We start from the raw sequence: 55,347 nt of genomic DNA on the forward strand, positions 1-55,347 counted from the left end.
CGGTGAGCGCGCCGACGGCACCATTCTGTGGATGGCCGACGAGCGCGCGATTGCCGAACACATCGCGCCCGGGATCAACAAGGCGGCCGACAGTGTCGGGCGTCCGGCTCCGCGCATCGTCGCTGGAGTGCCGGTGTGTCTGTGTCGCCCGTCGGAGGTCGATGAGGCGCGCTCGCGGGCGAATCGTATTCTCGCCGAGACGGAGTTCTCGCCGAACTACCAGAAGCTGCTCGAGCGCGGCGACGCACGCGACGTCGGCGACCTGTGTGTCGCCGGTGACGAGAACGCGATCCTCGCCCGGTTCCGCGACTTCGAGAAGGCCGGTGTCACCGACATCTCGATGCGGCTGTTGCCGATCGGCGACACCCGCGACGAGTTGGTCGCCTCGAAGTACAAGACACGCGAGGTCATGGCGGAGTTGGCGAAGGAACTGCGGTGACCGACGGCCCGCTGGCCGGCATCCGAATCCTCGAGGTGGGGACTATGCTGGCCGGTCCCTATGCCACCATGACCCTGGCAGATCTCGGCGCCGAGGTGATCAAGATCGAGCCGGCGAGCGGCGAGATCTCCCGTCAGGTCAGCGGCGCCTACTTCGCGAGCCTGAACCGTGGAAAGCGCAGTGTGTGTTTGGACCTCACGGTCGAGGCCGGACGTCGGCAGCTCGGCGAACTGGTTGCGGACGCCGATGCCCTGCTGGTCAACCTCAAGCCCTCGGCAATCCATCGGCTCGGGCTGACCTATGAGACGCTGCGCGAGTTCAACGACCGGATCGTATGTGTGGCGATCACCGGCTACGGACTGAATGCCGGTGACGATCCGGCGTTCGACTATGTCATCCAGGCCGCGACCGGCGTTGCCGCGATGACCGGTGACCCCGATGGCCCGCCCACGCTTCCCGGCTATTCGTCGGCGGACAACTCGACCGGTTTGACGGCGGCGCTCGGACTCCTCGCCCAGATCGTGGCGGGGCGGGGTGGCCAGATCGACGTGTCGCTGCGCGATGTGATGCTGTCGCAACTGAACTACCACGCGTCGGCATATCTCAACGATGGCACCGAGCCGATACGGCGAGCCGGGGGAGCGCATTCGTATTATGTTCCGGCGCAGATGTTCCCGACCGCCGACGGACATGTGGCGCTGTTCATCACCCACGACGGGTTCTGGCGATCCTTCGCCACCGAGGCCGGGATCGACGGCTTCTGGCTGATGGCCGAGCGCGCCGCACGTCGTAAGGAAGTGCTCGCGGTGGTAACCGCCACGCTGGCCACCGACTCTGCCGCCAACTGGGAGAAACGCCTGAAACCGCTGGGCATCCCGATCGCGGCGGTGCGCACGCTACCGGAGGCGCTGGCGGACACCCCCGAGGTCGTGGTCGAGGCCGGTGGCTTCCGTACCGTGCGGTGCCCGATCGTCGTCTCCGGGTACGTGCCGGATCACCGTCCGGCGCCTGCGTTGGGGGAGATGGAGTTGCCCACTCGCTGAGTCTTGTTGTCGGTCCCTGAGGAGCCTCCGAGCTTGCGGGCGGTTGCCCCTTCTCGGTCCCTGAGGAGCCTCCGAGCTTGCGGGCGGTTGCCCCTCCTCGGTCCCTGAGGAGCCTCCGAGCTTGCGGGCGGTTGCCCCTCCTCGGTCCCTGAGGAGCCTCCGAGCTTGCGGGCGGTTGCCCCTTCTCGATCCCTGAGGAGCCTCCGAGCTTGCGGGCGGTTGCCCCTCCTCGGTCCCTGAGGAGCCTCCGAGCTTGCGGGCGGTTGCCCCTCCTCGGTCCCTGAGGAGCCTCCGAGCTTGCGAGGATGCGTCACGAAGGGCGACCCTTCGTGACGGTCCTCCGCTAGCGCTCCGGACCTCCTCAGGGAGCGGATGGGGGCGCTCCGGACCTCCTCAGGGGTCGGAGAGTGGGCGCTGCGGACCTCCTCGGGGGTCGGAGAGGGGGTGCTCCGGGACCTCCTCGGGGGGCGGAGAGTGGGCGCTCCGGACCTCCTCAGGGATCGGGGGGAGCTTCGCTCGCTCCTCAGGTTCCGTTGGGCCGCTCAGCGTTCGGCGGTGACCTCCAGGAAGCGCATCTTCGGGGGCGGGTCCATCTGCATGGAATCCGACATCGGCAGGCTCCCGTCGCGGGCAGCGGCGAACAGGAGACCGGGCAGTGCCGAGAGGTCGTCGGCCTCGAGGTCGTACATCGCCACGAACGGTCCGTCACCGTCGAGTGGCTTCATCCGACGAGCCGTCACGTACCCCTCGAGCGCGAGAACGTCGGGGATGTGGACCTCCTCGTACCACTTGCTGAACTCGTCGGCACGGTCAGGCGAGCTCGGGAAGCTCTCGACGATCAGGACGCCTTTGGCCATTGGTGTATCTCCTTGTTGTGTAGGGGTTGTCGTCATACAGGGGCCAAACCACCATTGTGAGCGATCAGGCCTCGTAGTCGACGACGGTTGTCTCACTGTCCGGAACGCCCTGACAGGTGAGCACGTAGCCGTCCTCGATCTCGTCGTCCTCGAGCGCGTCGTTGACCCGCATCGTCGCCGTGCCCTCGTCGAGGTGGGCCATGCACGTCGCGCAATTGCCTGCCTCGCAGGAGAACGGCGGTGTGAGCCCGCCGCGCCGCGCCGCCTCGAGAATGGTCTCGCCCGATTGTCGTGGGACGGTGACCTTCTTGCGGCCGAGTTTGATGGTGATCGTCCCGACAACATCACCGCCCGCGTGGGAGGACGGGTCGGCGGAGGACGAGTCCGCCTGGTCGTCGGCGTCCTCGGAACCGGGGATCGGTGCCGCCGTACCGAATCGTTCGACGAAGACGTTGCCGGAGCCGGTCAGCGCCGATTCCACCAGCGCCATGAAGGGCTCGGGCCCGCAGATGTATGTGTCGGCATGGGTGTCGTCGCCGATGAAGTCGGTGATCGCGGCCTCGGTGAGGAACCCGTTCTCCTCGTCCAGGCTACGGGCCACATGGAAGCGTCCCGGGTATCGGGTCTCCAGTTCGGCCATCGCGGATTCGAAGATGATCGCGTCCCTGTCGCGGTCGGCGCACAACAGTCGTACGGTGCGGTCCGTGCCGGCCAGGGCGCTCTTGGCCAGCGAGAGGATCGGCGTGATGCCGCTGCCGCCGCTGAAGCCGAGCAGCGGGGCGTCGTTGGGTTGCAGGCAGAACAGGCCGGCAGCACGGGTCATCTCCAAGATGTCGCCCTCGCCGACGTTGTCGAGGAGCCAGTTCGACACCTTGCCGCCATCGACACGCTTGATCGTGGTGGTCAGTTCGGTGTCACACTCCGGTGCACTCGACATCGAGTACGACCGGTAGAGCACCTCGGAATCGACGGTGACGCGAAAGGTACAGAACTGTCCGGCCCGATAGGCCAGTGGTCCCGCCTCGGGCTCGAGGGCGAACGTCCGTGCGTCGTCGGTCTCCTTGACGACGCGGGTCACGGTCGCGCGCTGGAACAGCAGAGGTCTGGCCACGATTCGTTCCTTTCCCGGCATGGTCGGCGACCAGGCGGCATTGCAATTCTGTCTGTACGAGAATTATATTCTCTCATTGAAGTACCATACTTCTCAAGGCCCGGGCGGGTGGTCTCGCTACCGGCCGCCGTCGAACAGATCGAAAGGTGACAGGTGACCGAGCCGGCAATACTCGTCTTCGAGGATCGCGCGTACACGCGGTCCGAGATCGATGCGCTGGCCGAAGGTCTCACGGCGTCGCTGGTGATCCGCGGTGTCAGACCGGGCGTCCGGGTTGCCGTGATGTCATCGAACCGTCCCGAGTTCGTCATCGCGGTATTGGCGATCTGGCGGCTCGGCGCGGCGGTCGTACTGATCAGCCCCGCATGGAAGTCCGCCGAGGTCCGCCATGCCCTGGCCGTGTCGCAGGCCCGTGTCACGGTCGGTGACAGTCCGGTGTTGGCGGCGCTCACGCCGATGCTGAGCCTGGACGACCCGATCGAACCCGTGGCGGAACCACGGCCGGCCTCCGTGTCGACGGACCCCGAGGCCGATGCCGTTCTGGTGTTCAGTTCAGGTACCACCGGAATGCCCAAGGCGGTCAGGCATTCACATCGGTCACTCGCCGCGGCCGTCGGGCATTGGCGCACCGCATTGCAGCTGGGGCCCACGGACCGAATCCAGGTGGTCACCCCACCGTCGCATATTCTCGGTCTGCTGAACATCGTCACGGCGTTGGAAGCGGGCGCTTGGATTCGCCTGGAGCGCCGCTTCGAGCTCGACCGGATGCTTCGTCGAATCGAGGAAGATCGGATCACCGTCGAGATGGCGGTCGCGCCGATCGCATTGGCCATTGCGTCGAAACCCGATCTCGAGTCGTCCGACCTGTCGTCGCTGCGCTACATCATGTGGGGGGCGACGCCGGTGACGCGGAGTGTGGCCGAAACGGTCACCCGCCGAACCGGTGTCGGTTGGGTACCGGCATACGGTGCGAGTGAGGTGCCTGTCATCGCCTGTAACCCCCTGGACGGGGCCCGGCTCGACAGTGTCGGCAAGGCGGTGCCCGGTGTCGAGATCCGCGTCATCGATCTGGACACGGGATTGCCTGCGCCGCAGGGGATGACCGGAGAGATTCTGGTCCGGTCACCGTCGTTGATGTCCGGGTACCTGCCGGAGGAGGCAAACGCGGACGCTTTCGTCGACGGGTGGTATCGCACCGGTGACGTCGGCGTCGTTGACAGCGACGGCTGGATCGTCCTCACTGACCGGTCGAAGGAGATGATCAAGACCCGCGGATTCCAGGTGGCGCCCGCGGAGATCGAGGCCGTTCTGCACGGACACCCGGGCGTGCAGGATTGTGCGGTGTTCGGCGTGCCCGACGCCGCCGACGGTGAACGGATCATCGCGGCGGTCTCCTCGGCCCGGCCGGTGTCGGCAGCCGAGCTGATCGAGGCCGTGGCCGCTGAGCTCGCCACCTACAAACGACCCCGTGAGATCACGTTTGTCGACGCAATACCCCGATTGCCGTCGGGCAAGGTGTTGCGCAGAGTCTTGAAGGAGAGCTATGGATGTTCGGCTGACAAGTGAGCAGTCGCAGTTGCGTGATGCATCGGCGAAACTCGCCGACGATTTGGGACCGGGTTCGGTCGCCGACCTCGAGGATGCTGCACGACGGGATCGGTTGCGTACCGCCATAGATCGCACCGGCTGGCGAAACCTCCGGTCGGACGGCGCATCCGGTGTCGAGGTTGCGATCGTCGCGGAGGAATTCGGGCGGGGCCTCGTGGACGTGCCGTACCTCGGCCCGGTTCTGGCCGATGATCTGGTGCGGCACATCGAGGGTTCCGAGCGTGAGAGCACGCTGTCGGTCGGCGATGTAGCGATCGACGCCGACGGCTACGACCACGTGGTAGCCGTCGACGGCGTGCGGGTGCTGTCCGGATCCACCGGACCCGCGGTCGCGTCGCCGGATCTCACTCGTGTGGCCAAACCGGTTGCATCGATCGATGACTCACCGCTGGGTGTGTTGTCCGAGGCGGATGCCCGACGATGGCACGTGCTCGCCTTGGCGACCACCGCCGCCGACATCCTCGGTGCGGCGCGCGGCGCGCAGGCACTGGCGGTCGACTATGCGAAGATCCGCGAACAATACGGCAAATCCATCGGCTCGTATCAGGCGGTCGGGCACCTGTTGGCCGAGAACCTCGCGCTGCTCGAAGGCGCCGCCAGCATTGTGCGTCACGCCTCTTGGGCGGTCGACGAACTCGACCCCGACGTGGCGGAGAACGCCGCGAGAATGGCGAAGGTCTACACTTCGCGCGCTGCGCGGACTGTGTGTGAGAACGCAATTCAAGTACACGGCGGAATCGGGAACACCTGGGAATGCCTGGCACACGTGTATCTCAGACGGGTGCTGGTGTCGACGGAGAACTTTCCGGTCAGCCTGAAGGAGATCAACATTGGACTATCGTGACTCACCCGAGGAAGCGGCTTTCCGCGAACGACTGCGCGGATGGCTGACCGAGAACGCCGGTGACTTCCCGACATCGGGCGACGAGTACTGGGCGCGGCAGGGGGAATGGCATCAGGCCCTCTACCAAGGAGGATTCTTCGGGCTCTCCTGGCCCACGGAGTTCGGTGGGCAGGATCTTCCGCCCGTCTACGACGTGATCCTCGACGAGGAACTCGCCCGCGCCGAGGCGCCTCCGCGGCCCAGTCTGGGCTACCTCTTGCATGGTCTCGGCCGACATGCGAGCGCGGAACTGCAACAACGTTTCCTGCCCGGCATGATCAACGGCACCGAACGATGGTGCCAGGGCTTCTCCGAGCCGGGAGCGGGATCGGACCTGGCATCGTTGCGGACCACCGCAACCCGCGACGGCGACGACTACGTGATCAACGGACACAAGATCTGGACGAGCTACTCCGACGTCGCCGACTGGTGCCTGCTGCTCGCCCGCACTGATCCGGAAGCGCCGCGACATCGGGGTATCTCGGCGTTCATCGTCTCGATGGATCAGCCGGAGATCGAGCAACGACCGCTGACGATGATCAGCGGCATCACCACCGAGTTCGGCCAGGTGCTCTTCGACGGTGCGCGGGTTCCCGCTCACCAGATGGTCGGGGCGCCCGGTGAAGGATGGGCGCTGGCGATGACGGTGGTGGGCCACGAGCGAGAGCCGTCGACTCTGGGGTACGTCGCTCGGTATGGAAAGCTGGTGCGCCAACTCGCCAAGCGATCGGCCGGGTATTCCGACGAGATCGCCTGGGCGGCCGTGCAGACGGAGATGCTGCGGTTGCACGTGCGACGACGACTGTCCGAGCAACTCGACGGGGTCGCGCACACCTCGGAGGGATCCCTCGACAAACTGCTGATGACCTGGGTGGATCAGTCGGTCGGTCATGCCGCGCTGTCCGTCGGCGGGACGACCGATCCGGAACTGTTCGGTTCCTACCTGTACAGCCGCGCACAGAGCGTGATGGGCGGCACCTCGCAGATCCAGAAGAACATCATCGCGTCCAGACTGCTCGGATTGGGAGTGTGACATGTACGGAATGCCCGAGGAGATCGAGGTCACCGCGGAGGGGCCGCTGCGGATCATCTCGCTGAACCGTCCCGGTTCGCTCAATGCGGTCAACGACGCCCTGCATTCGGGTCTCGCGTCGCTGTGGACGAAACTCAGTGAGGACTCCGAGGTCCGGGCCGCGGTGTTGACCGGCCATGGCAAGGCGTTCTCGGCCGGGGGTGACTTCTCCTATCTGAAGGAGCTCCGCGACGATTCGGCGCTGCGCGCAAAGACGATTCGTCACGGACGGGAACTCGTCCTCGGGATGGTGCGATGTCGGGTGCCCGTGATCGCCGCGGTCAACGGGCCGGCGGTCGGCCTGGGCTGTAGCCTCGTCGCGCTCAGCGACGTCGTGTACATGAATCCGTCTGCCTACTTGGCGGATCCGCATGTCCAAGTGGGACTCGTCGCGGCCGACGGTGGTCCGCTGACCTGGCCGCTGCAGATCAGCTTGTTGCAGGCCAAGGAGTTCGCGCTGATGGGCACCAGGATCACCGCCGACCGCGCGGTGTCACTCGGCCTCGCCAACCACGTCGTCGACGACCCGTTCACCGAGGCGACCGCGTGTGCGAAGAAGATGATGGAACTACCGCAGCAGGCCGTCGAGTCCACGAAACGGATGGTCAACATCCATCTCGAGCGGGCGGTGCTGGCCAGCCTGGACTATGCGAACATGGCCGAGGACCTGTCCTTCCAGACCGATGACTTCCGCGCGACGATCGACCGTCTGACGGCGCCGAAGAGCTGAACTGGGCTCGTTTGGACATGTGAGTGCCGTGGGCCCGCCGAGCGGACCCACGGCACTCACGCATGATGTGGCTTGGCGACCGCGCGGCCCGGGTCTGGTGCTGTACAGATCACCGCAGCGCGGTGTCGAGTGGATAATCCACTCCGCGACCGGCTCCGGTGATCCCGCTGGACACTCGGTGGCCACCGGGGTGGCGAACTGCAGCCGGGCAGATCGTCAGACCGACTGGGCCACTATCTCTTCCGACCGCTGGATCGTGCCGCTCACCCCATCGGCGCGCTCCACGGCCAGTCGGACCGCGGCCCGGCCCATCGTTTCGGGCGGCTCGACCATCTCCGGCGGGATCTCCCGCCCTCCGCCCGCAGCCTGCCAGCCCTCGGTCAGGACCACCCGTGACGGGCTGAGGCAGTTGACGGCGATGTTGTCGGACCGCAGATCTGCCGCAAGGCCGAGGTAGAGCCGCTCGACGCCCGCTTTGGAGACCCAGTAGGCGTTGGCGCCGCGATCGATCATCCCGACACCGCTGGTTGTGATGGCGATCAGTGAACCGCCGCCACGGGAACGCAGATGCGGTATCGCCGCTTTCGTCACCAGGAATGTGCCCGTGAGGTTGACGTCGAGGCACAGCTGCCACCGTTTGAGCGGCGTCGTCTCCACCGGGCCGAGCCACAGTACGCCCGCGTTGGCGACCACGATGTCGATGCCGCCGAGCTCGCGGACCACCGTGTCCGCCATGGATGCGACGGAATCCTCGTCGGTGACGTCGCACGCCACGGGCAACGCGATACCGCCGCCGGCGGTGATCTGCTCGGCGACACTGTGAATGGTGCCGGGCAGTCGTGACTCCGTCTCGGTCCGGGCGGCCACGGCCACCGCGGCCCCGGCGTCGGCCAGGGCCCCGGCGATCGCCGCACCGATCCCGCGGCTCGCCCCCGCGACCAGGGCGACCTGTCCGTGAAGCGATCCGGTCACTTCGGCGGGAACCTCAGCGCGCCGTCAAGACGGATGATCTCGCCGTTGAGGTAGTCGTTGGTGCAGATGTGCTCCACCAGCGCGGCGTACTCGGGGGACTGGCCCATCCGCTTCGGCCAGGGCACCTGCTTGCCCCAGTGCTCTTCCAACGCATCGGCATGCTTGCCGTAGGCAGGGGTGTTGAAGGTACCGGGTGCGATGGTCACGACCCGGATGCCGAGCGGGGACAGGTCGCGCGCTGCAACCAGGGTCATGCCGACGACGCCGCCCTTCGCGGCCGAGTAGGGCAGCTGCCCGATCTGCCCTTCATAGGCCGCGATCGACGCGGTGTTGACGATGACACCACGGCCCGAATCGGTGGCCTCTTGCCGTGCCATGGCGGCGGCGGTCAGCCGCATGACGTTGAAGACGCCGGTGAGATACACGTCGATCGTGGTGCGAAAGCCGTCGAGATCCAGGGGGCTGCCATCCTTGCCGACGAGCCGTCCGCCCGAGGCGGGGCCGCCGTGCGTGTCCACCGAGATCCGGAACGGTGCCATCTCTTCCGCCTCGGCGATGGCCGCGTTGACGTCGTCGGTCTGCGTCGCGTCGGTGCGCACATAGCGCACCCCGAGCTCGGCCTCGAGCTCCTTGCCCTTCTCGTCGGCGAGATCGGCCACCACCACCCGTGCGCCTGCGGCGTGCAGCTTGCGGACCGTGGCCTCACCCAGCCCGCCGGCGCCGCCGACGACCACTGCGGAACTACCTGCGATATCCATCTACGTTTCCCTTCTTGCGACTAGCGCTCTCTCTCTGAGAGAATAATGTTCTCATGAACATCACCATGATTCTCGATATGACGTCAAGCGTGGACGACCGATTGGTCATCACCTCCGGTCGACGGTCGGTCACGGCCGCCGAACTGACGGCCCGCGCGCGGCGTGCTGCGCACTCGGTGCGCGGGCGGTCGGCGGTGGTCTACGAGGGGGTCAACCACCTCGCCTACCCGGTGGCCTTGTTCGGTGCGGCGCTCGCCGGTATACCGTTCGTGCCGTTGAACTATCGGCTGAGCGACACGGCGTTGTCGGCGCTCGAGGCGAAGCATCCCGACGCCCACATCCTGCGATCAGAGGATCTCGATCGCTGGATCTGTGCTCTCGACGACACACCGGACCCGGCCGACGAGGACCTCGACGCCGATCTGACCGACCCGGATGCGATTGCGGTGATCATCTACACCAGCGGCACCACGTCGGAACCCAAGGCCGCGATCCTCCGTCATCGGCACCTGCTCGCCTATGTGCTCAACACGCTGGAGTTCAACTCGGCGGGCATCGACGACGCCGCACTGGTCGCAGTACCGCCCTATCACATCGCCGGATTGACCAACCTGATGTCCAATCTCTTCACCGGACGACGGGTGGTCTACGCGAGTGGTTTCGATGCGCGGCAATGGATCGGCACGGTGCGGTCGGAGTCGGTGACCCACGCGATGTTGGTGCCCACGATGCTCGCGCGGGTCGTCGACGTCCTCGGCGCGGACGGCGGATCTCTCCCGACCCTCGCCAGCCTGGCCTACGGCGGTGCACGTACCCCGCGTCCGGTGATCGAACGCGCACTGAAGGTGTTGCCCGACACGGGATTCGTCAACGCCTACGGGTTGACCGAGACCGCCTCATCGATCGCGGTTCTGGGCCCGGAAGATCATCGCACCGCCATCGAATCCGTCCATCCGCACGTGCGCGCGCGACTGGGTTCGGTGGGACGTCCGCTGCCCGGCATCGACATCGAGATCCGCGACGACGAGGGCGCTGTGCTGTCGGCGGGTCAGGAGGGGTTGGTGTTCGTGCGCGGTGAGCAGATCTCGGGTGAGTACGGCAGTCGTAGTGTCCTCGACGCCGAGGGATGGTTCCCGACCCGAGATCTGGGACGGCTCGACGACGACGGTTACCTCTACATCGAGGGCCGCGCCGACGACACCATCATCCGCGGTGGCGAGAACATCGCGCCCGCGGAGATCGAGGATGTGCTGGTGGCGCACCCGACGATCGATGAGGCGGCGGTGGTCGGCGTTCCGGACCCGGATTGGGGCCAGCGGGTGGTCGCGGTCGTCGTCGGGAACGGCGATCCGGAAGAGATCCGATCGTGGGTCCGCGATCGGTTGCGGTCCTCCAAGACTCCCGACTCGATCATCTTCACCCCGGAGTTGCCGCGGACCGAAACGGGCAAACTGTTGCGCCGCAATCTGATCACCGAAGTGTCTGAACCACGACCCGAACTGGAGAACAACAATGCCTGACGCCGTCATCGTAGCCGCACGCCGGACCCCGATCGGAACCGCATTCAAGGGAACGCTGCGCGACACGGATGCCTTCGACCTGGCGGAGCACACCGTGGCCGCAGTGGTCGAGGATCTCGGTTCCGCGCCGATCGACGACGTGATCCTGGGAGAAGGGTTGTACGGCGGTGGCGTCATCGCACGCCACGCGGCGATCACCGCGGGTCTTGTCGACGTGCCGGGGCTCGCGGTCAACCGGCACTGCGCGGCCGGGCTGGCCGCCGTCCAGACGGCCGCAGGCAGCATCCGTTCGGGGATGGACAAGCTCATCCTCGCCGGAGGCGTGAACTCGGCATCCACCTCGCCGAAGGCGAAGTTCCGGGTGGGAGAGGAGTGGATCGAGCCGTGGATGTCGCCGACACACCCCAATCAGCCGGACGCTCCGAACAAGGACATGTCCATTACTGTCGGCTGGAACTCTGCTGTCGCAGCGGGTATCTCCCGGACGGAGATGGACGAGTGGGCGCTGCGGTCTCATCGCAACGCGATCGCCGCGATCGACGCCGGCCGGTTCGACGACGAAGTCGTCCCCATCAAGACCGTGCACGGGCTGTTCTCGGTGGACGAGCATCCGCGCCGCGAGACCAGCATGGAGAAGTTGGCGTCGCTCAAGCCGCTGCACCCGGAGATCGAGGGCTTCTCGATCACCGCGGGCAACGCCAGCGGCGCAAATGATGCGGCCGCCGTCCTGGCCGTCGCGAGTGACGAACTCGGCTTGCCTGCGCTGGCCACGGTCCGGTCATGGTCCTCGGTCGGCGTCGAGCCTGCGCAGACCGGGCTCTCCCCGGTGAAGGCCATCCCGAAAGCGCTCGAACGAGCAGGGCTTACCCTGCCCGACGTCGACCTGTTCGAGATCAACGAGGCATTCGCCGCCAACTGCGTCGCCTGCGTGAAGCTGCTCGACATCGACCCCGACCGCGTCAACGTCAGCGGCAGCGGATGTTCGCTCGGACATCCCGTCGCGGCGAGCGGAGCCCGCATGCTCACCACCCTGGTGTACGAATTGCGCAGGCGAGGTGGGGGAATCGGTGTCGCGTCGATGTGTGCCGGTGGCGGGATCGGTTCGGCCGTCGTCATCGAGGTCCATGCCTGACCTTCGTTCGGTGCTGCCGAGCACTGTTGCCGACCTCCTCGCGGCCGCACGCGGTGGTTCCGCGCGTGCGGCCGGCCGACTGCTGACCCAGGTGGAGGGGGACGGCAGGTCCGCCGTACTCGACGCCATCGGACCCCCCACGGGCTCCATCTCGGTCATCGGTATCACCGGCCCACCGGGGGCGGGAAAGTCGACGACCATCACTGCCCTGGTCGCCGCCTATCGGTCCCGAGGTCGACGGGTGGCGGTTCTGGCTGTCGATCCGACGTCGCCGTACAGTGGCGGCGCCCTGCTCGGTGACCGGATTCGGATGACCCAGCACATCGACGACATGGATGTACTGATCCGGTCGATGGCGACGCGGGGCCACCTCGGCGGTCTGTCGTCGGCGGTGCCGGCGGCGATCCGCCTGCTCGAGGGTCTGGGTTACGACGTCGTGTTCGTGGAGACGGTCGGTGTGGGCCAGTCGGAGGTCGAGGTGTCGGCGGTCGCCGACCCGGCCGTCGTCATCCTCAATCCCGGTGCGGGCGACGCGGTTCAGGCTGCGAAGGCCGGCCTGCTGGAGGTCGCCGACATCCTCGTCGTGAACAAGGCCGACCGTGAGGGTGCTCAGCAGACGGTCCGTGACCTGCGCATGGAGTCGTCGGTCCCGGTGATGACACTCGTCGCCACGCGCGGCGAGGGTGTCGACGAGCTCATCGAGACGATCGAGAATCATCGTCGCGAGGACGATCCGGACCGTCGGGCCGCTCGGCTGCGCGCCCAGATCCTGTCATTGGCGATGACACAACTGCGGACCCATCCGGGTCTCGCTGATGCCGTCGACGATGTGATCGCCGGCCGCGGTGACATCTACGCCGCGGTCGAGACGCTGATCAACCCGGCAGTTCGGCGGGTTGAGTAGGCGCGTGGGTGCGTCTGGTCGGCCCGTGTATCGAAGCCTCGGTGCCGGCGTGATTTCGGTGATCGAGTAGCCCGTGAGCCGCTGGGCGAGCGAGCGTATCGAGATCCGGCGGACTCGATTGCGATCGCTTGTGTCTTACGAGGTCTCGATACGCTGTCTCGCCCTGGGGGGCTCGACGGCTACTCGACCAGCGGGGGGGGTAGGGGTGTAGTGACGCCTGTGGGGGTCGTGATGGTCTCGATGCGTGACCAAGGTGAAGCGGTGCCGGCGTGATTTCGGTGATCGAGTAGCCCGTGAGCCGCTAGGCGAGCGAGCGTATCGAGATCCGGCGGACTCGATTGCGATCGCTTGTGTCTCGCGAGGTCTCGATACGCTGTCTCGCCTGGCGGCTCGACGGCTACTCGACCAGCGGGGGGTTAGTAGGTGGGTGCGGGCGTCTGGTCGGCCCGTGTGTCGGAGCCTCGGTGCCGGCGTGATTTCGGTGATCGAGTAGCCCGTGAGCCGCTGGGCGAGCGAGCGTATCGAGATCTGTCGGACTCGCCTGCGGTCGCTTGTGTCTCGCGTGGTCTCGATACGCTGTCTCGCCTGGCGGCTCGACGGCTACTCGACCAGCGGGGGGTGTCTCGCCTGGCGGCTCGACGGCTACTCGACCAGCGAGCGGTTGAGTGGCGGCGGGAGTCGGATTCTGTCGGCGTCAGGAGAGGTCGGGGATGAACTGCGGGAGATCGACCGACGTGCGGATGCCAGGGGCGGCCGCGCAGACATGGCGCACAGCGTTGACCGCACGGTTCGCGGTGTAGCCGGGCGTGGTTTCCGCCATCTGCTCGAGGTCGATCGGCATGTTGATGTCTACCGACAGTGGGGCGTCACCGTCGACGACAACCCGCCAGCCCGTCGAGAGCAGATCCCACCGGGGTTCTGTGTCGCCGGTGCAATACCAGTTGGCGCGGAATCGCAGGACGATACGTCCATCCCGCATGCCGGACACCGTGATACGTTGCGCTCCCACTGTTCCCGCAGGCAGCGTACCGGCGGCGATCGAGACCTCACGCGTCGTCACGCCGACCTCTCCGCTCACCTCGATCGAATCGAGTTGCAGGCCCATGGATTCGGCCAGAAGTTCCAACGACGGGCCGAAGCTGCCGCGAAGATACTGCAGCCGGAAGTCCTCGAACTCGCGTTGCGCACCACCGAATCCCATGATGTCGAACAGGAGATCGGGGGAATCACGCCGCGAGAGGTCGGCGAACTCGTCGATGGTGATCTGATCGATCCGGCGCTGGATCGACGAGAGCACCAAGGGAACCGCCTCGGTGATGAAGCCCGGGCTGCTGCCGGTGGAGTGAATCGACGCGCCGCCGGTCGCGCACGCGCGCTCGACGCGCTCGCGGACCTCGGCATCCATGCTTGCCGGGCGGTGGAATTCGCCGCGGGTGGTGACCACGTTGATGCCGGACTCGAGCAGTCGTGTCACGGCGTCGACGTCAAGCGCCGCTGCCATGTACAGCACGCAATCCGGCGCCGACGCGATGACCTCGTCGATGCTGTTGGTCGCCGATACGCCGGTCGGGGCCGACCCGCAGAGCTCGCCGGCATCGACTCCGACCTTCGCCTCGGACGTGACATACACTCCGGCGAGCTGCAGGTTCGGGTGGTCGATGATGCCGCGCAATGACCGTGCGCCGATGTTGCCGGTCGCCCACTGCACGCACCGATAGGTCGGTGTGGGAACGGTCGCGGAGGTGGCCGACGAGACGGCGGTCGACGTCATGAGGGCATCCGAACGACCGCTTCTTGCGCGAAAGAAGCCACCAGCGAACCACTTCGGGTGATCATGTCGCCCCGGCCATAACAGCGACCGCCGGCGATGATGGGGCTGTCCTGGCGGATCAGGAGCCAGTCGTCGGTCCGGATCGGCCGATGAAACCACATGGTGTGCGACGTCACTGCGGAATGAAACGCGGTACCGTTGCCGCCCTGGCTCAATCCGTCGACGGGACGGAGTGCGGTGCCGATGACGGTGAGATCGGTGGCATAGGCGGCAATGCACGGATAGGCCTGATCATCATCGACGGCCGGTGTGCGCATCCACATCTCGTGATGTGGGGGGCCCGCCGACGGATCATCGAGGTCGTCGACTGTGCGCACCTCCCAGGGCAAGAGTCCCATGCGCTTCTGGTGGTCGTCGTCCGGTAGATCGGGGAGTGGATCGATGGTCTGGATGTCCGGGCCCCCGTCGGCAAGGTGCATCGCGACGGTCGCCAGCCCGATGAGCCGATCGGTCTGCACAGCGCTGATCTGCAAGGTGTCGAAGGACCGGCCTCGGTGGCGATGGTCGACCTCGTAGCGGACGTCCTCGTCGACGAGTCCCTCTCGCAGGAAATTGGCGTGGATCGATCGGATCGACTTATCCGGGCTGGCGAGTCCTGCCGCCGACACGAACTGTGCGAGAAGCTGACCGCCGAACAACCGGCGATACGGCAGGGACAGATTGGCGCCGCGGTAACAACTGGTGGTCTCGGCCGCGGACATCGCGTTCGGCGAGTCGAGGCTGCCGGATCGATCGCCCGACGCAACACCGATCGGTGTGCAATCGCGGAGTTCGAGGATGGATATCAGCTCACGCCAGTCAGTTGCCATGACGGCAGTGTAATCGGTAATTCCTTGGATGAGAATACCATTCTCATCCAAGGATCATGCTTGCCGGCTGAAGCCCCGCGCGCAGAACTCCCAGACCTCGTCGGCCGAGATCGGGTGATTGTCCGGATCGTCGGTGGCGACGCTGGACTGTGCGATGAACATGACCGTCTGCATCACCATCGCCGCGACCCGGCGTGGGTTGAGTCCTTCCCGCAGCTCATCGGCCTCGGACGCCTCCTCCAGGAATTCGGCGAGCAGTGCGATGAGCGGGGCGTGTGCGACTCGAACCTCGGTCGGGTGGGTGATCAGGAGTTGTGGCGCGAAGTCGCTGAACAACGGGCGCTTGGCATTTGGGTCCGGGCGTGACAGCTCGAAGAGTAGGGTCACCGCAACGCGGAGCCGTTCGATGGGGTCTGTCTCGGTGGCGGCGGCGGCCCGGATCTGGTCGGCCGATTTGCTCAGTGCGTCCTCGAACAGTGCAAGGAGCAACTCGTGCTTTCCGTCGAACTGCAGGTAGAAGCTGCGCAGCGACTGCTTCGACCGCTCGACCACCTCTTGAACCGTGAACTCGGTGGTGCCCTTCTCGGTGATGATCGCCTGGGCTGCGTCGAGGAAGCGTTGCACACGTTGCTCAGCTCGCAGTTTCGCGGTCTTGATCGACCGTTCCACGGCGCGCTGCTTCCATGCGGGCTCTTCGTTGGCGCTGGTCACCGCGCCGACTTTCCGCCGAGTTGCACATACATAGGGCGAGTTTAGCGGAGCGAACCCGCGATTGTGGCGAAGGGGGTTCCGAAAAATGAAAGTGTTCCATTCGCTTCAGGAGAACGCTATTCTCCTAGTATGTATCGACTAGTCTTGCGGCCATCTCCGCTCGGTGGAGTGGGCACGACGCCGAGAGGAGATAGCGCGTGCTCGTAGAGTTCGATTCCGATCAACGGCTCTGGGGAAAGACCGTGCGAGAACTGCTCGCCAAGGAGTGCTCACCGGTCTGGATACGCCAGGTCGTCGATGACGATGTCGATCCGACGCCGTTGTGGACGATGTACGTCGACCAAGGCTTCACGGATCTGGTCGAACCCGCCGAGGCGGTCGAGCTGGCCATCGCGCTGGAGGCGATGGGCGCGGCAACCGACCCCACGCCGTTTCTGGCCACGGCAACGCAGTTCGCGCCACTGGCCGGCGCCCTGGCGCAACCAGGCAGGCCGGGGGCCGCTGTGCGCGAGGGGGTTTCGGCGCATCTGGGCGAAGACGGATGGCTGCTGTCCGGTACCTGCTGTGCTGTCCTCGACGGGGATCGCGCCGAGGACTTCGCAGTGGTGACCGCGGCCGGCGTCTTCGTGGTGCCCGCCGACGATGTCATCGTGACGCGCGTGCCCTGCTTCGATCCGCTACTCCACGTCGCCGACGTCACCTTTCCGTCGGTGCGCGTCGATGATGCACGACGCAATCCCGCTCCCGATCTCGCACGCGCGCAGGCGACGGCGTTGATGGGTCTGTCCATCACGATGGTCGGGGCGTGTCAGAAGATTCTCGACCTCGCCCTCGAACACGTCCGCAATCGTGAACAGTTCGGCGTCGCGATCGGGAGCTTCCAGGCGGTGAAGCACAAGGCCGCGGACATGCACGTCGCGGTCGAACGCGCTCGGGCGCTGGCGTATTACAGCGCACTCACCATCGCGACCGGCAGCGCCGACATGCGCCTGGCAGCCTCCATGGCCAAGGCGTCGGCCGGCGAATGCCAGTCCAAGGTGTTCCGCAACGGCTATCAGCTGTTCGGTGCGATGGGCTACACGTGGGAGAACGACCTACAGTTTCCGCTCAAGCGCGCCAAGGCAGGAGAACTGATGCTCGGCGGTTCCGACGAACACCGGGCGCTCATCACCGAGGAGTATCGTGCAACTCAAGTTTGACAGCGACGTCGAGGAGTTCCGGGCGGAGTTCATCGCATTTCTCGACGAGCACCTCCCCAGCGAGGCCGACGCCGCTCAACGGACGAAATCCAGTGCGGACATACCCGATTGGGCGCGCGAGTGGCAGCGGGTGCAGTTCGACAACGGATGGCTCCAGCCGGGCAACCCGCCGGAGTTCGGCGGTCGGAACGCCGGGATTCTGCAGCAGTACGTGCACCTCGACGAATTGTCGCGACGACGGATCTACCACAGCTACAACCCGCAGGGCCTGGGGATCATCGCGGCATCGCTCCTGACTTTCGGCACTCCCGAGCAGAAGAGCAAGTGGGCGGTACGAATTCTGCGCGCCGAGATCACCGCTTCACTCGGCATGAGCGAGCCAGGGGCCGGATCGGATCTGGCCTCGTTGCGCACCAAGGCGCGCCTCGAGGGCGACGAGTTCGTCGTGAACGGACAAAAGGTCTGGACCTCCGGGGCGCATGACGCCGACGTGCTCCTGACCTTCGTCCGTACCGATCCAGACGCCCCGAAGCACAAGGGGATCAGCGCGATCATGATTCCCACGGATCTCCCCGGTGTCACGCGCAGGCCGTTTGGTGCGATCTCCTCGCGGACGGATCTGGACTTCAACGAGGTCTTCTTCGAGGACGTGCGGGTGCCGGCCGAGAACCTGATCGGCGAACTGAACGGGGGCTGGTTTGTAGCCAACGGATCGTTGGGACATGAACGAACCCTGCTGTGGCTCAGTTTCGCCGAACGACAAGAGGACCTTCTCCGGGACTTTCGGCCGGCGACGGCCCTCGATCGTGATCGGTACGCGACGCTGGTCATGGATGCACATGCGCTCCGATTGCTCGGTTCTCAGGCACTGGGCCGCGCGGCGCGTGGCGAACAGGATGTCCCGGCCCTCTCTGTACTCAAGCTGATGGGTTCGGAGGCTGTGCAGAACGCCACCGAGCACGCGCTCGCGGCCGCCGGCAGCGATGGCCTCGTCCACCCGGCACTGACCGCACCTTACAACCACATGGATCTCGAAATGCTCTACACCAGTTGGTTCGAGCGGTATGCGCGCAGCTTCGGCTACACCATCGCCGGCGGTACCTCGGAGATTCAACGCAATGTCATCGCGGAGCGTGTCCTCGGGCTTCCGCGACGCTGAGCGACAACGATGGAGGCACGGATGAACGTCCTGTACGAGGTCACCGACAAGATCGCGACGATCACGCTGAACCGGCCGGAGGTCGCGAATGCCCAGAACGCGGCACTGCTCGACGAACTCGACGCGGCCTGGACGGAGGCGGGAAAAGACCCCGACGTCGCCGTGATCGTCCTACGTGGCGAGGGCAAGCATTTCTCGGCGGGACACGATCTCAACAGCGGCGCGCCGCGGCCGGACAAGATCACCCTCGAGATGGTCTATGACGGCGAGGCCCGGAGGTACCTCGAATACAGCCTGCGCTGGCGCAACAATCCCAAACCCAGCATCGCTGCGGTCCAGGGGCGTTGCATCGCAGGAGGGCTGCTGCTCTGCTGGCCGTGTGATCTGATCATCGCCTCCGAGGACGCCAAGTTCTCGGACCCGGTGGTGATGATGGGTATCGGGGGAGTGGAGTACCACGGCCACACCTGGGAATTGGGTCCGCGTAAGGCGAAAGAGATCCTCTTCACGGGGCGTCCGGTCACCGCCGAAGAGGCGGAGAAGACCGGGATGGTGAATCTCGTGGTTCCGCGCGCCGAACTGGACGCGCGGACCGAGGAGATGGCCCGCACCATAGCGGCGATGCCGGCGTTCGGACTGCGGCAGGCCAAGCGCGCGGTCAATCAGACCCTTGACGTGCAGGGGTTCTACGCGGCGATCCAGTCGGTCTTCGAGATCCATCAGACCGGCCACGGAAATGCACTGAGTGTCAATGGCTTCCCGATCCTTGCGCAGCTGGAGGAGATGAAGGGAAGGATCGGTTAGGGCATACCCTGGTCCGGCCGTGAATTCGTCGAAAAGCACTTGTGAACAGCGCGATTGCCGTATTCTCTCAAGTGAGAATGTGATTATCAGACTCGGTCGCCGGCACCCATTGCCGTCGATCCCTTTGTGAGAGATGGATGTCCCTTGTCAGGCATCCACGAGAAAGGACACCACCATGCGGAGAACACTCACCGGGCGAGCACTCGCCATGTGTGCGGGCGTGGTCATCATCGTCGGTGTCGCCGCGGGCTGTAGCGACGACTCCGATTCGAGTGATTCCGCGTCGAGCGCAACCAGTTCGGCGGCGGCGACATCGTCGGCCGCAGCCACCGCGGATGCGGCCACGACCAAGGAGATCACCGATGCATATGTGGTCTTCTTCAACGGCCAGACGCCACCGGCCGAGCGGGCCACGCTGATCGAGAAGGGGGATGCCTTCACCCCGGTGCTGCAGGGCATGACCCAGAACCCACAGGCGATGCAGACCACGGTGGCGGTCAAGGGCGTCACCATGACCGACGCCGATCACGCCAACGTCGACTACGACCTGCTGATGCAGGGCAATCCGGTCATGCCGGGACAGACCGGCCAGGCGGTCCTGGTAGATGGCACGTGGAAGGTGTCGTCCGATACTTTCTGTGCGCTGCTCGCAGTGCAGGGCGATACCGGTACAGTCCCCGCTTGCGCGTGATCTGACCACACACGTCGGGCCGGCCTCGAATCGAGGCCGGCCCGAAATGTCTTCCGTGCTGGGTGGTCCCAGGAGATCGCCCGGGGAACGACGGTGGGTCAGAGATCGATCAGTCGCGGAGCCGATCGTGACGTGCGGATCATGCGGCCCGCCTGGCGCGTGAGATCCCTACTGCTGCCCAGCAAGGAGTCGAGCATGACGACCCGGCGCGCATGCCGATGGAAGGAGTGTTCGGCCGTGAATCCGATACCGCCGAGGACCTGCTGTACGTGGCGCGACGTACTCAGTGCAGCGCGTCCGGCCGCAGCCTTGGCGAGCAGCGCACCGAGATCGTCCTGAGCGACCTCCAGGGTGGCCTCGGCGCCCTCGACGGCGACGTATGCCTCGGCGAGGCGGTGCCGCACCGCTTGGAATGCGGCTATCGGGCGACCGAATTGGGTGCGATCCAGGGCGTGGGTGCGAGCCAATTCGAGCATGGCCCGACTCGAGCCGACCAGCCACCAGCCGAGCGCGATACGGGCCTTCACGAGTGGGAAATCGGCTCCGGATTGAACCTCGCGCAACGGGAGTTCAGGGTCCAGGGACTCGCTTCCGGTGGTCTCCTCGCGAGACCATTGCAGCCATCGATCGCCGACGAATGGCAGGGGCATGACCGATCCCGGTTCGCCCCCAGACGAAAGCGCCGCCACGTCGTTGAGAACCGAACTGTGCGAGCCGGTCTCCCCGAGGAGGCGGAACACGAGGGGGATCGCGATGTCGGGGAAGCCGACCAGGAGCTCCGGCCAGCCGAGCTCGTCGAGCGCTTTGTCGAGGTTGGTGCCGGTGCTCGACGCCATGATCTTGCGGAGCGAATCCGCCAGGAGTTCCTGCTCCGAGCTATCCACTGTCACCCTTTCCCAGATCGAGCAGCCGACGCGCGATGATGTTGCGCTGGATCTCGGCGGTGCCCCCGTAGATGGTCGCCGCACGCGAGTAGAGGTATTCCGATCGCAAGGCGGGATCAGTCCACTCGATGGCGCCGGGCAGCAGATCACGGCAGGAGTCGAACAATTGTTGTTCGGCGGTCGCGAGCAACACCTTGTCCACGGAGGTCTCCGGTCCCAGGGTGCCTCCCGCATCCAGTCGTTGTTGGGTCGCATAGGAGCGGCACCGGACTGTGTGCGCCGCCAGGTAGGCGGCGCCGAGATCGAGATCATCGACGGGATCGGTCTGGCACACCAGGTTGTCCAGGACGGAGAAGAGGTAGGCGATACGGTGCCAGAAGCACGTCGAGCGCTCGTGCGGCAGCAGGTCCATCGCCAGGCGCCAGCCGTCGCCGGGTTCGCCCAACATCCGATCCGCCGGCACCACCACGTCGTCGAAGTACACCTCCGCGAACTCGTCGACGCCATGCATCGTCCGTAGCGGGCGCACCGTGATCCCGGGTGTGTCCATGTCCACGAAGAAGGCCGTGATGCCGTCGTGTCCGGGCGATGTGCGGGTCAACAGAACACAACGGGCCGCGAACTGGGCCAGACTGGTCCACACCTTCTGGCCGTTGATGATCCAGGTGTCCCCGGTTGGTACAGCCCGAGTGCTCAGCGACGCCAGGTCGCTGCCCGATCCGGGCTCGGAGAAACCCTGACACCATTGCTCGTCGCCGTTGAGCAGGCGCGGCACCATCTCCGCGGCCAGCTCGGGCCGCGCGTAGGAGATCATCGTCGGCGCAAGGACTTCGATCATCGAGTAGATGCCCGGTTCAGCGAGGTTGCGGGTGGCCACCTCCTCGCCGAGGACGGCGCGTAGGATCGGGGCGCCGCCGAGACCCCCCACCTCGTGCGGCCACCCGTAGCGCATCCAGTCGGCGTCGAACAGTGCTCGCCGCACCCGGCCGAGCTGGGCCACCTGCGCGTCGAACGAGTGGTCGTCGCCGGGCGTCAGATCATGCGTGTCGAACCACTCACACAGCGCCGCCCGGAATTCGGTGGTGTTCATTCCCCGCTGAACGAGATCGCGTGCGGGCGGCCGGAATTGTGCTCGCCGTTGCGCCGGATGAAGGTCATCGCGCGCGTTCTCAGCCGCCATCCGTCGTCGGTGCGGACATAGGTGTCGTTGTAGTAGCCGATCCGCATGTCCTGCTGGGTGTGATCGATGAAGCACAGGGGCTGGGTGCCGGTTCCGGTGTCGCCGTCGACCTCGATCAGCGCGGTGCCGGTGAGGAAGAGCCCCTTGGGTGCGGCTTCGACGAGTCGCGGGAACTGGTCCAGCGGGTACATCTCGCCGAACGCGCTGTACGTGCCATCCGGGGTGAAGACCGACACCACACCCTCGGTGTCCCCTTTGGTCATCGTGACTGCGTACTTCGCGAGCAGTTGCTCGATGTCGATGATGTCGTCATTGCGGGACGCGTCATTTCTGGCTTTGTCATTTCCGGACATGGACCTTGCCACCTTTCATCACGAAGCGGACGTCTTGAGTGACGGTGATGTCCTCCAAGGGATTTCCGGGTACTGCGATGATGTCGGCGAGCAATCCCTCGGCGATGCGTCCGCGGTCGTCAGCTCTGATCAACTCCGCTGCGGTCGCGGTGGCCGCGCGCAGCACCGCCGCCTCGGGCATCCCGCGCTCGACGAGGGCCACGAGTTCGTCTGCGTTCTTGCCGTGCGGGATCGCCGGCGCATCGGTGCCCACGGCGATCTTGACGCCCGCGTCGTAGGCCTTCTTCACCGAGATACGGGCCTTCGGGAACATCTCGGCAGCCTTCGCCTGCAGCTCCGGCGGAGAATGGGAGACGTCCATCGCATCGGCCAGACGTGTCGTCGGCACCAGGAACGTGTCGTTGGCGACCAGCATCTTGATGGCCTCGTCGTCCATCAGGAAGCCGTGTTCGATGCAGTCGATACCGGCGAGCACGGCCTGCTTGACGGCCTCGGCCCCGTGTGTGTGGGATGCCACCCGCAGCCCGCGACGGTGCGCCTCGTCCACGATCGCGCACAGCTCGTCGAACGAATAGTGCTGTGCCCCTGGCTCTCCGGTCAGCGACATCACGCCGCCGGACACACAGACCTTGATGAGCTGCGCGCCGTGTTTGATCTGGTACCGGACGGCCTTGCGTACCTCGTCGACGCCGTTGGCGATGCCTTCTTCGAGCGTCAGGTCCAGGACGTGGGGCGCGAACGCGGCGAACATCGTCGGGTCGAGGTGGCCGCCGGTCGGGGTGATCGCGTGACCCGCCGGCACGATGCGCGGACCGTCGATCCAGCCCTTGTCGATGGCTCGGCCCAGTGCGACGTCGAGAAGGTATCCGCCGGTCTTCACGAACAGGCCCAGATTGCGGACGGTGGTGAAGCCGGCATGAAGCGTGCGACGCGCGTTGCCCACCGCACGCAACATGCGGGTCGGAGGGTCATCCTGCACGGTGGAATAGACGGGGCGTTCGCCCCGTCCACCCATCAGCAGGTTGACCTCCATGTCCATCAGGCCGGGCACGAGGATGTGGTCGCCGAGGTCGATGATCTCGCCCTCGGGTTCGCCTCCCACGCCGACGATCCGGTCTTCGTCGACGCGCACGATGCCCGGCGTGATGAGCTCGCCCTTGTCGACGTCGATGAGGCCGGCAGCTTTGAGAGTGACCATCAGACCACGGGTTCGGAAACGAGTTCGGCCCAGGCCGCTCCACTGTCGGGGACGCGGGGCTGCTTCCAGACCTCGACCGGGAAGGACACCATGACCAACGACTGCATCAGGTGGATCAGCGAGCGGACGTCCTCGGGCAGATCGTCGAGCGGGAACTTGTCACCGAAGGCGCAGGCGTCCTCGAGGCGTGGCATGGCCGCGTCGTAGAACTCCTGCATCTCCGGCATCGTCGAGTCGAGGCGCTTGGCGTAGCGCTCCGCCTCGGTGGGCAGGCACCACCCCGAGAACTTCTCCAGATCCGCGAATTCAGCTGGCAGCTTTGGCATTTTCGTACTCCTTGACGTGATCGACGGCCATCTTGTGCAGGTGACGCAGGAGGACCTCCTGGTCGCAGAGGGGAAACTCGGTGACGGTTCGGGTCTCGAGCATCGTCTGGGTCGCCTCGAGGGTGTTCGCGTCCTGCAGGGCGTACTCCTTGAATGTCACCGCGGCGAGTTCCTGCGCGAGTCGCTCGCGCACGGTCTTCGGCGGCACGAAGTAGAGGTTGGCCTCGAAGATGTGCTGGTTCACCGCGGTCGGCCAGTACTGGTAGGTGATCACCCAGCCGGGCGCCCAGAACAGCAGCGACATGTTCGGGAAGAACTCGAACTCGTCCACGCCCCACGGCACCGCGCCGGCGGGATTGATCGCCGGCGGCAACGGATCGAGGCCCTCGATGTCGGGCCGGTCCCACGGGCCGAACAGCCCCGAACGCAGGATCCGCTCGATCGGCTTGACCATGCTGAGGTCCTTGGGTGGCGACATCCCGCCCCACGACGAGATCATCGAGTGCGGGCTCTGCAGGTCGTAGTGCAGGGCCTCGAAGCCGACCTTCATCAGCTTGTCGGCCTCGTCCTTGACGGCCTGCTTCTGATGCAGCACCGGTGCGTGATAGAACTCGGCGAACGCATCGATGAACAGCTTCCAGTTGCTGCCGATCTCGGCCCGATAGCTGTAGACCTCGGTCATCTCGTGGAACGGGTATCCCTTGATGCCCTGGCCGTATGCCCCCAGATAGTCCTCGAGGGACTCGGCGTCGGGGTCGAGGTTGATGAAGATGAAGCCTTCCCAGATCTCGCACCGGACGGACTTGAGTCCGAACTGGTCTTTGTCCAGATCGAAGAACTCGCCTTCCTGCTGGACGTAGCTGAGATCGCCGGTGAGGTCGTACCGCCATGCGTGGTACTTGCAGGTGAACTGACGGCAGGTGCCCGAGGTCTCCTCGTTGGGGAAGTCGTCCCAGACGAGCTTGTTGCCGCGGTGCCGGCACACATTGTGGAATGCACGGACGACGTCGTCCTTGCCCTTCACGATGATCAGCGACGTGTTGACCACCGCCAGTTCGCGGGTGAAGTAGCTGCCCTTGCGGGGCAGCCGCTCGACCCGGCCGACATTCAGCCACGTCTTCTTGAAGATGGCCTCCCGTTCGGCCTCGTAGAACTCGGGATCGATGGAGTCGGTGTAATCGACGGGCTCGGTGCCGAGGCCGTCGAAGCTCTCGGTCCAACTTCCCGCATCGGGCTTCTTGAAGTGTGCCAACGGTCTACCTTTCGTATTCGGGCTGGAGCTCACGATCCGGCTCGATGCCGAATGTGTTGAATGCCATGGACAATGTCGAGTAGGTGCCGACGGTGAACACCAGGTCCATCAACTGCCGGTCGTCGAGATGTTCCTGCAGGGCAGACCAGGTTCCGTCGAGGATGGCGTGTGCACCGAGGAGTTCACCGACCGCATCGAGCACGAGTTGCTCGACCGGGTCCAGCGCGACGCCTCTGCGTGCGTCCTCGATCTCGGCGAGAGTCATCCCGACCGCTTGGCCCATGCCGGTGTGGTGCTCGATCTCGTAGTGCGACGCACCGAGTTCCGCGACCCGCAGGATCGCGACCTCCCGGATTCGGTCGGTCAGTGTGTTCCCGAACAGGAGGTGCACGTTGAACGGAATGAAGGCCTTGGTGAGGTCCGGGTGACGGACGAGCGTCGCCAACGCGTTGCCGGCACCCTGGGGATTCCGGCGCCGCTTGGGCAGCATCGCCGCCAGCGCGGCGTCGACGTCGTCGTCCCATTGGTCGGCGGGCAGCGGTGTCAGCCGCATCTGACCCTCCCTTCGAGAATCATATTCTCATTCACGGATACTACGTTTTCACGAGATGCGGCTCCAGTCAATCCATCGAGAGGTAATTCGTGTCGGCGCGCGGCCGCGCGTGCTCCGCGCTCTGCTCGCCTCTCATGGCGTTCTGCGACGTCGGGCGGTCGCGATTTGCTGGGCATGTGACCTGGATCTCTGAATGTGTTGATTCTTCGTTTAGGAGAAGCTAGTTTCTCATTAGCGAGAGCAGCAATGCCACGGCTGGTCTTCGACGCTGGTCCACAGCCTTCGCGAGACGCTCTCGACACCCTGCGGGATTGTCCGCCCGGAGACGTCATTGAGGAGAATCAGGTGAGAGCACAACGAATACTCGCGGCGGCGGTCGTGGTTGTCGCGTTTGCGGCCGCGGGTTGCGGTGGCCGCGACGGTAGTGGCACCGAGGAGTCCGGCGGCGGCGGAACGGGCTCCTCGTCGAGCGCGTCGAGTTCGTTCGGCGACCTGAACGACGTCTGTCAGAGCGGATCCGCCAAGGGGACCACCGCGCAGGGCGTCAGTGACTCGGAGATCCAGGTCGGCGTACTCTCCGACGTCGGCTTCACCAAGAACTCGGAGTTCGTCGACGCGGCAAAGGTTTTCACGTCGTGGTGCAACGACAACGGCGGGATCAACGGCCGTAAACTCGTGGCCAACACGCACGACACGAAGCTCATGGCGGTTCGCCAGCAGATGTCGGAGGCGTGCAAGACGGACTTCGCACTCGTCGGAGGCGGGGCCGCGCTGGACGGGCTGGGCACCAAAGAGCGCTTGTCGTGCCTGCTGCCGAACTTCCCCGCCCAGGTCGCGCAGCTGGCCGAGCTCGGCGCGGATCTCAGTGTGCAGGCATCACCCTCGCAGGTGTTCGGTTACCTGCCGTACTACCAGTTCCGCGAGTGGCTGCTCAAAGACGCGTATCCGGATTCGGCGAACGCGATCGGCATCATCAACGGGGACTCCCCGGTCACCAAGGTCCTCGGTGACATCCAGGCCGAGACCGTGAAGGCCGCCGGCGGCACCTTCGTCTACAACGATCTCTACCCGGCCGCGGGTGTCTCGGACTGGACGCCATACGCGCAGGCGATCAAGAACAAGGGTGTCAAGGGGCTGATCTTCTTCGGGCAGTACAACCAGCTCGCCAAGCTCGAGAGCGTGTTGACCAGCATGAACTACAAGCCGGATTGGATCGACGCGAACAACAATGCCTACAGTCAGGCGTTCCTCGACCTGATCGGTCCGTCTGCGGAGAAGCAGAACAACCTCGTCGACCTCGGCGGTGTGCTGCCGATCGAGAGCACCGACCCGGTGATGAACCAGCTCAAGGATCTGTACAAGAAGTACGCTCCCGACGCGACCATCACCCTGCCCGCGCTCCGCGCCTTCTCCTCATGGCTCGTGTTCGCGAAGTCGGCGGCGAGCTGTGGTGACAACCTGACCCGCTCGTGCCTGATGGAGGCGGCGACCAAGGAGACCGCATGGACCGCGGGTGGTCTGCAGGCTCCCCAGAATCTCACGCCGGGTGCGGCGCCGTCGGCGTGCTTCAACGTGGAGAAGACGACCGCGAACGGTTGGGAGCCGGCTGACTTCGATCCGGACCAGGGCGCGTACCGCTGCAACATCCCGGTGAAGAAGTGGACCGGACAGTACGGCGAGGGCATGAAGTTGTCCGATGTCGGCAAGACGATGAGTGACGTTCAGTAATGGATCAATTCCTCGCCTTCGGCGTGGTCGGACTCAGCACCGCCGCGATCTATGCAGTGATCAGCGGCGGGCTGGTCGTCACCTACACCACCACCGGCGTCTTCAACTTCGCGCATGGCGCGGCCGGGATGATGGCGGCATTCACCTACTGGCAGTTCAGTGCCGGCTGGGGGTGGCCGATCTGGTTGTCGCTGGTCGTGGTGTTGGGTGTGCTCACGCCACTGTTCGGACTGTTCGTCGAGGTGGCGCTGCGCCCGGTGCAGGCGCTCGGTGAGGCCGAGAAGCTGGTGATGACCGTCGCCTTGCTGAGCGGCCTGATCGCACTGGCGCGATGGATCTGGGATCCGAACGAACCGCGCAACCTGCCGCAGTTCTTCGCCGACCAGCCGCCGTTGCACGTCTTCGGCGCCACTGTCACCTGGCACCAGGCGCTCACGATGATCGTCGCCATCCTGGTGGCTGTCGGCCTGCGGGTCTTGCTGTTCCGGACACGCGCCGGGACGGAGATGCGAGCCACCGTCGATGACCGCTCACTGGTCGGCCTCACCGGAGCAGATCCGGTGCGGGCCAACCGGATCGCGTGGATTCTGGGCATCGAGCTCGCCGCCGTCGGTGGCGTCCTGATCGCCCCGGTGGTCGCACTCGACGCGATGTCGCTGTCGTTGGTGATCGTCAGTGCATACGCAGCGGCGATCTTCGGTCGGCTGAAGAGTCTCCCGTTGACCTTCCTCGGTGCGGTCGTGGTCGGCTGCATGGAGAGCTACCTGACGGGCTATCTGCCGCAGAACGCGTATCTACCCGGAATTCGGTTGGCGGCTCCGGCGATCCTGCTCCTGCTCGCCCTACTGGCCTTCCCGCACGGACGGTTGCGGGGCCGAGATCGTCAACTCAGTCCCGTTCCCTTGCCGTCGCTGCGAGGCACCATCTTCTTCGCCCTGGTGATCGTGTGGTCCGGTCTGATCCTGGCCACGGTGCTCAGCGACAGCGACCTCCTCACTTACGGGCAGATCTTCGCCTTCGGTGTCTTGGCGCTCTCGTATGTCCCACTGGCGGGATACGCCGGTCAGATCTCGTTGTGCCAGATCACCCTTGCCGGTATCGGTGCGATCGTGTGTGGCCACCTGGGCGCGAACGGTCAGTGGTGGGCGATCATCGCCGCGATGGTGATCTCCGGGGTGGTGGGAGCGGCGATCGCACTGCCCGCACTGCGTTTGTCCGGGGTGTACCTGGCGTTGGGGACGGCTGCGATCGCCGTGATCTTCGACCGCTGGATCTTCACGCTTCCGGCCTTCGATTTGTTCGGAGTGCGCATCTCGTTCTTCGACCAGGGATCGGTCGAGGTGCCGGGGCCGTCGTTGTTCGGCTTTGCCATCGACACTCCACAACGCACCACGGTCTTCGCGGCGGTTGTCCTCGCTGCGGCCACGCTCGGTGTGGCGCTGTTGCGGCGAGGACGTCTCGGGCGCAAACTGATCGCGCTTCGCGACAGCGAGGCCGCCTACGCCACCCTCGGTGGCAACCTCCTGACCTCCAAACTGGTGGTGTTCGGACTGAGTTCGGCATTGGCGGGACTCGGGGGTGCGCTGTACGGCATCCAACTCGGATCGGTCACCGGAGACCAGTTCAACTTCATCTCCGGGCTGCCGATCTTCCTCGTCGTGGTCCTGGCCGGATTGGGAACAGTGGGTAGTGGAATCTTCACCGGTGCGGCCCTGGCGGGCCCGCTGAACGCGATCGGTGTGTTGTGGCCGGCTCTGCGTGAGGTGTCCCAGGCGATTCCGGCGCTTCTCGGCATCGCGTTCGGGGCGCGGGCCGTCAAGGAGGGCGGAATCGCGTCGCTGCGCAAGCAATGGGATCTGGCGTTCGCCGATCGTGTCGTCATGGGCGCACTGGTCGGGTGGACATTGGTCGCGTGGTTGTTGCGCCTTGCCGATGTGTTCAACGGCTATGTGTTCTGCCTGTTGATGGTGGTCGGCGCGGTGCTTGCACCGCTGGTTGCCGGATGGCGAGACCGCAGGGCACACATGGATGACGGGTCGGACGATACCGACATCCCGGTCGAATGGTGGGGGATCTCCCGGCCGTGGACCGATGACGACGAGGAGGTGTTGGATCGTGCCATCGCTGCTGGAAGTCAGTGATGTGTCGGTGTCCTTCGGCGCGCACCAGGCGCTGGACGGGGTACACCTGACCGCGGAGCGCGGACACATCACCGGGTTGATCGGGCCCAACGGTGCCGGCAAGAGCACACTGTTCGACGTCATCGGAGGACTTCGCCGGCCGAACACCGGCTCGGTGGTGCTCGACGGGAAGGACATCACGCGGCTGGGCCCGGCACAGCGCGCCAAACGCGGTATGGCGCGGACGTTCCAAGGACTCGAACTGTTCGGTCGCCTCAGCGTCCGCGACAACCTGCTCGTCGCCGCCGAACTCCGACGTCACGGTCGTGATGCGACGAAACTGGTCGATGGGGTCATCGAGCGTGCGCAGCTGGGCGCCTACGCGGATCGGCTGGCCGATTCCTTGCCGACCGGCGTGGGCAGGCAGGTGGAGGTGGCACGTGCGCTCACCACCCGACCGGATGTGATCCTGCTCGACGAGCCGGCCGCCGGGCAGGATGCCGAGGAGACCGAGCGGTTCGCCGCGATCCTCCGCACGGTGGCAGCCGACGGTGTGGCGATCCTGCTCGTCGAACACGACATGGAACTCGTCATGGGTGTCTGTGACCAGGTCCACGTCCTCGACCTCGGGTCCATCATCACGTCCGGTCCACCGGAAACGGTGCGGCAGAACACCGCAGTACTCGACGCCTATTTGGGGACAGCATGATTCCACCGTTACTCGAACTCTGCGACATCCGTGCCGGCTACGACGGGATCACGGCGCTGCACGGTGTCGACATCAGCGTCCACGCAGGCCAGGTGGTGGCCCTGCTCGGACCCAACGGCGCCGGCAAGACCACGACCCAGAAAGTGGCTGCGGGTGTGCACCCGGTGGACTCGGGCCGGATTCTCTACGGTGGCCGTGACGTGACGGGTATCGCTTCGCGGAATGCGGCGCTCGCCGGTGTGTGTCTGATCCCCGAGGGCCGGGGAGTGTTCCCGAATCTCACTGTGCGCGAGAACCTCTGGATGATGACGTTCACCGGGAAGTCGCGCGAGCAGATCGAGGAGATCGCCTTCTCGAGGTTTCCGATCCTCGAGGAACGGGCATCGCAGACCGCGGGCACCCTCTCGGGCGGTGAGCAGCAGATGCTGGCGCTGACCCGTGGGCTGGCAACAGACCCGGCGGTTCTGCTCCTCGACGAACTCTCGATGGGCCTGGCACCGCTGGTGGTGGAGAAACTCTACGAGCACGTCGCCCAGATCGCCCGTGACGGAGTCGCCGTCCTGGTCGTGGAGCAGTTCGCGTCGGCCGTTCTCGACATGGCTGATCATGCGGCGGTGCTCGTGCGCGGCCAGGTCGAATACGAGGGTCCGCCAGGAGAATCACTCAGAAAAGAACTTGCCAACCTCTACCTAGGAAGTGCTACATGACCGCCACATCCGATGACCGGGCGCAACGATTCACGCAGGAACTCGAAAAGCTGAAGATCCCCGATCCCGCTGCTGCCAGGTCGCAGCTCTGGGTTCGGCTCGGGGTGGCCGCGATGGTGCTCGGCGTCGCGCTTGGCGTGATCGCCTATCTGATGTCGCACAACACATCCGACCCTTTGGTTCAGCGTGACGCGCTGACGATCGCGCTCACCGGTGTGGCCGTGGCCATCGTCGGGTCCGCGGTCTTTCTGCGGTACTCGCTGACCAATTTCCTGCGTTTCTGGTTGGCGCGGCAGTCGTTCGACCTCAACACGTTCGGCGAGCGACTCGCCCCGGCCCCGGCACCGGTGGCCGGAAAACACACCACCCCAGTCAAGGAGGAGATCCGCAATGACCACGAAAGTCCCGCCATTGCGCGCGGGTGAACAGCTGGCATGTTCGGCCTGCACCACCAAGGTGGTGGTCGTCAAGGCTCCGGCCGACGGGGTCGCCGAGATCATCTGCGGTGAAACGTCACTCCAGCCCGCGAAGTCGGTGACACAGCCCGCGAAGGACGGCTCGGAACCCGGCCTCCTGATCGGCAAGCGTTACGTCAACGCCGACGAGACAGTGGAATTACTCTGCGCCGCAGCCGGTGCGGGTCCGCTCACCTGCGATGGCACGGTGATGGCGCTCAAGTCGGCGAAAGCGCTCCCGGCATCGGATTGACCGGCAGCGAGCGCACCGGCCCGACGTGAGGGAGGGCCGGTGCGGGCGCATGTCCGGCACAAGCACACAGGAAGGTTCGGCGTATGTCGGAAGGGATGAGTTTCGAGCTGTCCGAGGATCAGGAGTTGATCCGCAAGTCGGTGGCCGAACTCGCAGGACGATTCGACGACCAGTACTGGATGGACAAGGATCTCGCGCACGAGTTCCCGACCGAGTTCTACCAGGCGATCGCCGACGGCGGATGGCTCGGCATGACCATCCCCGAGCAATACGGCGGGCACGGCCTCGGGATCACCGAAGCCACCATCCTGCTCGAACAGGTCGCCCGATCGGGTGGTGCCATGAACGCCGCAACCGCGATTCACCTGTCGATCTTCGGTATGCAACCCGTCGTCGTTCACGGGTCCGACGAGCTCAAGCAACGCACCCTGCCCAGGGTCGTCAACGGCGATCTGCACGTGTGCTTCGGCGTGACCGAACCGGGTGCAGGGCTGGACACCTCGCGGATCACCACATCGGCTCGTCGCAAGGGCGACGGCTATGTGGTGAACGGGCGCAAGGTGTGGATCTCGAAGGCGATGGAGTCGGAGAAGATCCTGCTGCTCACCCGCACGACACCTTATGCCGAGGTCGAGAAGAAGACCGACGGCATGACGTTGTTTCTCACCGATCTCGATCGCGCGCACGTCGACATCAGACCGATCAAGAAGATGGGCCGCAACGCGGTCACCTCGAACGAGCTGTTCATCGACGACCTGTATGTGCCGGAGGAGGATCGGGTCGGGGAGGAGGGCAAGGGCTTCAAATATCTCCTCGACGGTCTCAATCCGGAGCGGATGCTCATCGCTGCGGAGGCGCTCGGTATCGGCCGCGTCGCCCTCGACCGGGCCGTGACGTACGCGAAGCAGCGCGAGGTGTTCGACCGTCCGATCGGGATGAATCAGGGCATCCAGTTCCCTCTGGCCGATTCGCTGGCTCACCTGGATGCCGCGGAGCTGGTGTTGCGTAAGGCAACCTGGCTCTACGACAATGGGAAGCCCTGCGGCCGTGAGGCCAACACTGCCAAGTATCTGTGCGCGGAAGCCGGTTTCGCGGCCGCCGACCGCGCACTGCAGACACATGGTGGCATGGGATATTCCGAGGAATACAACGTCGCCCGATACTTCCGCGAGGCGCGCGTCATGCGGATCGCGCCGATCAGCCAGGAAATGATCCTGAACTACTTGGGATCGCACACTTTGGGTATGCCGAGGAGCTACTGATGACCAACAACACCTTGTTCGATCTGACGGGACGCTCGGCGGTGGTCACCGGTGCGGCCGGTGGCATCGGCTCCGCCGTGGCGCAGGCATTGGCCGCGGCCGGGGCAGTTGTGTTGGTGACCGACGTCGACGCGAGCGCAGCAGCGAAGGTTGCCGAGCAGATCTCGGTGGATGGCGGCAAGGCCGACAGCATGGGATTCGACGTCAGCGACCGGGAAGCCGCGGACGCGGTGATGAGTCGGGCCGCCACGCTGGGCGACGGTACGGTCCACGTCGTCGTCAACAACGCCGGGGTGACCGCGCCGGCGATGTTCGGGGACACCACGCAGGAGAGCATCCGTCGTATGCTCGACATCCACCTGATGGGCGCGTTCAACACGTCGCAGGCCGCACTGCCGTTCCTGGCGACCGACGGGACGGGCCGCATCATCAACGTGACGTCGTCGGCAGGGATCACCGGCACGCTGGGCCAGGTGAACTACTCGGCGGCCAAGGCCGGCATCATCGGGCTCACGAAGTCGCTCGCCCGGGAGCTGGCCCGCAAGAATGTTCTGGTCAACGCCATCGCACCGCTCGCGGCCACCCCGATGACGGAGACAATCCGTACCGACGAGAGATTCGCGCCCACGATGCTGAACCGGATCCCGTTGCGGCGCTGGGCCGAACCTGCAGAGGTCGCAGGCGCATTCGTCTTCCTTGCGTCCGATGCGGCATCGTTCGTCACGGGGCAGGTGCTGCCGGTGGACGGCGGTATGGTGATGTGATGTCGAGTACAGAAGCTCCATTGGCCGGTATCACCGTGGTGGCACTGGAAGCGGCCGTGTCCGCGCCGATGTGCACCCGCACACTGGCCGATCTCGGTGCCCGGGTGATCAAGGTGGAGAATCCCAACGGCGGCGATTTCGCACGCCATTACGACGATGTCGTCAACGGGATGGCCGCTCATTTCGTCTGGGTCAATCGTGGTAAGGAATCCGTCACCATCGACCTCAAGTCCCCGGCCGGACTCGAAGTGCTGCACCGCCTGCTGGCCCAGGCCGACGTCCTGGTCTCGAACCTGGCGCCCGGCTCCACCGCCAAGATGGGCCTCGCCCCCGCGGACCTGGAGGGGAGGCATCCGGATCTCATCGTGGTGGAGATCGACGGGTACGGGCCGGGCGGACCGCTCTCGCACAAGCGGGCGTATGACCTGCTGGCACAGGCTGAATCGGGGGCGTGCGCGATCACCGGCCATCCGGACGCGCCGGCGAAGCCGGGTCCACCGATGGCCGATGTGTGTTCTGGTCTGTACTCGGCGATCTCGATCCTGTCGCTGCTCGTGGCGCGGGGCCGCGGCACCGCAGACGGTCGGCGCGGCGGTGCGGTGGCCGTCAGTCTGTTCGACACGATGGCCGAGCTGATGGGGTATGCGCTGAACTACACGCGGCATACCGGTATCGATCAGGAGCCACGCGGCATGGGGTCGCCTGCGGTCGCCCCCTACGGCGCCTATCCGACCATCGATGGTCAGACCGTGGTCTTGGGTACCACCAATGATCGTGAATGGCAGCGTCTCTCGAAGGAGATCGTGCAACGGGACGATCTGGCCGCCGACGCTCGGTTCGCCACCAATGCGGGCCGAGTCGCGCATCGCGAGATCCTCGATGAGGCCATCGCCGAGTGGTGTGGCCGGCATGAACTGGCCGATATCCAGAAGGCGGCGGATGAAGCGGGAATCGGCAACGCTCGGTTCAACCGGCCCAGCGACATGATCGCGCACCCCCATCTCGCCGAGCGCGACCGTTGGCGTGAGATCGACACGCCCAACGGGCCGATCCCGGCGATCCTTCCGCCACCGGTGATCGCGGGCTTCGAGCCTGTCATGGGTGCGATCCCGGGTCTGGGGGAACACACTGACACCGTATTGGCCGGACTGGGGATGAGCGCCGACGACATCGCCGACCTGCGGGCGCGGGGGGCGGTCGGTCCCGCGTTCGAGCGGTGACGGACAACGGAGTCGCGCCCGGTGTCGTCGTCGAGGACGACGACACCGGCGTCCGGACGGTGACACTGAACCGGCCCGCACGAAAGAATGCTCTGGACTGGCCGGCCTGGTGTGCGCTGCGCGACGTGTTCGAGGAGACGGCTCGCACCACCGGCACCCGGGCGCTGGTCCTCACCGGAGCAGGCGGCGCCTTCTGCTCCGGAGCAGACATCTCGACGCCGGATCCGCGTCATCCGACCGAGAAGCTGCGCATCCTGACCGATGTCGCGATGGCACTGCACTATCTGCCGATCCCCACGATCGCGAAGGTGTCCGGGGTGGCTGTCGGGGCCGGTTGGAACCTCGCACTCGGTTGTGACCTCGTGGTGGCCACCCCGGATGCCCGCTTCTCGCAGATCTTCGCGCGGCGCGGACTGTCGATGGATCTCGGCGGGTCCTGGCTGTTGCCCAGGCTCGTCGGGCTGCAGCAGGCGAAACGTCTTGCGCTGCTGGCCGAGATGATCGATGCCACCGAGGCGCAGGCGCTCGGCCTGGTCACCTGGGTGATCGACGACGCCGAGATCGATCAGTTCGTGGACGAGAAGGCACATCGGTTGGCCGCGGGCCCACCGGTGGCGTTGGGACAGATCAAGATGCTGCTGAACGAGGGCGCCGGCGGAACGCTGCGGGAGGCGCTCGCCGGTGAATCGCGCGCGCAGGTGATCAATTTCGGGACGTCGGACGCCGCCGAGGCGTACGCCGCGTTTGCGCAGAAGAAGGACCCGGTGTTCACCGGACGATGGGCGGTGCCGCCACCCGGCAGTCCAGCACAGGACAGGAACGGAGACAGAGGACATGCGTGAAGTCGTGATCGTCGAGGCCGTCCGCACTGCGGTCGGCAAACGTAACGGTGGATTGTCCGGGATGCACGCTGCGGACCTCTCCGCGATTGTGCTGAACGAACTGGTGCGTCGTACCGGCATCGATCCCGCCATCGTCGACGACGTGGTGTGGGGCTGCGTGTCGCAAGTCGGTGACCAGTCAAGCAACATCGGCAGATATGCCGTTCTCGCGGCCGGGTGGCCCGAGTCCATTCCTGGTACGACCATCAATCGCGCCTGCGGCTCGAGCCAGCAGGCGCTGGACTTTGCTGCGCAGGCGGTGATGTCCGGGCAGCAGGACGTCGTCGTCGCCGGCGGCGTCGAGGTGATGAGCCGGGTGCCGCTCGGGTCGGCCCGCTCCACCGGGATGCCGTACGGACCGAAAGTGTTGGCCCGGTACGAGGATTTCTCCTTCAACCAGGGGATCTCGGCGGAGCTCATCGCCGAGAAGTGGGGCTTCTCCCGGACGAGGGTGGACGAGTTCTCGGTCCGGTCACACGAACTCGCGGCCGCGGCGATCGATCGAGGTGCGTTTGCCGAGCAGATCGTCCCGGTATCCACCGACGCGGGATCCGTCTCGGTCGACGAAGGGGTTCGGCGTGCCAGCACCGTCGAGAAGCTCGGTGGTCTCAAGCCGGCGTTCCGGGAAGACGGCGTGATCCACGCCGGCAACTCATCACAGATCTCCGATGGTGCGGCAGCGCTCCTGGTCACCACGTCCGAGCACGCGCGGGAGCTCGGCCTCACGCCGATTGCCCGGTATCGCGCGGGGGCGGTCGCGGGTGCCGATCCCGTGCTGATGTTGACCGGCCCGATTCCCGCTACCGAGAAGGTGCTCGCGAAAGCAGGTGTGGCGATCGGTGACGTCGGCGCGTTCGAGGTCAACGAGGCCTTCGCGCCGGTGCCGATGGCGTGGCTCGTCGAGACCGGTGCACCCGAGGACCGACTCAACCCGGTCGGAGGGGCCATCGCTCTCGGCCATCCGCTCGGGGGATCTGGCGCGATCTTGATGACGCGCATGCTTTACCACATGCGCGACAACGGAATTCACTACGGACTGCAAACGATGTGCGAGGGCGGCGGTACTGCGAACGCGACCCTTGTCGAACTGATCGCCTGAGAGGAATTCCGATATGCGACGTGGGATCTACCACGACGATCACGAGGCGTTTCGTCTGCTCGTCCGTGACTTCGTGACCAAAGAGGTCGTAGGCGAGTACCCGAAGTGGGAGAAGGCCGGCCAGATGCCGCGCGAGGTGTTCGCGCGACTCGGTGAGCTCGGCGTGCTGGGGATGGCGATCCCGGAGGAATACGGGGGAGCGGGCCAGGAGGACTTCCGCTACAACGTGATCCTGCAGGAGGAGGCGGCGCGCGCGTTGGTCACGCTGTCGACCGTGCGAACTCAGCTCGACGTGATCCTGCCGTACTTCCTGCGCTACGCGAACCCCGAGCAGAGGGGACGGTGGTTCCCGGGGATGGCCGCGGGTGAGTTGCTGACCGCCATCGCGATGACCGAGCCGGGCACCGGGTCGGATCTCGCGGGCATGACCAGCACCGCGGTCCGCGACGGTGATCACTACGTGCTCAACGGCGCGAAGACCTTCATCACGGGAGGCCTGCTCGCCGACCTCGTCATCGTGGTCGCGCGGACCTCGACCGACCGAGGCAATCGTCGTGCGGGCCTCAGTTTGCTCGTCGTCGAGGACGGGATGGAGGGTTTCGAGCGTGGCCGTGTGCTCGACAAGATGGGCTGCAAGGTCCAGGACACTGTGGAACTCTCGTTCACCGATGTTCGGGTGCCGGTGACGAATCTGCTCGGCGAGGAGGGCGCCGCGTTCGGATACCTGGGCAGCAATCTGCCGCAGGAGCGGATGACCGTGGCGGCGGGTTCGGTCGCCCAGGCGCGGGCGGCGTTGACCGCGACGATCGAGTACGTGAAGGAACGCAAGGCGTTCGGCAAGCCGGTGTCCGGCTTCCAGAACACGAAGTTCGAGCTGGCCTCGATCTCGGCAGAGATCGAGGCGGCTCAGGCCATGCTCGACCTGGCCGTCATCGATCTGGTGGACGGTGAACTGTCCGGCGCCGACGCGGCACGGGTGAAGCTCTTCTGCACCGAGATGCAGGCCAGAGCGGTGGACCGGTGTCTCCAGCTGTTCGGGGGCTATGGCTACATGATGGAATACCCGATCGCCCGCCTGTATACCGATGCCCGGGTGGCTCGAATCTACGCTGGTACGAGTGAGGTCATGCGGACGATCATCGCCAAGTCACTGGGGCTGTGAGTGATATGAGTGCGGGTCACGTCGGCGCGTAATTCGCCCAACCGTGATCTGGCCAGTTGAACCATCCGGATGATGCGGACGTCCCACCGTCCGGATGCACGGTCGTCCCGGTGATGTAACTCGACAGCCCGGAGGCCAGGAACACCACCGCGTTGGACACGTCGGTCACTTCGCCAGGACGTCCCATCGGGATGGCGATTCGGGCACCTTCCGGCGTGGCCATCGCCGGGACCGCACCCTGTCCGAACTTCGCGAGATTCGGTGTGGGTACGAAATCCGGCGCGACGTTGTTGACTCGGATCCGATCAGGTGCGACCTCGACCGCGAGGGTTCGCGAGAACTGTTCGACGGCTGCCTTCGCCGCCGAGTACACGGCGAATCCCGGTGCCGCGCGGTGAGCTTCGATCGTGGTGATGTTGATGATGCTGCCGCCGCGTCCGGTCACCTGCATCCGTGGGACCGCAAGTGAGCAGGCATGCAAGACGTGGTGGAAATTGGTGCGCAGCAGCGCCTCCCAGCCTTTGGGGGTGCTGTCCACGAAGGGTGACCGGAAGGTACCGCCGACGATGTTGACGAGTATGTCGAGACGCCCCCAGCGTTCGACCGCGGCGGTGACGAGCTTCTCCAGTGACTCTGGATCGCGCGCGTCTGCGCAGTGCACGATGGCGTCATCTCCCCGTGCGGCGAAGCCGCGGCGGAGTGTCGCCGCGGCCGCCTCGTCGATGTCGATGACCGCCGGCCGAACGCCGTTCGCGGCCAGATCCACCGCGATCGCCTCACCCAGCCCACCAGCGCCGCCGGTGATCACTGCAACCGCGCCATTCAGGCCGCTGCGCTCTTCGAACCATCCCATGGCGGAGGTCTCCCGTCAGGTCAGGACAGATAGGTTGCGCCGAAAGCGTCCAGCCATTCGGTCGTCGCCGGCTGTCCGGTCGTGCCGCTCGACACCACGATCCAGGTGACGCCGGCTTTTTCGAGCGCCACGAAGGTCTCTCGGTGTCGATCGGCGTCGACGGCAGGCGTGGCAAGTCCGTGATCCTGATAGGAGTACAGAACGTCTATCGGTTCGGTGCGGCCCGCCGCGTCCGCGGCTGAACGAAGTTCGGCGATGGCGTCGCCCAACTCGACGTCGGTTCCGAGCATCGGCGTCCGAGCGGTCGAGCTCAGCTGTGCCCCGCCGGTCATCGGCATCCACCCCTGCGCCCGCTGTGCGACGCGGCGCCGCGTGAGTCGTGAATTCCCGCCGATCCAGATGGGGATCGGTGATTGGATGGGTCGGGGACGAGCCATGACATCCCGGGCGCTGAAGTGCTCGCCCTGATAGCTGAACGACTGACCACTCCAATGCAATGGCAGCACGTCGAGGGCCTCGTCGAACAGGGCGTTGCGCTTGTCGATGTCGACGCCGAGCGCGTGGAATTCACTCTTCTGGTAGCCGGTTCCCAGCCCGAGGATCAGCCGCCCGCCGGAGAGGACGTCGAGGGTGGAGGCGGCTTTCGCCAGGAGTAGGGGATTGCGGTATGGGGCAACCGCCAGGTGTGTCAGCACGCAGAGTCGCTCGGTCGCGGCCGCCACGTACCCCAGGGCGACGAAGGGATCCAAGGTCTGATGACCACCGGCAGCAAGCCATCGGGCACCGGGAGCGGGGTGCTCGCTGAGGGAGAACGCATCGAATCCCGCGCGTTCCACTGCGACCGCAACGTCCTTGAGCCGGCCGGCAGCGAACAGGTCACCGTCAGGTCCGTTGGTCTCCGGATAGTGGTAGATGTAGCGCACTCTCACCTCAAGACATCGTTGACGTGGGGTCTGTCCAGCGAGAATAGCACTCTCGGCATCATAAGTGTCATTCTCTTTCAGTGAGACGGCGGTTGAAAGTAGCCCTGTGATGTCTACATCGATTATTGACAGATGAGACCCTTGTCACATTCGGCAAACCTACCTACTATGTGTTCACTAGGTTGGATTCGGGCAGCCCCCGAACGGCGAATCGCAGATCAACTAGTGGAGTCAGGTGACTGGAACACGCCCGTACGACGCGCTTCTCACCAAGGGTGAGGAGCGCAAGCAGCGCATCCTCGAGGTGGCGCAGCGAATGCTCGCCAGGAACGGATGGCGCAATACGAGCTTGGCCCAGATCGCGGCGGAGGCGGGCGTCACGCCCGCAGGTCTCCTGCATCATTTCGAGTCGAAGGCCCAATTGCTCCACGCAGTCCTGGAGCTCCGCGACGCCGACGACGACCAGCACGCCGATCGCGAAGGTGACATTCTCGAGCAACTCGAGAATGTCGCACAGCGGTTCGAGCGCTCGCCGGAACAGGTTCGCATGTTCACCGTCTTGCAGGCGGAGAACCTCGAGCCGGACACTCCACTACACGATCGGCTGTTGTTCCGCTATCACGCGGCAGTCGAGACCGTCGCCGACGGTATCAGGCGCGGCCAACGCGACGGGCGATTCCGTACCGACCTGGACGCGGCCGACAAGGCCGTGGAAGTCATCGCCTTCATCAATGGAATGGAAACATCATGGCTGCTGGACCCGTCAATTCCGCTGGTAAGAGTCTTCCGGGAGTACGCGAGATCACTCGAGCGCGAGCTGTCGCGCGCCGACGTCCCCTCCGCTACCGCCTAGCCGTCCTCGCTGCCGACCCACTGGAGGCGATCGAATACGCGGGTGGCTGGTTGTTCGACCAGTCGATGGCAGGCTGGGATGTGTCGGTCCACGTCGCCGAGGACGGCGAGACCCGACCGCTGGAGATCCTCGGTGCCAGTCTTTTCGACCTGCGCAGCTCACTGGTCTCGCGAGAATCGCTCGACCAGCGCAAGATCGGTCCGTGGCCGCAGGCGGTGGCCATCTCGCCGAAAGTCCTTGCCTCCGAGGAGCGTCTACGGTCGGCGACCATGACATCGATCGACCAGGGCCTCGTCGATGTGAAGCTGTGGGGCGACGAGATGCCGACAGAGCTCGACGGACGCTGTCTGACGATCTCGCATCGGCTCAGTGTCGCCGCACAGGCCTTCAAGCGGCAGGCATTTGCGGCAGCCCATGTCGATCCGGCATCGGTGTCGAGCGTCGAGTTCTTCCGGACCACAACGAATCAGGCGTCGGCACCACCGCGCGATCTGATGCCCGCCGGCTAGCAAGCAGAGCCCCGCTGGTCGAGTGGCCAAGTCGCTGGTCGAGTGGCCCTACCCGCTGGTCGAGTGGCAGCAAACGGAGTGAGTCGCGTATCGAGACCTGATGTGATGGTGGTGATCTCGATACGGTGCCTCGCCTGGCGGCTCGGCGCCTACTCGATCAGCGGTGGGCGGTCGAGTGGCCAAGTCGCTGGTCGAGTAGCCCAACCCTCTGGTCGAGTAACCCTACCCGCTCGTCGTCTACTCGATCAGCGGTTGGTGGTCGAGTTGCCCCGCTCGCTGGTCGAGTAGCAGCGAACGGAGTGAGTCGCGTATCGAGACCCGATGTGATGGTGGTGATCTCGATACGGTGCCTCGCCTGGCGGCTCGGCGCCTACTCGATCAGCGGTGGGTGGTCGAGTGGCAGCGACCCGCTGGTCGAGTAACCCTACCCGCTGGTCGAGTGGCAGCGAACGGAGTGAGTCGCGTATCGAGACCCGAAGTGATGGTGGTGATCTCGATACGTCTCCGCGCTGCCGCTCGTCGTCTACTCGATCAGCGGTGGGTGGTCGAGTGGCCCGACCCGCTGGTCGAGTGGCAGCGAACGGAGTGAGTCGCGTATCGAGACCCGATGTGGAGGTGGTGATCTCGATACGTCTCCGCGCTGCCGCTCGTCGTCTACTCGATCAGCGGAGGGGCGCCATGGCCGGGAACGCAGCGGACGCCGTTGGATCGATCAGGGTAAGGCCGCCGCGACGTAAGGAGTGGGTACCTGACCCGGCTGAACGACGAGCTCGGTCCCTGATCGCTCGCCGAGGAGAAGGCCTTCGACGGCCTCGGCAACCTGATCGGCCGTCAGCATCGGAATTCCGGCGGCGTTGAACCCATCTCGGCCGGCTGCGGTCAACGGTGTGTCAACGAGGCCAGGGCACACGGCGTTGAGGCTGATCCCCTCACGTGCCAGCGTGCCGGACATTGCGCGGACGAGACCGATGACCGCGTGCTTGGTCATGGTGTACACGATGTCTTGCTCGACACCTCGCAACGCTGCCAGCGAGGCCGTGATGACGATGGAGCCGTGGCCTTGGCGACGCATCACCGGCAACGCAGCTCGTAGTCCCCACACCGCGGCGTGCTGATTGACTCCGACGACCGTGTGATAACGGATGGGATCGAGCGTCGCCAGGTCTTTGTCCACGCAATTCATCCCGGCGTTCAGCACGAGCATGTCCAGGTGGTCGCCGGCCGCGGTGACGGCTGCCTCGGACGTCGCGGGGTCGGCGAGGTCGCCGACCACCGCGATTCCGCCGACGGCGGTGGCCACTTCCTCGACAAGCGGGTTGCGGTCGACGACGACGCAGCGCGTGCCGGTCGCCGACAATCGATATGCGGTGGCGGCACCGATGCCGCCCGCAGCACCGGTGATGACAGCAGTCGTGTTCATGCGGTCTCCTCGCTGGTCATGTCGCGCTCTCGGCGCGGAGGAGGATCTTCCCGACGGCCCGCCCGTCGGCGACCGTGCGCAGGGCCGACGCGGTCTCGTCGAGGGAGAACTCCGCGCCCACGTGGGGTACGACCCGACCGGAGGTGAGAAGTTCTCGCAGCTCTTCGTCGTTGCGGGCGAACTCGTCCGCCGCGATGTCGCCGAATTGGAACCCGACGATCTGAATCCCCTTGACCAGAACCAGGTTGAGTGGGATTCGCGGAATCTCGCCCGATGCGAAGCCGATCGTCACGAATCGGCCACGGCGACGCAACGAGCGCAGGGCTGGTTCCGACAGAGGGCCACCGACCGGATCGATCACTGCGGCCGCACCCTGGGGGAGTAGATCCTTCAGGGCGGCACGCACATCAGTCTCTCGGTGATTGATCAGCCCCGTCGCTCCGTGCTGCTTCGCTGCGTCGAGCTTTTCCTGCGACGAAGCCACGGCAATCACTTCAGCACCGCGAGCATGACCCAGGCCCACGGCCGCGAGGCCCACGCCACCGCCGGCGCCGAGAACCACGATCGGATCGCCCGCTTTGATCCGGGCAACGGACCGTAGTGAGTGGTAGGCGGTGCGGTATGCGACGCCGGCCGCGGCCGCCAGGCGGGTGTCGATGCCCTCCGGAACATGGCTGAGTGAACGCGTCTCGGTCACCACCTCCTCAGCGAAGGCGCCGAACAGCCCTGTCCCCATCGCCCGGTCACCGACTGCGAACCCGGTATCTTTGCTCCCGACTTCGGTCACGACGCCCGCGAACTCGCTTCCGGGCACGAACGGCGTCGGGACCTTGATCTGATAGTCATTGGCGACGACGAGCACATCGGGGAAGTTGACCGCGGCGTACTCGACCCGGACCCGCACCTGACCGGCCTCGACAGTGGCTGAAGGGATCTCGGTGACTGTCACATTCTCCGGAGGACCGTGGCGCTCGCACACCGCCGCTCGGAGCATCACGTCAGTGGCCTTTCCACTGAGGCTCCCGCTTCTCCATGAACGCGGTCGCCCCCTCGATCGCGTCCTTGCTGGTGAACACCACGGAGTGCCAATGCGACAGCCGCCCGGTGACCTTCGTCGGGTCGGTCACGGCCAGCCGCACCAACTCCTTGCAGGCGGCCAGACTCAACGGTGCAGATGCGCCCACGCGGCGCGCGTAATCGAGGGCAGTTGCCATGAGGTCGTCGGCGTCGACCACCGCATTCACCAGTCCGAGGTCATAGCCCCTTTGGGCACTGATGAATTCGCCGGTCATGGTCATCTCCAACGCGGCGCTGAGCGGGATTCGAGTCCCGATATTTGTGCCGCCGCCGCCGGGGAACAGTCCACGCTTGGCCTCCGGAAGCCCGAATCGCGCGTCCCGGCACGCGATGATGAGGTCGCATCCGAGGAGGAGTTCGAGACCTCCGCCGATGGCGGCACCGTTGACCGCGGCGATGACCGGAATTGATGTCTCGCCCCGGGCGAGGCGGTGATAGCCCTCGGTGCCTGGGTCTGCGCCGCCCCCGATGTCGCTGCCCTCGGAGAACGCCCGCAGATCCATGCCCGCACAGAATGCCCGATCTCCGCTGGCCGTCAGGACGATGGCCCGGGTGCCCGGGTCGCTCTCGGCAGCGATCAAGGCATCACCGATGGATCGGATCAGGCTGCCGGTCAGAGCATTCCGCGCGTCGGGGCGGTTGAGGGTGAGTACCACGATGTCGCCGTGGCGCTCGCTGATGAGCTCGTCTGTGGCGGTGGTCATGAGCGGTACTCCGTCGACTCGGCGAGTTCGGCGGCCGACCGCATCAGGTCGGGCACGATGGAACCGAAGGCCTGAAGCTTGTGATCATCCCCGGCCCGCTGGTATCCACGTTCGAGGACGATCGCCAGCTTCCACTTCGCCAGCACGAGGTAGTAGTCGAGGTCGTCGACCTGCCGTCCCGACACCTCCGCGTAGTGCTGCACCATCTGGGTGCGAGATGGCATGCCGCGCAGGTCGACATAGCTCACTGTCGACGCGGATTCGGACATGGTGTCCTCGGGCCAGCTCTGCACCATCCACGCGAGATCGAGTTTCGGGTCGCCGACGGTGCCCATCTCCCAGTCCACGATGGCGGCCATGCGTGCCGGCGCATCTTCCCGGAACATCACGTTGGCGAACTGATAGTCGCCGTGCATAAGGCCGGGAATGTAATCGATCGGACGGTTCTCCTGCAGCCAGCGCGTGGCGACGTCCATACCGTCGAGTTCGCGGCCCTTGATGCGGTCGAAGAAGGAGGTCCACCGCCCCACCTGGCGTTCGTGGAATCCGTCCGGACGCCCCAGGTCGTCGAGTCCTTTTGCGCGCCAATCCACCTTGGAGAGCAGTGCGATGCCCTCGGCGAGCTGATAGCCGAGGCCGGCACGCAGCGACAGGTCGCTGGTGAACGGTTCCTTCCACTTTTTGTGATCCATCGGGGACCAGCCGTCGACGAAGCCCATCAGGTAGAAGGCCCGGCCGAGCACGGAGGTGTCGTCACACGCCGCGATCGCGGTGGTGTGCGGTACGTCGGTTCCGTAGAGCGCCTCGATGATGCGCCACTCGCGGAGGATGCCCTTGTCCCGGTCGGCCGGCGCCGCGGCCGGTGGGATGCGGATGACACAGCGTTCCTCGGCGCGGCGGATCTCGTAGATCTCGTTCTGCGTTCCACCGGAGAGGAATCGTGCCTCGATGGGCTCGCCCTTGCCGGGCAGTCCCGTGCCGTCCATCCAATCGGCAAGGCGTTCGATGTCGATCATTGGTTACCTACTTCGTGTTCGAGGAACTCGGCGTACTTCTCGCGTGCGTCGGCTTCCAGTTTCGGAATCCATTGGGTGGGCCACATGTCGTCCGTCGGGGAGTGGTCGCGGAGGACCTGCTTCGCGACGGTCATCTTGTGCACCTCGGTCGGTCCGTCGGCCAACCCCATGACCCCGGCGCCGTGGATCATCGTGAGGAACGGCATCTCATTGGTGACGCCGAGCGCTCCGTGGACTTGCATGGCGCGCCAGGCGATGTCGTGCAAGACCGTCGGCATGACCACCTTGGCGGCGGCGATGTCCTTACGAACCTTCTTGTAGTCCTGGTACTTGTCGATCTCCCAGGCGGTGTAGAGCACGAACAGCCGGAATTGTTTGAGTTGCGCGTACGAATCGGCGATGTAGCCCTGGACGAACTGCTTGTCCGCGAGCTTGCTTCCCGCCGTCACGCGGCTCAATGCTCGTTCGCACATCATGTCCAGAGCCTTCTGGGCAAGTCCGATCGTCCGCATCGCGTGGTGGATGCGGCCCCCACCCAGCCGTGTCTGGGCGATTGCGAATGCCTGCCCCTCGCCACCGAGCAACGCTTCCGCGGGTACCCGTACGTCGTTGTAGCGGATCAGTGCGTGTGAGCCGCCGTTCATCGGCTCGCCGTAGAGGCCGACGTTGCGGACGATCTCGATCCCGGGTGTGTCGGTCGGCACCAGGAACATCGACATGCCCTTGTACGCGCTGACGTCTGGGTTGGTCACCACCATCACGATCAGGAACGACGCCGTCGCCGCATTCGAGGAGAAGTACTTCCACCCGTTGATGATCCAGTCGTCGCCATCCTGGACAGCCCGCGTCTCGAACATCGTCGGATCTGCGCCCGCCTGCGGTTCGGTCATCGAGTACGACGAGAACATCTCACCGTCGAGCAGTGGACGTAGATATCGCTCCTTCTGCGCGTCGGTGCCGAAGTGCGCGATGATCTCCGCATTGCCGGTGTCGGGTGCCTGGCAGCCGAACACGATCGGTGCCCACGACGAGCGGCCCAGAATCTCGTTGAGCAGCGCGAGCTTCAGCTGACCGTGGCCTTGCCCCCCGAGCTCGGGGCCGAGGTGGGTGGCCCACAGGCCACGCTTGCGCACTTCGTCCTTCAGCGGGTCGATTGCCTTGCGTCGTGCACCGTCCAACGGGACGAACTGTTCGTGTGGCCAGATCCGGTCGAGCGGCTCGACCTCGTTGCGAACGAACTCTGCGGCCCAGTCCAGTTGCTCCTGATACTCCGGGTCGGTTTCGAAATCCCATGCCATTTGCAACTCCTCTCCTCGAATGAGAATATAGTTCTCATGACACAGAATGCAATTCTGGATCGTCGAAACCGTATTCGGAGGCCGATATGAACGGCGAGGATCTCTTCCACCTGGGAATCGTCAGCGCCGACACCGCGGCCACGCGCGAGACGATGGCCGGGCTGTTCGGGTATTCGTGGGGGCCGACGATCGATTCTGATCTGAGCGTCGGCACGCCGTCTGGCGACCTCTCGGTGTCGATGTCGTGTGCCTTCACGATCGAGACGCCACGCATCGAGGTCATCCGAGAGGTGCCGGGCACACTGTGGTCAGCAGGGTCGGGAGTTCATCATCTCGGATACTGGTCGGACGATGTGGATGCCGACCTCGCGGCGGCCGAGGCGGCCGGATTCGTGTGCGAGGCGACGCGCGCCGGACCCGGCGGCACCACGTTCTTCGCGTTCTGCCGCAACCCCGATGGGGTGCTCATCGAACTCGTGACGCGTGCGGCGGCGGCGGGTATGGCGCAGTGCTGGGCAGGTCCGGATGTCGTCCGATCGTGATCCACCGGCGGTGGCCGTCGCCGCGGCTGCGGTCGAAGGTTCAGGGGTCGCACGGCGTTTCGCATCGCGGGCCGTGGCGAACCGCGAGGCCGCCTACGCGGCGGAGGTGGGGCGCCTCATCGACGCCGGTCGCGAGGTGATGGCGACGGCCGGCCAGTCCGGCAGGCCACGCGTGGCCGACATCGTTACGGCGGCGGGTCTCTCCAACGACGCGTTCTATCGCCATTTCCGGTCCAAGGACGAACTCGTCGCGGCGATCCTCGAAGACGGCGCCGATCGACTGCACGACTACCTGGCCCATCAGATGAGCAAGGAGACGAACCCGCGCGATCGGGTGGTGCGATGGGTGCGCGGTGTTCTCGCACAGGCTGATGCCGAATCGGCGCGGACGACCCATGCGGTGCTCTGGAACGCGGGCACCGCGAACGGCGGAATCATGACATCGCCACCGTCGGTGGGTGCCCGGCTCGCCGAGCTGCTTCATGAACCATTCACCGAATTAGGAAGTGCTGAGCCACTTCTCGAAGCACAGCTGGCCGCACACGCGACCCTCGGTATGCTGACCGATCACCTGTGGCGACAGGCGCAGCCTGCGTCTGACGATGCAGAGCGGATCGTCGATGCCCTGCTGCGGATGGTCGGGAAATAGTAAACGACTGCCAATCGTCGCGTGCCCTTCGTGACGCACGCTCACTTCGTTCGCGGGCTCCTCAGGGGGCGGGGGTTGCGAACGCTCACTTCGTTCGCGGGCTCCTCAGGGGGCGGGGGTTGCGCACGCTCACGTCGTTCGCGGGCTCCTCTGGGGGCGGGGGTTGCGAGTAGTCTTACCGGTCCCTGAGGAACCCCGGAGCGTTAGCGGAGGGGTGTCACGAAGGGTCGGCCCTTCGCGACGCACGCTCACGTCGTTCGCGGGCTCCTCGGGGGTTGCGTACGCTCGCGTCGTTCGCGGGCTCCTCAGGGGGCGGGGGTTGCGAACGCTCACGTCGTTCGCGGCTCCATCGACAGGCGCGTGAGGAGACGCTCGATGTAGGCCTCGACGTCGGCGTGACCGCGCGTCATGTCGACGCCCTCCTCGTTGGCCATCAGTCGGGCCAGGCTGCTGAGCGCCATGGCCATCACGACAGGTGGATGGTCGTCGAGATCGATGCCGTGTGCGCGGAGGACCATGGTGACCACGGCGCTCTCCATGTCGCGGATACGCTCCGCGAGGGCCTTCAACTCGGCACCGATCACCTTGCGGTGATTGGCAAGTGCCATGAGTTCGGTGCTGAGTCGTCCCGCTTGACGATCACTGTTGAGTGTCCACAGTGTCCGAAGGGGATCGCTGTCGGAGAGTGTGCGACGTTGCCGCTCGAGGATGGCCTCGGCTTCTCGCCGGATCAGTGCGACGAACAGGTCATCCATCGTGGGGAAGTAGTAGTAGACGAGCGCCTGCTTCACGCCTGCCCTGGCAGCGATCTTCCGCGACGTCGCAGCGGCATACCCCTCGCTCAACATGATCGCGGCCGTAGCGTCGAGGAGACGGGATCGCGTTGCCGAGTCCGGGTCTCCTCTGCCGGATGACTGTGCCATTCCCGGACCCTAACATTCCTGATCGATCGATCAGGGTTCGCATGTTGGTTACTGCTGTCTGTTGAGGTGAGCGGTGAGAGTGCGAGGTCGTCGAGGAAGCATCTGCGCTGGTCAGCAATGAGAGTCGCGGTTACCGGGCGCGCGGCTGACGGATGATCGAGGTGCGGCGCGAATGCGGAATCAGATCGGGAAACCCTTGTCGATCGAATTAAAGAATGTCATTCTGATGCAGTAAGAAGTCAGTTCTTCTCGCGAAGGGGGTGTCGACGTGGTCACCGCGCCGATGACGCTCGCCCATCACGCGCACAGGACGCCGGCGAAGCCCGCGATCGTCATGGGTTCCGGGCGTGAGACGGTGACGTTCGCCGAACTCGATCTCCGATCACGCCAACTCGCCCGCGCGTTGCGGGACAGGGGGGTTCGGGTCGGTGACGTGGTGGCGATTCTCATGGAGAACAACCGCGCTTACCTGGAGGCGACCTGGGCAGCACAGCGCAGCGGGTTGTATTACACGGCGATCAATCGACATCTGACCTCTGCCGAGGTCCAGTACATCCTGGATGACAGTGGAGCCGTCGCATTGGTGGCGAGCGAGCAGATGTCAGATGTACTCGCCGGTTTGGACCTGAGTCGGATCGGTATTCGGATCTCGGTGACCGGTGACGTCGATGGCTTCGATTCGTACGAGAGCATCCTGCGAGAGACCTCATCCGGCCCACTGCCGGATGAGTGTGAGGGCCGCGAGATGCTCTACTCCTCAGGCACCACCGGCCGCCCGAAAGGGGTTCGCAAGCCGCTGCCGGGAACGTCTCTCGGCGATCCGTCCGCACCAACCGTGCAGATCGCCGCCGGGCTGGCGATGACCGGTGACACCGACGAAGCGGTCTATCTCTGTCCGGCTCCGCTGTATCACGGCGCGCCGCTGGTGTTCTCGATGTCATGGCAGCGGCTGGGCGCGACTGTGGTGGTCATGGAGCGTTTCGATGCCACCCAATGCCTCGAGCTCATCGCAACACATCGGGTCACCTCCGGGCAGTTCGTACCGACGATGTTCACCCGGCTCTTGCGGTTGTCGTCAGAGGAACGCGAGCGTCACGACCTGTCGAGCCTCACAAGTGTCGTCCACTCCGCCGCACCGTGTCCGATCGAGGTGAAGCAAGCCATGATCGACTGGTGGGGGCCGATTGTGAGCGAGTATTACTCGGGCACCGAAGACATCGGAACCACGTTCATCGCCTCGCAGGATTGGCTGACACATCGCGGGTCCGTAGGGCGGCCGATGGAGAAGTGTCACATCGTTGGGCCGGACGGTGAGGAACTGCCGCCGGGCGAGACCGGTCAGGTGTACTTCGAGGGCGGTCGCCCGTTCGAGTACCACAACGATCCCGGCAAGACCGCGGCGGCAGCAAATGGCAGGGGATGGCGCACGATCGGCGACATCGGCAGGCTCGATGAGGACGGTTACCTCTACCTGACCGATCGAGCCGCCCACATGATCATCTCCGGTGGGGTCAACATCTATCCGCAGGAAGCCGAGAACGTCCTTGCGACACACCCTGCCGTCGCCGACGTGGCAGTCATCGGAGTGCCGGACCCTGAGATGGGCGAGGCGGTCCGCGCGGTCGTGCAAGCCGTCGACCCCGCGTGCGCCGGTGATGAGTTGGCAGCCGAACTCATGGCCTTCGTCCGATCTGGGATCGCCGGCTACAAATGCCCTCGCGCCATCGATTTCGTCGATGCGTTACCCCGAGATCCCAACGGCAAGCTCTACAAGCGCATAGTGCGTCAACAGTATTGGGCCGATCACGAATCGCTCGTGGTCTGACGCCTGAGGACACCCGACACAAGTGAGGTAAGCAGGATGGTTGTACAGACGATCGTGGACGATCTCCAGAAGCGTCCGGGCTACGGCGACGTGATCCCGGTCATCGACCCGGTGAGCGAGGAACAGATCGCGGAGTTCACCGATGGTGGGGTGAAAGCTGTCGACGAGGCCGTGGCGAGGGCCCGGGAGGCATTCGAATCGGGCGTGTGGGCCGGTAAGCCCGGCAGTGAACGAGCGAAGATTCTCTGGCGCGTCGGCGATCTGATCGACGAGCGCGCCGCGGACCTTGCCGAACTCGACTCGTTCAACACCGGGATGCCGGTCGACCAGGCGCAAGCGATCATGGGCACCGCCGCGGAGATGTTCCGGTATTACGCCGGGTGGTGCACGAAGATCAGTGGTATCGCGCACGACATCCAGATGACGGGCGGCGTGGCCCAGCTGTTCTCCAACGCCCATGGCTATACCCTGCGGGAGCCCTACGGTGTTGTCGGACTGATCTTCCCGTGGAACGGGCCCGTCTTCAACTGGGCCACCAAGCTGGCACCCGCCCTCGCGGCGGGGTGTAGCTGCGTGGTCAAACCGGCCGAGGAGACCCCTCTGTCGGCGGTCCTGTTACACAAGATCCTCGACGAGGCGGGCATTCCGGAGGGGGTCGCCAATCTCGTTCAGGGATACGGCCACACGGCAGGCAAGGCCCTCACCGAGCACCCGGACGTCGACAAGATCGCGTTCACCGGCTCCACCGACGTCGGAAAACAGATCGTTGCCGCCGCGGCCGGGAACCTCAAGCGGGTGACCCTCGAACTGGGTGGCAAGTCCCCGGTGCTGATCTACGACGACGCCGACCTCGACACCGCGATCCTCATGGCGTCGATGGGCATCTTCATCCATTCCGGGCAAGGCTGCATCTGCGGGTCGCGGATCTTCGTCCAGCGCGGGGTCTATGAGCAGGTCGTGGAGGGAATCGCCGGTGTGGCGAACGGCCTGCAACTCGGCGGGCCCAAGGAGGAGAACGTCCACATTGGCCCGTTGATCAGCGAGAAGCAGCTCAAACGCGTGATGGGTTTCATCGACGAGGGCAAGAAGGACGGCGTCGAGGTGGTGACCGGCGGGCATCGTCTGGACCGGCGCGGCTACTTCGTGCATCCCACAGTCGTGACCGATGTCGACCCCGCGATGCGGCTTTTCCAACGCGAGATCTTCGGTCCGGTGGTCGCGGTGCTTCCGTTCGATGATGACGACGAAGTGATCGCGATGGCGAACAACTCCGATTACGGCCTGGCCGCCACCGCATGGACCAATGATGTGAGCCGTGCCCACACTCTGGCAAAACGCCTGCAGGCCGGCACAGTCACCCTGAACTGCCAGATGGTCTACGACCACGCCATGCCGTTCGGTGGCTACAAGCAGTCCGGTTGGGGCCACGAGTTCGGCCGCGAAGGAATCGAGACATACCTGCAGACCAAGACCGTCTACACCAAGATCTGACCGGGGACAGGACATCTCACATGGCTGACAATCACGTCTACCGTGTCGTGCAGTGGACCACCGGCAACGTGGGCAGGAGCTCGGTCGCGGCGATCGCAGCGAACCCCGACTACGAACTCGTCGGGTGCTACGCCTGGTCGAGTGGCAAGGTCGGACGCGATGTCGGCGAACTCGCGGGCGTCGGAGCGCTCGGGGTGACGGCGACCGACAATGTCGCCGATCTTCTTGCGCTCAAACCCGATGTCGTGGTCTACAACCCGATGTGGATCGACGTCGACGAACTCGTCCGCATCCTCGAGTCCGGTATCAGTGTCGTTGCCACAGCCTCCTTCATCACCGGCCACAACCAGGGGGACGGGCGCGCGCGTATCGCCGACGCCTGCCTGCGTGGAGGGTCGAGCATGTTCGGTTCCGGTATCAGTCCCGGATTCGTCAATCAGCTGTCGATCGTCGCGGCCGGCATCTGCGACCGCGTCGACCGCATCACCGTCAACGAGGCCGCCGACACCACCTTCTACGACTCCCCGGAGACCGAGAAACCCGTCGGCTTCGGCCAACCTATCGATCATCCCGACCTGCAGGCGATGACGGCGCAGGGGACCGGGGTGTTCGGAGAGGCGGTGCGCATGGTGGCCGACGCGCTCGGGGTCGAGCTCGACGAGGTGCGTTGCGACGCCGAATATGCCCAGACCACCGAAGATCTGGACCTCGGGTCGTGGACGATCCCGGCGGGTTGTGTGGCAGGCGTCCACGCCAGTTGGAAGGGCATCGTCTCCGGGAAGACCGTTGCGGAGATCAACGTGCTGTGGCGCAAAGGCCAGACCCTGCAGCCGGATTGGCAGATCGACCAGGATGGTTGGGTCATCGAGGTCGCCGGGCGGCCGACCGTCACGATGAAGGTCGGTTTTCTGCCGCCGCCGGACTTCGAGGCGACGACCATGGAGGAGTTCATGGTTCTCGGGCACATCATGACCGCCACGCCACCGTTGAACGCGATCCCTGCGGTGGTGGCGGCACCGCCCGGGATCGTCACCTACACCGATCTACCGATGATCCTCCCGCGCGGCGTCGTGTCGGTGCCGGCGTAGGGATCCTGATAACCAACGAATGCTCCAACACACAGAGAAGGGTGGGAATCATGGCGGGACGTTTGGAGGGTAAGGTTGCCTTCATCAGTGGAGCGGCACGAGGGCAGGGACGCAGCCACGCGGTTCGCCTGGCCGAGGAAGGTGCGGACATCATCGCCGTCGATGTGTGCGGACCGGTCACTGCCGACTCCGCGATCGCGGCCGCCACACCGGCGGATCTTGCTGAAACGGTCGAGCTGGTGAAGGGCCGCAACCGACGGATCGTCGCGGCCGAGGTGGACGTCCGAGACTTCGATGCACTCAAGGCCGCAGTCGACAGTGGCGTCGAACAGCTTGGCCGACTCGACGTGGTGGTGGCCAATGCCGGCATTGGCAACGGCGGAGAGACGTTGGACAAGACGAGCGAATCCGACTGGCAGGACATGATCGACGTCAACCTCGCCGGCGTCTGGAAGACGGTGAAAGCGGCGGTGCCGCATCTGCTGGCGTCGGGACAGGGTGGCTCTGTCGTATTGACGAGTTCGGTCGGAGGCGCCAAGGCCTATCCGAACACGGGACACTACATCGCCGCCAAGCACGGCGTGCTGGGACTCATGAAGAGCTTCGCCGTCGAATTGGGTGAGCATTCCATCCGGGTGAACTCGGTGCTGCCGACGAACGTGAACACACCGATGTTCATGAACGAGGGCACGATGAAACTCTTTCGGCCAGATCTGGAGACCCCGGGTCCCGACGACATGAAGATCGTGGCCCAGATGATGCACGTGTTGCCGATCGGCTGGGTGGAACCCGAGGACATCAGCAACGCGGTGTTGTTCCTGGCGTCTGACGAAGCCCGCTTCATCACCGGAGTGGCGCTGCCCGTCGACGGCGGGAGCTTGTTGAAGTGATTCGTCTCGCCGGTCTCGATGCGCTCGCTCGCTGGCGCTCGCGGGCTTACTCGACCGGCGAAGGGGCACGATTTTCGTTGATCGAGTAAGTGAGGAGCGCTAGCGACGAGCGCATCGAGATCTTGTGGGTGGTGGGTCTCGATGCGCTCGCTCGCTGGCGCTCGCGGGCTTACTCGACCGGCGGAGGGGGCTTGCTCGACCGGCGGTGGGGGACGGTTTTCGTTGATCGAGTAAGTGAGGAGCGCTAGCGACGAGCGTATCGAGATCACAAGGGGCGCTTGGGCTTCTTCGCCAAGGCAGGCAAGTCATCGAACCTGCCCTCGATCAACGCCCGACGCTTCGCTCTCGACCAATTCTGCAGCCGCTTCTCCAGAGCGAATGCCTCGCCGACATTCTCGAACTCTTGGTACCACAGCAGCTGTACGGGCCTGCGCGTGCTTGTGTATCGAGACCCGAGTCCGTTGTTATGCTGCTCGACGCGCTGCTCGAGGCTTCGTGTGCTCCCGACGTAGTAGCTGCCATCTGCACACTGGAGGATGTAGACGTAGGCGGTCATGGAAGCACTATCCGACAGATCACACGAGGTGACGGATTCTCATCCACAGGCTGAGGGGTCTCGATGCGCTCGCTCGCTGGCGCTCGCGGGCTTACTCGACCAGCGGAGGGGGCGAGCGATTGTTGCTGATCGAGTAGTGAGGAGCGCTAGCGACGAGCGTATCGAGATCGCTTGCGGGGGTCTCGATGCGCTCGCTCGCTGGCGCTCGCGGGCTTGCTCGACCAGCGAAGGGGGGCTTACTCGACCAGCGGAGGGGAGGGCTTACTCGACGTCGAGAAGCGAGGCAGCGAGTCAGAGGCCGACGCGGGTGATCAACGTGTCGAGAAGTCCGAGGTCGCTGCCGAGTTCGGCGGTCACCTTGCGCACCACGTCGACGTCCTTGCCGACGAAT

At 65.2% G+C, this 55,347-nt stretch carries 57 protein-coding genes (2 of these 57 running past the window's edge); 33 read left to right on the forward strand and 24 right to left on the reverse strand.

The features are described from left to right. Positions 1 to 439, forward strand: the 3' end of a protein-coding gene (locus ACVT6V_RS09240) for an LLM class F420-dependent oxidoreductase (protein ID WP_489899508.1). 518 nt of this gene lie to the left of the window's left edge; 439 of the gene's 957 nt are visible here — the last part of the coding sequence; the start codon falls outside the window, past its left edge; the stop codon is at positions 437 to 439. Continuing rightward, on the forward strand, positions 436 to 1,482 hold the full coding sequence (locus ACVT6V_RS09245) for a CaiB/BaiF CoA transferase family protein (protein ID WP_489899509.1): 1,047 nt from the start codon (positions 436 to 438) through the stop codon (positions 1,480 to 1,482). The genes ACVT6V_RS09240 and ACVT6V_RS09245 overlap by 4 nt, the downstream gene beginning before the upstream one ends. Before the next feature lie 542 nt (positions 1,483 to 2,024). Here ACVT6V_RS09245 and ACVT6V_RS09250 read toward each other — a convergent pair. Both ACVT6V_RS09250 and ACVT6V_RS09255 read right to left on the reverse strand, forming a co-directional pair. Further along, positions 2,025 to 2,339: a hypothetical protein gene (locus tag ACVT6V_RS09250; protein WP_489899510.1), complete on the reverse strand. Its 315-nt coding sequence runs from the start codon at positions 2,337 to 2,339 to the stop codon at positions 2,025 to 2,027. 64 nt (positions 2,340 to 2,403) lie between these two features. Further along, positions 2,404 to 3,450, reverse strand: coding sequence for a 2Fe-2S iron-sulfur cluster-binding protein (locus tag ACVT6V_RS09255; protein ID WP_489899511.1), 1,047 nt, complete (start codon positions 3,448 to 3,450; stop codon positions 2,404 to 2,406). Positions 3,451 to 3,603: 153 nt separating this feature from the next. Here ACVT6V_RS09255 and ACVT6V_RS09260 point away from each other — a divergent pair, with 153 nt between their 5' ends. The 4 genes from ACVT6V_RS09260 to ACVT6V_RS09275 are packed head-to-tail and all read left to right on the forward strand — an operon-like array spanning position 3,604 to position 7,743. Beyond that, a complete protein-coding gene (locus ACVT6V_RS09260) occupies positions 3,604 to 5,016 on the forward strand; it encodes a class I adenylate-forming enzyme family protein (RefSeq protein WP_489899512.1) in 1,413 nt (470 codons plus the stop codon). After that, a complete protein-coding gene (locus tag ACVT6V_RS09265) occupies positions 4,994 to 5,902 on the forward strand; it encodes an acyl-CoA dehydrogenase family protein (RefSeq protein WP_489899513.1) in 909 nt (302 codons plus the stop codon). The genes ACVT6V_RS09260 and ACVT6V_RS09265 overlap by 23 nt, the downstream gene beginning before the upstream one ends. Next, on the forward strand, positions 5,889 to 6,974 hold the full coding sequence (locus ACVT6V_RS09270) for an acyl-CoA dehydrogenase family protein (RefSeq protein WP_489899514.1): 1,086 nt from the start codon (positions 5,889 to 5,891) through the stop codon (positions 6,972 to 6,974). The genes ACVT6V_RS09265 and ACVT6V_RS09270 overlap by 14 nt, the downstream gene beginning before the upstream one ends. 1 nt (position 6,975) lies before the next feature. Further along, positions 6,976 to 7,743 carry an enoyl-CoA hydratase/isomerase family protein gene (locus ACVT6V_RS09275; RefSeq protein ID WP_489899515.1) on the forward strand — a complete coding sequence of 256 codons (768 nt, stop codon included), beginning with the start codon at positions 6,976 to 6,978 and terminating at the stop codon, positions 7,741 to 7,743. 216 nt (positions 7,744 to 7,959) lie between these two features. On the opposite strand, the gene ACVT6V_RS09280 is transcribed toward ACVT6V_RS09275, so the two are convergent. Further along, positions 7,960 to 8,715 (reverse strand): SDR family NAD(P)-dependent oxidoreductase, encoded by a 756-nt coding sequence (locus tag ACVT6V_RS09280; protein WP_489899516.1) that lies wholly within the window; start codon positions 8,713 to 8,715, stop codon positions 7,960 to 7,962. After that, complete coding sequence (locus ACVT6V_RS09285) at positions 8,712 to 9,473, reverse strand: SDR family NAD(P)-dependent oxidoreductase (RefSeq protein ID WP_489899517.1); 762 nt, start codon at positions 9,471 to 9,473, stop codon at positions 8,712 to 8,714. Before ACVT6V_RS09285 ends, ACVT6V_RS09280 begins: the two co-directional genes overlap by 4 nt. Positions 9,474 to 9,526: 53 nt before the next feature. Here ACVT6V_RS09285 and ACVT6V_RS09290 point away from each other — a divergent pair, with 53 nt between their 5' ends. The 3 genes from ACVT6V_RS09290 to meaB are packed head-to-tail and all read left to right on the forward strand — an operon-like array spanning position 9,527 to position 13,029. After that, the gene (locus tag ACVT6V_RS09290) at positions 9,527 to 10,993 is read left to right on the forward strand and encodes a class I adenylate-forming enzyme family protein (RefSeq protein ID WP_489899518.1); all 1,467 of its coding nucleotides are present in this window, start codon (positions 9,527 to 9,529) and stop codon (positions 10,991 to 10,993) included. Further along, the gene (locus ACVT6V_RS09295) at positions 10,986 to 12,125 is read left to right on the forward strand and encodes a thiolase family protein (RefSeq protein ID WP_489899519.1); all 1,140 of its coding nucleotides are present in this window, start codon (positions 10,986 to 10,988) and stop codon (positions 12,123 to 12,125) included. The genes ACVT6V_RS09290 and ACVT6V_RS09295 overlap by 8 nt, the downstream gene beginning before the upstream one ends. Continuing rightward, positions 12,118 to 13,029 (forward strand): methylmalonyl Co-A mutase-associated GTPase MeaB, encoded by a 912-nt coding sequence (meaB, locus tag ACVT6V_RS09300; RefSeq protein WP_489899520.1) that lies wholly within the window; start codon positions 12,118 to 12,120, stop codon positions 13,027 to 13,029. The genes ACVT6V_RS09295 and meaB overlap by 8 nt, the downstream gene beginning before the upstream one ends. A gap of 694 nt (positions 13,030 to 13,723) precedes the next feature. Here the strand turns inward: meaB and ACVT6V_RS09305 are convergent. The 3 genes from ACVT6V_RS09305 to ACVT6V_RS09315 are packed head-to-tail and all read right to left on the reverse strand — an operon-like array spanning position 13,724 to position 16,380. Next, a complete protein-coding gene (locus tag ACVT6V_RS09305; protein WP_489899521.1) occupies positions 13,724 to 14,800 on the reverse strand; it encodes an NAD(P)H-dependent amine dehydrogenase family protein in 1,077 nt (358 codons plus the stop codon). Continuing rightward, entirely contained in the window at positions 14,797 to 15,669 is an 873-nt protein-coding gene (locus tag ACVT6V_RS09310) for an acyl-CoA thioesterase (RefSeq protein WP_489899522.1), read from the reverse strand. Before ACVT6V_RS09310 ends, ACVT6V_RS09305 begins: the two co-directional genes overlap by 4 nt. 54 nt (positions 15,670 to 15,723) lie before the next feature. After that, complete coding sequence (locus ACVT6V_RS09315) at positions 15,724 to 16,380, reverse strand: TetR/AcrR family transcriptional regulator (protein ID WP_489899523.1); 657 nt, start codon at positions 16,378 to 16,380, stop codon at positions 15,724 to 15,726. 197 nt (positions 16,381 to 16,577) lie between these two features. Here ACVT6V_RS09315 and ACVT6V_RS09320 point away from each other — a divergent pair, with 197 nt between their 5' ends. From ACVT6V_RS09320 to ACVT6V_RS09335, 4 genes are all read left to right on the forward strand, one after another. After that, a complete protein-coding gene (locus ACVT6V_RS09320; protein WP_489899524.1) occupies positions 16,578 to 17,579 on the forward strand; it encodes an acyl-CoA dehydrogenase family protein in 1,002 nt (333 codons plus the stop codon). Beyond that, on the forward strand, positions 17,563 to 18,738 hold the full coding sequence (locus ACVT6V_RS09325) for an acyl-CoA dehydrogenase family protein (RefSeq protein ID WP_489899525.1): 1,176 nt from the start codon (positions 17,563 to 17,565) through the stop codon (positions 18,736 to 18,738). The genes ACVT6V_RS09320 and ACVT6V_RS09325 overlap by 17 nt, the downstream gene beginning before the upstream one ends. Before the next feature lie 21 nt (positions 18,739 to 18,759). Beyond that, a complete protein-coding gene (locus ACVT6V_RS09330) occupies positions 18,760 to 19,542 on the forward strand; it encodes an enoyl-CoA hydratase (protein WP_489899526.1) in 783 nt (260 codons plus the stop codon). A 175-nt stretch (positions 19,543 to 19,717) separates the two neighbouring features. Next, positions 19,718 to 20,233 (forward strand): MTB12 C-terminal domain-containing protein, encoded by a 516-nt coding sequence (locus tag ACVT6V_RS09335; protein WP_489899527.1) that lies wholly within the window; start codon positions 19,718 to 19,720, stop codon positions 20,231 to 20,233. Between the two features lie 98 nt (positions 20,234 to 20,331). Here the strand turns inward: ACVT6V_RS09335 and ACVT6V_RS09340 are convergent, their stop codons facing one another. From ACVT6V_RS09340 to ACVT6V_RS09370, 7 genes are read right to left on the reverse strand one after another with little or no spacing between them, the layout of a single operon-like run. Then, positions 20,332 to 21,117, reverse strand: coding sequence for an acyl-CoA dehydrogenase family protein (locus tag ACVT6V_RS09340; RefSeq protein WP_489899528.1), 786 nt, complete (start codon positions 21,115 to 21,117; stop codon positions 20,332 to 20,334). Beyond that, on the reverse strand, positions 21,110 to 22,207 hold the full coding sequence (locus ACVT6V_RS09345) for an acyl-CoA dehydrogenase family protein (protein ID WP_489899529.1): 1,098 nt from the start codon (positions 22,205 to 22,207) through the stop codon (positions 21,110 to 21,112). The genes ACVT6V_RS09340 and ACVT6V_RS09345 overlap by 8 nt, the downstream gene beginning before the upstream one ends. After that, a complete protein-coding gene (locus ACVT6V_RS09350; RefSeq protein ID WP_489899530.1) occupies positions 22,204 to 22,650 on the reverse strand; it encodes a nuclear transport factor 2 family protein in 447 nt (148 codons plus the stop codon). The genes ACVT6V_RS09345 and ACVT6V_RS09350 overlap by 4 nt, the downstream gene beginning before the upstream one ends. Continuing rightward, positions 22,637 to 23,848 carry a metal-dependent hydrolase family protein gene (locus ACVT6V_RS09355; RefSeq protein WP_489899531.1) on the reverse strand — a complete coding sequence of 404 codons (1,212 nt, stop codon included), beginning with the start codon at positions 23,846 to 23,848 and terminating at the stop codon, positions 22,637 to 22,639. Before ACVT6V_RS09355 ends, ACVT6V_RS09350 begins: the two co-directional genes overlap by 14 nt. Further along, a complete protein-coding gene (locus tag ACVT6V_RS09360; RefSeq protein ID WP_489899532.1) occupies positions 23,848 to 24,174 on the reverse strand; it encodes a hypothetical protein in 327 nt (108 codons plus the stop codon). Before ACVT6V_RS09360 ends, ACVT6V_RS09355 begins: the two co-directional genes overlap by 1 nt. Then, positions 24,155 to 25,426, reverse strand: coding sequence for an aromatic ring-hydroxylating oxygenase subunit alpha (locus tag ACVT6V_RS09365; protein ID WP_489899533.1), 1,272 nt, complete (start codon positions 25,424 to 25,426; stop codon positions 24,155 to 24,157). Before ACVT6V_RS09365 ends, ACVT6V_RS09360 begins: the two co-directional genes overlap by 20 nt. Positions 25,427 to 25,430: 4 nt before the next feature. Next, positions 25,431 to 25,979, reverse strand: coding sequence for a carboxymuconolactone decarboxylase family protein (locus ACVT6V_RS09370; RefSeq protein ID WP_489899534.1), 549 nt, complete (start codon positions 25,977 to 25,979; stop codon positions 25,431 to 25,433). A 345-nt stretch (positions 25,980 to 26,324) separates the two neighbouring features. Here ACVT6V_RS09370 and ACVT6V_RS09375 point away from each other — a divergent pair, with 345 nt between their 5' ends. From ACVT6V_RS09375 to ACVT6V_RS09430, 12 genes are all read left to right on the forward strand, one after another. Next, complete coding sequence (locus tag ACVT6V_RS09375; protein ID WP_489899535.1) at positions 26,325 to 27,707, forward strand: ABC transporter substrate-binding protein; 1,383 nt, start codon at positions 26,325 to 26,327, stop codon at positions 27,705 to 27,707. Then, positions 27,707 to 29,848, forward strand: a complete 2,142-nt coding sequence (locus ACVT6V_RS09380; RefSeq protein WP_489899536.1) for a branched-chain amino acid ABC transporter permease — start codon at positions 27,707 to 27,709, stop codon at positions 29,846 to 29,848. Before ACVT6V_RS09375 ends, ACVT6V_RS09380 begins: the two co-directional genes overlap by 1 nt. Continuing rightward, complete coding sequence (locus tag ACVT6V_RS09385; RefSeq protein WP_489899537.1) at positions 29,823 to 30,536, forward strand: ABC transporter ATP-binding protein; 714 nt, start codon at positions 29,823 to 29,825, stop codon at positions 30,534 to 30,536. Before ACVT6V_RS09380 ends, ACVT6V_RS09385 begins: the two co-directional genes overlap by 26 nt. Continuing rightward, positions 30,533 to 31,243, forward strand: coding sequence for an ABC transporter ATP-binding protein (locus ACVT6V_RS09390; protein ID WP_489899538.1), 711 nt, complete (start codon positions 30,533 to 30,535; stop codon positions 31,241 to 31,243). The genes ACVT6V_RS09385 and ACVT6V_RS09390 overlap by 4 nt, the downstream gene beginning before the upstream one ends. Next, positions 31,240 to 31,668, forward strand: a complete 429-nt coding sequence (locus tag ACVT6V_RS09395) for a hypothetical protein (protein WP_489899539.1) — start codon at positions 31,240 to 31,242, stop codon at positions 31,666 to 31,668. The genes ACVT6V_RS09390 and ACVT6V_RS09395 overlap by 4 nt, the downstream gene beginning before the upstream one ends. After that, on the forward strand, positions 31,634 to 31,951 hold the full coding sequence (locus ACVT6V_RS09400) for a hypothetical protein (RefSeq protein WP_489899540.1): 318 nt from the start codon (positions 31,634 to 31,636) through the stop codon (positions 31,949 to 31,951). The genes ACVT6V_RS09395 and ACVT6V_RS09400 overlap by 35 nt, the downstream gene beginning before the upstream one ends. A gap of 83 nt (positions 31,952 to 32,034) precedes the next feature. Continuing rightward, a complete protein-coding gene (locus tag ACVT6V_RS09405) occupies positions 32,035 to 33,213 on the forward strand; it encodes an acyl-CoA dehydrogenase family protein (protein ID WP_489899541.1) in 1,179 nt (392 codons plus the stop codon). Continuing rightward, the gene (locus tag ACVT6V_RS09410; RefSeq protein ID WP_489899542.1) at positions 33,213 to 33,977 is read left to right on the forward strand and encodes an SDR family oxidoreductase; all 765 of its coding nucleotides are present in this window, start codon (positions 33,213 to 33,215) and stop codon (positions 33,975 to 33,977) included. Before ACVT6V_RS09405 ends, ACVT6V_RS09410 begins: the two co-directional genes overlap by 1 nt. Further along, the gene (locus ACVT6V_RS09415) at positions 33,977 to 35,197 is read left to right on the forward strand and encodes a CaiB/BaiF CoA transferase family protein (protein WP_489899543.1); all 1,221 of its coding nucleotides are present in this window, start codon (positions 33,977 to 33,979) and stop codon (positions 35,195 to 35,197) included. Before ACVT6V_RS09410 ends, ACVT6V_RS09415 begins: the two co-directional genes overlap by 1 nt. After that, entirely contained in the window at positions 35,194 to 36,039 is an 846-nt protein-coding gene (locus tag ACVT6V_RS09420; RefSeq protein ID WP_489899544.1) for an enoyl-CoA hydratase/isomerase family protein, read from the forward strand. The genes ACVT6V_RS09415 and ACVT6V_RS09420 overlap by 4 nt, the downstream gene beginning before the upstream one ends. After that, positions 36,032 to 37,177, forward strand: a complete 1,146-nt coding sequence (locus ACVT6V_RS09425) for a thiolase family protein (protein ID WP_489899545.1) — start codon at positions 36,032 to 36,034, stop codon at positions 37,175 to 37,177. Before ACVT6V_RS09420 ends, ACVT6V_RS09425 begins: the two co-directional genes overlap by 8 nt. A gap of 13 nt (positions 37,178 to 37,190) precedes the next feature. Next, positions 37,191 to 38,339, forward strand: a complete 1,149-nt coding sequence (locus tag ACVT6V_RS09430) for an acyl-CoA dehydrogenase family protein (protein WP_489899546.1) — start codon at positions 37,191 to 37,193, stop codon at positions 38,337 to 38,339. A gap of 16 nt (positions 38,340 to 38,355) precedes the next feature. Here the strand turns inward: ACVT6V_RS09430 and ACVT6V_RS09435 are convergent, their stop codons facing one another. Beyond that, a complete protein-coding gene (locus ACVT6V_RS09435; protein ID WP_489899547.1) occupies positions 38,356 to 39,192 on the reverse strand; it encodes an SDR family NAD(P)-dependent oxidoreductase in 837 nt (278 codons plus the stop codon). A gap of 20 nt (positions 39,193 to 39,212) precedes the next feature. Then, positions 39,213 to 40,115, reverse strand: coding sequence for an LLM class F420-dependent oxidoreductase (locus tag ACVT6V_RS09440; protein WP_489899548.1), 903 nt, complete (start codon positions 40,113 to 40,115; stop codon positions 39,213 to 39,215). A gap of 235 nt (positions 40,116 to 40,350) precedes the next feature. Between ACVT6V_RS09440 and ACVT6V_RS09445 the strand changes: the two genes are divergently transcribed. Both ACVT6V_RS09445 and ACVT6V_RS09450 read left to right on the forward strand, forming a co-directional pair. Then, the gene (locus tag ACVT6V_RS09445) at positions 40,351 to 40,968 is read left to right on the forward strand and encodes a TetR/AcrR family transcriptional regulator (protein ID WP_489899549.1); all 618 of its coding nucleotides are present in this window, start codon (positions 40,351 to 40,353) and stop codon (positions 40,966 to 40,968) included. A gap of 50 nt (positions 40,969 to 41,018) precedes the next feature. Then, positions 41,019 to 41,477: a hypothetical protein gene (locus ACVT6V_RS09450; RefSeq protein WP_489899550.1), complete on the forward strand. Its 459-nt coding sequence runs from the start codon at positions 41,019 to 41,021 to the stop codon at positions 41,475 to 41,477. 712 nt (positions 41,478 to 42,189) lie between these two features. Here the strand turns inward: ACVT6V_RS09450 and ACVT6V_RS09455 are convergent. From ACVT6V_RS09455 to ACVT6V_RS09475, 5 genes are read right to left on the reverse strand one after another with little or no spacing between them, the layout of a single operon-like run. After that, on the reverse strand, positions 42,190 to 42,897 hold the full coding sequence (locus tag ACVT6V_RS09455; RefSeq protein WP_489899551.1) for an SDR family oxidoreductase: 708 nt from the start codon (positions 42,895 to 42,897) through the stop codon (positions 42,190 to 42,192). Positions 42,898 to 42,913: 16 nt separating this feature from the next. Further along, on the reverse strand, positions 42,914 to 43,891 hold the full coding sequence (locus ACVT6V_RS09460) for an NADPH:quinone oxidoreductase family protein (protein ID WP_489900763.1): 978 nt from the start codon (positions 43,889 to 43,891) through the stop codon (positions 42,914 to 42,916). Between the two features lie 4 nt (positions 43,892 to 43,895). Then, on the reverse strand, positions 43,896 to 44,678 hold the full coding sequence (locus ACVT6V_RS09465) for an enoyl-CoA hydratase/isomerase family protein (RefSeq protein WP_489899552.1): 783 nt from the start codon (positions 44,676 to 44,678) through the stop codon (positions 43,896 to 43,898). Then, entirely contained in the window at positions 44,675 to 45,694 is a 1,020-nt protein-coding gene (locus ACVT6V_RS09470; protein WP_489899553.1) for a phosphotransferase family protein, read from the reverse strand. Before ACVT6V_RS09470 ends, ACVT6V_RS09465 begins: the two co-directional genes overlap by 4 nt. Next, complete coding sequence (locus ACVT6V_RS09475) at positions 45,691 to 46,992, reverse strand: acyl-CoA dehydrogenase family protein (protein WP_489899554.1); 1,302 nt, start codon at positions 46,990 to 46,992, stop codon at positions 45,691 to 45,693. The genes ACVT6V_RS09470 and ACVT6V_RS09475 overlap by 4 nt, the downstream gene beginning before the upstream one ends. 86 nt (positions 46,993 to 47,078) lie before the next feature. On the opposite strand from ACVT6V_RS09475, the gene ACVT6V_RS09480 reads away from it, so the two are divergent. Beyond that, positions 47,079 to 47,534 (forward strand): VOC family protein, encoded by a 456-nt coding sequence (locus tag ACVT6V_RS09480; RefSeq protein ID WP_489899555.1) that lies wholly within the window; start codon positions 47,079 to 47,081, stop codon positions 47,532 to 47,534. Next, positions 47,518 to 48,183 carry a TetR/AcrR family transcriptional regulator gene (locus ACVT6V_RS09485; RefSeq protein WP_489899556.1) on the forward strand — a complete coding sequence of 222 codons (666 nt, stop codon included), beginning with the start codon at positions 47,518 to 47,520 and terminating at the stop codon, positions 48,181 to 48,183. The genes ACVT6V_RS09480 and ACVT6V_RS09485 overlap by 17 nt, the downstream gene beginning before the upstream one ends. A 329-nt stretch (positions 48,184 to 48,512) precedes the next feature. Here ACVT6V_RS09485 and ACVT6V_RS09490 read toward each other — a convergent pair whose 3' ends face one another. Further along, positions 48,513 to 49,106: a TetR/AcrR family transcriptional regulator gene (locus ACVT6V_RS09490; RefSeq protein WP_489899557.1), complete on the reverse strand. Its 594-nt coding sequence runs from the start codon at positions 49,104 to 49,106 to the stop codon at positions 48,513 to 48,515. Between the two features lie 283 nt (positions 49,107 to 49,389). On the opposite strand from ACVT6V_RS09490, the gene ACVT6V_RS09495 reads away from it, so the two are divergent. Genes ACVT6V_RS09495 through ACVT6V_RS09510 form a run of 4 tightly spaced genes read left to right on the forward strand, consistent with a single transcriptional unit; the run spans position 49,390 to position 54,400 of the window. Next, positions 49,390 to 50,931 (forward strand): acyl-CoA synthetase, encoded by a 1,542-nt coding sequence (locus ACVT6V_RS09495; protein WP_489900764.1) that lies wholly within the window; start codon positions 49,390 to 49,392, stop codon positions 50,929 to 50,931. Positions 50,932 to 50,967: 36 nt separating this feature from the next. Continuing rightward, complete coding sequence (locus ACVT6V_RS09500; RefSeq protein ID WP_489899558.1) at positions 50,968 to 52,422, forward strand: aldehyde dehydrogenase family protein; 1,455 nt, start codon at positions 50,968 to 50,970, stop codon at positions 52,420 to 52,422. A gap of 20 nt (positions 52,423 to 52,442) precedes the next feature. Then, a complete protein-coding gene (locus tag ACVT6V_RS09505; RefSeq protein ID WP_489899559.1) occupies positions 52,443 to 53,510 on the forward strand; it encodes an NAD(P)H-dependent amine dehydrogenase family protein in 1,068 nt (355 codons plus the stop codon). Positions 53,511 to 53,560: 50 nt separating this feature from the next. Beyond that, complete coding sequence (locus tag ACVT6V_RS09510; protein ID WP_489899560.1) at positions 53,561 to 54,400, forward strand: mycofactocin-coupled SDR family oxidoreductase; 840 nt, start codon at positions 53,561 to 53,563, stop codon at positions 54,398 to 54,400. 265 nt (positions 54,401 to 54,665) lie between these two features. Here ACVT6V_RS09510 and ACVT6V_RS09515 read toward each other — a convergent pair whose 3' ends face one another. Both ACVT6V_RS09515 and ACVT6V_RS09520 read right to left on the reverse strand, forming a co-directional pair. Next, complete coding sequence (locus ACVT6V_RS09515; RefSeq protein WP_489899561.1) at positions 54,666 to 54,956, reverse strand: GIY-YIG nuclease family protein; 291 nt, start codon at positions 54,954 to 54,956, stop codon at positions 54,666 to 54,668. Between the two features lie 291 nt (positions 54,957 to 55,247). Beyond that, on the reverse strand, positions 55,248 to 55,347 hold the final stretch of the coding sequence (locus tag ACVT6V_RS09520) for an NAD(P)-dependent oxidoreductase (RefSeq protein ID WP_489899562.1). 701 nt of this gene lie beyond the right edge of the window; only the last 100 of its 801 coding nucleotides appear in the window; its start codon lies beyond the right edge, outside the window — the gene reads right to left on this strand; the stop codon is at positions 55,248 to 55,250.

Source organism: Gordonia sp. LMA167, assembly GCF_058130025.1.

Excerpts from the sequence above, each read along its gene's own strand:
- ACVT6V_RS09410 (WP_489899542.1), top strand. The coding sequence starts at position 33,213 with ATGACCAACAACACCTTGTTCGATCTGACGGGACGCTCGGCGGTGGTC.
- ACVT6V_RS09465 (WP_489899552.1), bottom strand. The coding sequence starts at position 44,678 with ATGACCACCGCCACAGACGAGCTCATCAGCGAGCGCCACGGCGACATC.
- ACVT6V_RS09455 (WP_489899551.1), bottom strand. The coding sequence starts at position 42,897 with ATGAACACGACTGCTGTCATCACCGGTGCTGCGGGCGGCATCGGTGCC.
- ACVT6V_RS09425 (WP_489899545.1), top strand. The coding sequence starts at position 36,032 with ATGCGTGAAGTCGTGATCGTCGAGGCCGTCCGCACTGCGGTCGGCAAA.
- ACVT6V_RS09305 (WP_489899521.1), bottom strand. The coding sequence starts at position 14,800 with ATGACGTCGACCGCCGTCTCGTCGGCCACCTCCGCGACCGTTCCCACA.
- ACVT6V_RS09285 (WP_489899517.1), bottom strand. The coding sequence starts at position 9,473 with ATGGATATCGCAGGTAGTTCCGCAGTGGTCGTCGGCGGCGCCGGCGGG.
- ACVT6V_RS09350 (WP_489899530.1), bottom strand. The coding sequence starts at position 22,650 with ATGTCCGGAAATGACAAAGCCAGAAATGACGCGTCCCGCAATGACGAC.
- meaB (WP_489899520.1), top strand. The coding sequence starts at position 12,118 with ATGCCTGACCTTCGTTCGGTGCTGCCGAGCACTGTTGCCGACCTCCTC.
- ACVT6V_RS09500 (WP_489899558.1), top strand. The coding sequence starts at position 50,968 with ATGGTTGTACAGACGATCGTGGACGATCTCCAGAAGCGTCCGGGCTAC.
- ACVT6V_RS09355 (WP_489899531.1), bottom strand. The coding sequence starts at position 23,848 with ATGGTCACTCTCAAAGCTGCCGGCCTCATCGACGTCGACAAGGGCGAG.
- ACVT6V_RS09330 (WP_489899526.1), top strand. The coding sequence starts at position 18,760 with ATGAACGTCCTGTACGAGGTCACCGACAAGATCGCGACGATCACGCTG.
- ACVT6V_RS09380 (WP_489899536.1), top strand. The coding sequence starts at position 27,707 with ATGGATCAATTCCTCGCCTTCGGCGTGGTCGGACTCAGCACCGCCGCG.
- ACVT6V_RS09395 (WP_489899539.1), top strand. The coding sequence starts at position 31,240 with ATGACCGCCACATCCGATGACCGGGCGCAACGATTCACGCAGGAACTC.
- ACVT6V_RS09515 (WP_489899561.1), bottom strand. The coding sequence starts at position 54,956 with ATGACCGCCTACGTCTACATCCTCCAGTGTGCAGATGGCAGCTACTAC.
- ACVT6V_RS09460 (WP_489900763.1), bottom strand. The coding sequence starts at position 43,891 with ATGCTCCGAGCGGCGGTGTGCGAGCGCCACGGTCCTCCGGAGAATGTG.
- ACVT6V_RS09295 (WP_489899519.1), top strand. The coding sequence starts at position 10,986 with ATGCCTGACGCCGTCATCGTAGCCGCACGCCGGACCCCGATCGGAACC.
- ACVT6V_RS09480 (WP_489899555.1), top strand. The coding sequence starts at position 47,079 with ATGAACGGCGAGGATCTCTTCCACCTGGGAATCGTCAGCGCCGACACC.
- ACVT6V_RS09360 (WP_489899532.1), bottom strand. The coding sequence starts at position 24,174 with ATGCCAAAGCTGCCAGCTGAATTCGCGGATCTGGAGAAGTTCTCGGGG.
- ACVT6V_RS09310 (WP_489899522.1), bottom strand. The coding sequence starts at position 15,669 with ATGGCAACTGACTGGCGTGAGCTGATATCCATCCTCGAACTCCGCGAT.
- ACVT6V_RS09345 (WP_489899529.1), bottom strand. The coding sequence starts at position 22,207 with ATGAACACCACCGAATTCCGGGCGGCGCTGTGTGAGTGGTTCGACACG.
- ACVT6V_RS09400 (WP_489899540.1), top strand. The coding sequence starts at position 31,634 with ATGACCACGAAAGTCCCGCCATTGCGCGCGGGTGAACAGCTGGCATGT.
- ACVT6V_RS09405 (WP_489899541.1), top strand. The coding sequence starts at position 32,035 with ATGTCGGAAGGGATGAGTTTCGAGCTGTCCGAGGATCAGGAGTTGATC.
- ACVT6V_RS09475 (WP_489899554.1), bottom strand. The coding sequence starts at position 46,992 with ATGGCATGGGATTTCGAAACCGACCCGGAGTATCAGGAGCAACTGGAC.
- ACVT6V_RS09505 (WP_489899559.1), top strand. The coding sequence starts at position 52,443 with ATGGCTGACAATCACGTCTACCGTGTCGTGCAGTGGACCACCGGCAAC.
- ACVT6V_RS09430 (WP_489899546.1), top strand. The coding sequence starts at position 37,191 with ATGCGACGTGGGATCTACCACGACGATCACGAGGCGTTTCGTCTGCTC.
- ACVT6V_RS09415 (WP_489899543.1), top strand. The coding sequence starts at position 33,977 with ATGTCGAGTACAGAAGCTCCATTGGCCGGTATCACCGTGGTGGCACTG.
- ACVT6V_RS09470 (WP_489899553.1), bottom strand. The coding sequence starts at position 45,694 with ATGATCGACATCGAACGCCTTGCCGATTGGATGGACGGCACGGGACTG.
- ACVT6V_RS09250 (WP_489899510.1), bottom strand. The coding sequence starts at position 2,339 with ATGGCCAAAGGCGTCCTGATCGTCGAGAGCTTCCCGAGCTCGCCTGAC.
- ACVT6V_RS09290 (WP_489899518.1), top strand. The coding sequence starts at position 9,527 with ATGAACATCACCATGATTCTCGATATGACGTCAAGCGTGGACGACCGA.
- ACVT6V_RS09370 (WP_489899534.1), bottom strand. The coding sequence starts at position 25,979 with ATGCGGCTGACACCGCTGCCCGCCGACCAATGGGACGACGACGTCGAC.
- ACVT6V_RS09335 (WP_489899527.1), top strand. The coding sequence starts at position 19,718 with ATGCGGAGAACACTCACCGGGCGAGCACTCGCCATGTGTGCGGGCGTG.
- ACVT6V_RS09490 (WP_489899557.1), bottom strand. The coding sequence starts at position 49,106 with ATGGCACAGTCATCCGGCAGAGGAGACCCGGACTCGGCAACGCGATCC.
- ACVT6V_RS09275 (WP_489899515.1), top strand. The coding sequence starts at position 6,976 with ATGTACGGAATGCCCGAGGAGATCGAGGTCACCGCGGAGGGGCCGCTG.
- ACVT6V_RS09495 (WP_489900764.1), top strand. The coding sequence starts at position 49,390 with ATGACGCTCGCCCATCACGCGCACAGGACGCCGGCGAAGCCCGCGATC.
- ACVT6V_RS09510 (WP_489899560.1), top strand. The coding sequence starts at position 53,561 with ATGGCGGGACGTTTGGAGGGTAAGGTTGCCTTCATCAGTGGAGCGGCA.
- ACVT6V_RS09390 (WP_489899538.1), top strand. The coding sequence starts at position 30,533 with ATGATTCCACCGTTACTCGAACTCTGCGACATCCGTGCCGGCTACGAC.
- ACVT6V_RS09265 (WP_489899513.1), top strand. The coding sequence starts at position 4,994 with ATGGATGTTCGGCTGACAAGTGAGCAGTCGCAGTTGCGTGATGCATCG.
- ACVT6V_RS09485 (WP_489899556.1), top strand. The coding sequence starts at position 47,518 with ATGTCGTCCGATCGTGATCCACCGGCGGTGGCCGTCGCCGCGGCTGCG.
- ACVT6V_RS09435 (WP_489899547.1), bottom strand. The coding sequence starts at position 39,192 with ATGGGATGGTTCGAAGAGCGCAGCGGCCTGAATGGCGCGGTTGCAGTG.